We start from the raw sequence: 57671 nt of genomic DNA on the forward strand, positions 1-57671 counted from the left end.
GGAAGAAAAGCGGAAAGTTAATTACTGATCCTTTAGAGATTAAATTTAATTCAATTAAATTAGCTTTTAATAAAAAAAACATTTCAGAATATTCCAATATTTGCTTAATCTATAAATACTTAAACTTGAGTTTTCATCTATGCAGTTCAAAATTATCGCAGCACAAGATCTAGATAAAAATCAACGTCATCAGATTGCTGAGTTATGTTTTTCTGCTTTTGATGAAGATCCATGGAGCCAATATGCTTTCATGCAAAAAGCGATTCATGTCGTTGGTATATTGGACAATCAAATTGTCTCACATGCCTTATGGACGGATAGAGTTTTTACCATAAATGGTAGTTCCGATGTAAAAACAGCTTATGTAGAGTATGTGACCACTGATTACACGATGAGAGGTAAGGGGCTTGCATCACAATTATTAAAACATTTAGTTGAAGCGTTAACTGACTTGGAATATGGACTTGCTGCATTACAACCGGAAGATGAAGCATTTTATAAAAAATTAGGTTGGACTACTTGGCGGGGTGATTTGTACATCAAACAAGATACATCTACTTATCTGACTGATGACTATGAAATTATGCTATATCCTTTGAGTATCCATATGAAAGATCTACTCTCACATAGTTCAGAGGACGATAGTATTTGCGCAGAATGGCGAGAGGGTGAAGTTTGGTAGTTCTAATGATCTAATAAATTCATTTTTTTATTCTGTCTAAAATAGATGTAGCTATCATTTTTTCATATTACTTAACTTTTTCTACTTTCCTGTTTATTAGACAAGCCTATAATGATTCAGAATCATTCCAAATCTAATAAGGATATAACATGTCTACCGATCAGCAATTTCCAACTCCCAACAATTTAGGTATCGCGGTATATTCAAATAATGCCGAAGCCATTGGTAATACACCTTTAGTACGTATTAACCGATTGATTAAAACAGGTGTAAACGTATTAGCAAAAGTGGAAAGCCGTAACCCTGCATTTTCTGTGAAATGCCGCATCGGAGCGGCACTTATTGCAGATGCGGAAAAGCGTGGTGTATTAAAAGAAGGTATGCATATTGTTGAGCCAACTAGTGGTAATACTGGTATTGCATTGGCATTTGTAGCTGCGGCAAAAGGTTATCCAATTACTCTAACTATGCCTGCCAGTATGAGCCTTGAGCGTAGAAAAGTATTAAAAGCTTTAGGTGCTAATTTGGTATTAACTGAACCCGCGAAAGGAATGAAAGGTGCAGTTGATGAGGCTGTACGATTAGCAACTGAACAGCCAGATCTTTATTTCTTGCCACAACAATTTGAAAATCCAGCGAATCCACAAATTCATGTAGACACAACTGGTCCTGAAATTTGGCAAGCTACAGGTGGGCAAGTCGATATTTTAGTTGCGGGCGTCGGTACTGGCGGTACGATTACAGGTATTTCTCATTATTTTGAACAAGTTCAAAATAAGCCATTGTACTCTGTAGCAGTTGAACCTGCTGAATCTCCAATTATTACTCAAACTAAAAATGGTGAGAACATTACACCTGCACCGCATAAAATTCAGGGAATTGGTGCGAACTTTATTCCAAAGAATCTTGATTTGAACCTTGTGGATGAAGTCTTACCAGTGACTAGCGAAGAAGCAATTCAATGGGCGAGAAACTGTGCAACTCAAGAAGGTATTTTAGTGGGTATTTCAAGTGGAGCTGCATTGGCAGCCGCTGCTAAAATTGCAGAGCGTCCTGAAAATGCTGGTAAAACCATTGTTGTTATTCTGCCAGATAGTGGGGAACGTTATCTGTCTTCTGTGTTATTTGAAGGTTTATTTGACGAATAAAATTAACCGCATAAAAAAGCCCATCCATTGATGGGCTTTTGTTTAAGTTTTTTATAGAGCATTTTTTAAATTTTTTTGATGATGCTTAATAGATCGGGCATATTTTTTCGCTTTGTGACGGGTCCAGAAGCTTCGATCATATCCTGTTGGCCCAACATTATAATAAGCCGTGGCTTTGAACCAGCTATCTGCGGTTTGATAGTAATGATTTAAAATATAAGCACCACATTGGATATTTGTAGATTCATCATACAAATTACCAGCACAAGTTTGTTGCCAATAGCTTGGAATAATTTGAGTTAAACCAACAGCCCCAGTTGGAGAACGGGCATTACTATTGTAGTTCGACTCTTGTCTGATAACTGCCGCGAGTAAAAGTGGAGGAACATTATATTTGTCAGCACTTTGAATAATCATAGGAGATAATCGATTGGCTGTACTCGGCGGAACGGAATAAGCTTTTTGTAAGCCAGATGATAGTTTATTTGAACGCCAAGTAAATGAGCCACTATTAGGGCCTAAGCTTGTACATCCTGTCATGATGATCATTAAAAAAGTTATGAGAAATTTCAGACCAAGGATGTGTAATTGTGATGGTTCAAAACGATTTTGGGTTAAAGATGAGGTAAGCAAAATACAAAACCAATAATGAAGTTTCAAATAAAATGATGGTATTTAGCCGTACTTATCGGATCAATATTAGTTATGTTGCTTAGCACATCTAAAAAGTAAGAATTTTGTATAAGTGAAATGAAAAAACCCCGACATCCTGTCGAGGTTCCTTCGTATTCAGCTTTATGTAGCTAACTCCTGTCAACTACCGCTTCCTGCGTTCTTATTCTTCTTCAATGAGACATCCTGTCTCTCTATGATTCATATATTATGAAATAATACTAAAGCTGAATATCCGCAAATCACCGCAATTTTTGTACGTTTTAACTTACAGATCAACTTACTTAAATACAATGTCGACTAGTTTCTGGGCGATAGGAGCACAAATCAATACACTTGGAAAAGCCAGTATCCATGCAATAATCCAATCTGATACCCACAATGAAACGAAGTGATCATTTAGTCCTACTACTTTAAAAGTTGAAACACCTGAAACGATAAAAGACATCATTCCCGATAAAATTAAGAGGAATAAAAGTTTCTGTGCCTTCATGGTTTTATATTCCTTGATAAGCACTTAAGGTCAATGCAAAATTTTCTCCAAATTGTTGAGCAGTTTTAATATCTCCTTCATCAAACCTATTGGCATTACTACCATGTTCAGCGTGAGCCATTAAGCCTGACCATGAACCGAGACGGTTGGCTGCTTGAGTATAAGGAATACCTTGGTGTTGCTCAGGCATAATCGGGTTGCCGATCCATAACATGCCGTGTTGCATACAAAAGGTAAAAATTGAAATTAGTGTCGATTGTTTATCACCAGCGGGAAGAGAGGAAATGGTAAATCCAGCTGCAAGCTTTCCTTTAAAGCTTTGCTTTTTCCATAATGGACCCGTTGCATCCATGAGTTGTTTTAACTTGGAAGACACGCCACCTAAATATGTAGGAGATCCCCAAATTAAACCATCATATTTGATAAGAATTTCTGGAGTGTTGATAAGATCTTCGGCATTTAGTAAATCTACTTCAATATCTTGATGACTCAAAATGCCAGTTTGAATTTGCTGAGCGATAAATTGGGTATGCCCTTGGCGACTATAGTAAATAATGGCAACAGTTTTCATGGATAGTTTCCTTTTTATCTAAATTTGAAATAGTTTTGCAGTGAGATATAAACCACAGCCAAAAACGCTATGGTTCAGTAAACTTTTTAGACAGTTCAGAAAAGGATGCGGGGTTTTTGACGAAGCAAAACCACTACCCATGGCGGGTTGCATAATAAAAAAGGGAATGAGAACAGTGACTACACCAAATAGTAGTGCTGAGTAAAACTGAGGATGAATGAGCCAATCTGAGCCGACAATGAGAAGAAAGCTCACTGCAAAGATCAACCCAACACTATAATGAGCAATCCAGCCCAATAAATATTCACCCTTAATTTGAGGGCTTTGAGCGATAGATTGATGGATGAGTTTTCCTTGAACTATCCAACCTACCCAGCGTCCGAGAAAGGCAAAATTTAAGGTCGGTATCTTAAATATTTTTAGTATTAACAGCCATATATCCATAATGACTGTTGCACCAACACCAAGACATAAAGCTTGGAAGAATAATGTGGAGGTATTCATTTTTACACCTTGCTTTTATACGTATGAAACGTGATAAATTTATTGTGCAAGTTCAAGTTCACTTGAAGTCAAGAGGTGATTATGGATATTGGTGAAGTTGCTAAAAAGGCAAAAGTCACAACCGCTACACTACGTTTTTATGAAGAGAAGGGGCTAATTAAGTCGATTGGGCGGCAAGGTTTACGTCGGCAATATGGTAAGCAGGTGCTTGATCAACTGGCACTCATTGCTTTAGGCCGTGCTGCAGGTTTCTCTTTAAATGAGATCGCTACAATGTTTGGGCAAGATGGTAAGCCTGATCTTGATCGGCAAAAACTAAAAGATAAAGCTGAACAACTAGAGCAAATGGCAAAGCGATTACATTTTATTAGTCAAGGATTACAACATGCTGCTGTATGTCCTGCTGAAAATCATATGGAATGCCCAACTTTTCAGAAATTTTTAAAAGCAGCAATTGCTGGAGAATATCAGCCAACGAAACTTTAATTCTTTTGATGAAGTCATTTAGTTTGTGTTTGTATTGAACAGTTGAGTTTGTCATATTTTCGCCATAAAGATTTCATCTTTTTGAAGCAAAAACTTCATATAAGCTTGATTAAATTTGCTTAATTTTTTACCAAATGTATAAAATCATGAGCAAAAAAACTTTAGTCGCCTTATTATGCTGCGCCAGTTTAGGATTGTCGGCATGTAACGATGACAACGACCAAGAACAAACCTCACCTACAGAAAACGTTACCGAACCAACTTTAATTTCTTTTGCCAAATTGCCTGTAGAAACCTATGCTGCTGGCCCAGACTCTGGTGCATATGTAAAGGGTGCAAATGGAATTTATCCTCCATTTAAAGGCCAGCCTGTACAAGGTTTTTCGGCTGCATTAAAAAATGAAGATGGTAGCTATATGGCAATGGCCGATAATGGCTTTGGTACACAAGATAATTCAGCAGACTTTTTGCTTCGTATTTATAAATTAAAACCTGATTTCAAAACTAAAGCCAAAGGTACAGGGCAAGTTACTTTACAAAGCTTTATTCAATTGCGTGATCCAAACAAGTTAATTCCTTTTTATATCGTAAATGGTAACACGCCTGAGCGTTTATTAACGGGTGCTGATTTTGACCCAGAGTCAATGCAACGTACTAGCGATGGCACTTATTGGATTGGGGATGAGTTTGGACCTTATTTACTTCATTTTTCAGCCGATGGTGTGTTACTAGATGCACCTATCGCTTTACCAAATCCATTAAATCCGACCCAAGAATTACGTTCACCACAAAATCAGTTTAATAAAGCACAAATTAATTTTGTGGAGCCTTTGGTTCAGCAAAGTGGTGGTTTTGAAGGAATGGCAATTTCACCAGATGGGCAGTATCTTTACCCGCTTATAGAAAAGCCAATTAAATCAATTCGGGAAACGGAAAGACAGTTGCTGATTTCTCAATTCGACATTAAGAAAAAAGCGTATACAGGGAAATATTATTGGTTCCAATTAGACAGCAAGGCAACCAATATTGGTGACTTCCAACTCTTTAATGATAAAGAAGGCATTATTATTGAGCGTGATGCGACTCAGAATAATTTAGGCGGATATAAAAAATTAATCCGTATTAAATTGAATGAGTCAGGTCAGCTAGTAAGCCGTGAAGATTTAGTCGATTTAATTAAAATTGCTAACCCGAATATGTTGTATGGCACAGCTAGAGCAGGGGATATTGGTACGGGACAAGTTTTTGCTTTCCCGTTTGAAACCATTGAAGATGTGATTATTGAAAATGGTACAACGCTCACGGTACTAAATGACAATAACTTCCCTGGTTCAACAGGACGCAACGCAAAACTGGCTGATGATAACGAGATTATTCAAATTCGTTTACCAAAAGCTTTGTTCTAATACCTATAAATAAATTATGTTAAGACTACGGCGGATTTTATTCCGTCGTATTTATTCTGAGAATAAAAATATTGGACAAACTTTAATCAAATTAATTTCTATATTATTGTTTTCGTATGTTTTATAAACAAGGAAAATGAATGAAATTCATGTTAAAATGATCGGCTTTCATCTTTAGATGTCTCTCCTTCATCTGCTAGCCGAGATTCGCAAGCCATGTCTACCGCTTATACCATGCAAACTGCGCCAAAAGCGCTGTTTGATTACGACAAATATTGGGCGTCGTGTTTTGAACCAGCGCCATTTTTGCCGATGTCACGAGAAGAAATGGACCAACTCGGCTGGGATGCTTGTGACTTTATTTTAGTCTGTGGTGATGCTTATATTGACCACCCATCATTTGTATCGGGTGTGATTGGGCGTGTACTTGAAGCACAAGGTTTCCGTGTCGGAATTATTGCGCAGCCAGACTGGACCAATGTTGAAAGCTTCCGCGTTTTAGGTAAGCCAACAATTGCTTGGGGTGTAACTGCAGGTAATATGGATTCTATGATTAACCGTTATACGGCAGATCGTAAAATCCGTTCTGATGATGCATATTCTCCAAATAATGAACCAAATAAACGTCCTGATCGTGCTGCGACTGTATATTGCCAACGTTGTCGTGAAGCTTTCCCAGATGTACCAGTGTTATTAGGTGGTATTGAAGGTAGTTTACGCCGTATTGCACACTACGATTATTGGTCAGATAAAGTCCGTCGATCGATTTTAATGGACTCAAAAGCTGATTTACTCATGTATGGTAATGGTGAGCGTGCCATTATTGATGTGATGCATCGTTTGGCGAAAGGTGAAAAAATCCACGAGATTACAGATGTTCGTGGTACGGCATTTATTATTAATAAACATAACAAAGCATCAAAAGCAAAGTTTGTCGAAGTTGCGAGTAATGATGTAGATACGGTGGGGCGTGTTGACCCAATTATTAATCCATATGTCATGACAGAAGATATTGATGGCTGTGAGGTTGAAAAAGAAAAGGGTAACTCTTTAGCTCAGTATCAAAATTTCCAAAAAGAGATTGTTGCAAACCCGATTGTGCGTGAAGGCGACAAACTCGATGACGATACTCAAATCGTTCAATTAAAGCCAGCACCGTCAAAAGCAATTAAACACAAATTACCACCACGAGAGTTGGCAGTAATTCGCTTGCCTTCTTTTGAAGAAGTGGCTAATGATCAAGTGCTTTATGCACATGCAAACCGTATTTTGCACCTTGAAACGAATCCGGGTAATGCTCGTGCGTTGGTTCAACGTCATGGTGAGCGTGATGTGTGGATTAACCCACCTCCAATTCCTCTAACTACTGAGGAAATGGATTATGTGTTTGATTTACCTTATGCACGTTTGCCACATCCTACTTATGGTGATGCGCGTTTCCCTGCATTTGATATGATCAAATTCTCAGTCAACATTATGCGTGGCTGTTTTGGTGGTTGTACATTCTGTTCAATTACAGAACATGAAGGACGTATTATTCAAAACCGTTCGGAAGATTCGATCTTACGTGAGATTGAAAAAATTCGTGATACGGCACCAAATTTCACAGGCATTATTTCTGACTTAGGTGGTCCAACGGCAAACATGTATCGTTTGCATTGTAAGGACCCAGAAATTGAAAAGAACTGTCGTAAACCTTCTTGTGTTTATCCGGGCGTTTGTCAAAACTTACATACCGATCACGCGCCGTTAGTGCAGCTTTACCGTAAAGCACGTGCAATTAAAGGTGTGAAGAAGATTCTGATTGGTTCAGGTTTACGTTATGACCTTGCTGTACTCAACCCTGAATATGTCAAAGAGCTGGTGCAACACCACGTGGGTGGTTATTTAAAAATTGCGCCTGAACATACCGAGCAAGGCCCGTTATCTAAGATGATGAAACCGGGTATTGGTACGTATGATCGTTTCAAACAAATGTTTGATCGTTTCAGTAAAGAAGCAGGAAAAGAGCAGTATCTAATTCCTTACTTTATTGCTGCGCATCCGGGTACTTCAGATTATGACATGATGCACCTTGCTATTTGGTTGAAAAAGAATGGTTTCCGTGCCGATCAGGTACAGACGTTCTATCCATCACCAATGGCAACTGCAACCACCATGTATTATTCAGGCAAAAACCCGCTTGCTAAAGTCGCTCGTTATACTGAAAAAGTTGATATTGTAAAAGGTGAGAAACGCCGTCGTCTGCATAAAGCATTCTTGCGTTACCATGATCCAAACAACTGGCCATTACTTCGTGAAGCCTTAAAAGAAATGGGCCGTGCCGATTTGATTGGTAATTCAAAGCAGCATTTAATTCCGACTTATCAGCCAAAAGGTACTGAAGGGGAATATAAATCTGCCCGTAAGAAAAACTCGTCTACAGCAGGGGATTCGGTTAAACGAAATAACCAGCAAACGAGTAGTCATTCAAATCAGAAGCGTCCACAAAAAGGTCAGGTACTAACGCAACATACAGGTTTGCCTCCTCGTGAAACAGGTGAGAAGAGACCGTTTGGTGGGAAAAGTAAAGCAAAGTCAAAAGCACGTGGATAATGATAAAAAAGGCTCTTAAACAGAGCCTTTTTTGTTTTTCATGAGGTTATTTAAATCGTATAGTGAGATTTTTGCAGATTTAAAGTACAAAAAACGTAACGAATAATGATAAATATCCAAAATCTGACGAGCTGCACTTGATTGTTGTTGACTCTATGATTATAAATAATGTTGAGGGTGGCTAAATTTAAGCCAAGCTTGATAACTACAAGTGAAATTACTAAGTGAACCTTTTAAAAAACGGCTGTGTCGTTATCAATTAAAACAAAGCGTGATCTAGCAAAATCATTATAAAAAACTTAAAGGATTAGACCCATGTACTATTTAATTACGATCTTACTACTCTTTTTGACTGTCATTATGGCGGTGAAAAGCCTCTCAAGAAAACACCAACAAGACAGTGCTTTAAAGCGCCGTGCTGTATTAAGTAGTCATGAGCAAATGACCCTTACTCGTTTACAAACAGTATTTCCCAAATTTACCGTATTAGCTCATGTCTCATTTGATGCTTTATTAACAACTAAATATGCTCACACCCGTCGAAAATATCAAAATATGACGGCTGACTTTGTGGTACTTGATCAAAATTACCAAGTTTTTGTGGTGGTTATGCTTGAAGAAAATGGTTTACGTCGTGCACATCAGCAGTATGAACGCCGTTTATTACAACTTGCTGGTTACCGTGTACTACGCTACAGCAGTGTGCCTGATTATAATGATTTAAAAAGGGATTTATTGACCCCTGAATCAGAGATGGCAACTTTACATGCCACGCCGCAGTTAGAGCGAATCTCAAATGCTTTTGTAAAATCTTAATAAGTAGACATTATAAAATTTTGATTTTAGGGTTTATTAAAGACGATTTGAATAAAATACTGATATTAGAATTTTTTGAACTAAAAAAATGAGCAATATTACTGTAAATATTGCTCATTTTTTTATTGATTAAAACCAATAAGAACTAGGGAAGTACCGCAACGACAGTCATTTCTACTAGTACGTCAGGTGCGTAAAGTTTAGACTCTACACAAGTACGAGCAGGTGGATTTTCTTTGCTAATCCATGCATCCCATACAGCATTCATGGCTACATAGTCTGTTTCAATATCTTTTAGAAAAATCATGACTGAAAGAATATGACTTTTGTCAGTACCAGCTTCAGCAAGTAAGCGATCAATATTGTCTAAAGTTTGTTGAGTCTGTGCCGTAATGTCTACACTGGTGTCATCAGCGAGTTGGCCTGCTAAATGGACTAAATTACCTGAAATCGCAACTTCGCAGTAGCGTGAAGTCACGTGTAAACGTTTTACCGTCATAAAAATGCTCTAAAGTGTATTTATTGAATAGCTTTGATTTTATGAATAGATGCAGGGTTGGTGCAAGCAAGTACAAAGGAATTTAAGTAGATTATTGTGATGAAAAAAATCTAAGCCATGTATCAGAAGAGCCCTGTAATATTCGGATTTGGTCGTCACGCCAATCACAGGACGATATGCCTAAAGTAAAGGTTGCTTTGGCATGTTGCAAATACATGGGTAATGAATATGCGCTAATTAGATTACTGTAATTTTTGATCAAAAGGTAACTGTTTTTGTCTAAAACTTGTTCTTTTGAATAAAAAAACATCAATTATAATAATGAAAGTTGGAAGTCGTCAGCTTTGGTCTGTAACTGATAAACACCAATTCCAATAAGACGAAATTGGAAGTTTTCGGGAATGTGCATTTCATTTAAAAGTAAGAATAAAACTTGAATCAAATCTTGTTGAGAATGGATTGGAGTTTTAAAACTTTTACTGTGTTGTAAAGTCTGAAAATTTTTAAGTTTGAGTTTAATATTTACACCACGCGCATGGAGTTGTTTTTTCTCTAAACTTTGCCAAACTTTTTCAGCTAAGCCATGCCAATAAGGTTGGCACTGAGTTAGGGTTAAATCACTATCAAATGTGGTTTCTTTCGAAATTTGCTGACGAGCACGTTCAGCTTGAACAGGGCGGTTATCAATACCTTGGGCGTATAAATAAAGCTGTTGCCCATATTTCCCAAAGTGATGAACTAAAACCGCTTCTTCAATTTTTTGCAAGTCACCTAGTGTGTGCAATTCAAGCTGTTGGAGTTTTTCTTGGGTAACTTTGCCCACGCCAGGAATCTTTTTTAGTGGAAGGTCTTGAATAAAAGTAGCGACTTGAGATGGTTTTATTACACATAAACCATTCGGTTTATTCCAGTCAGACGCGACTTTTGCCAAAAATTTATTAGGTGCTACACCAGCCGAGGCGGTCAGTCCTGTTAGTCTAAAAATATCTTCCCGAATATGCATAGCCACTTCGGTTGCACTCGCGATTTGCTTTAAATTCTCAGTGACATCTAAATATGCTTCATCAAGCGATAAAGGTTCAATGAGAAGAGTATATTGCTGAAAGATTGAATGGATTTGAGCCGAGACTGTACGATATTTTTCAAAATTAGGTTCGATAATAACAACTTGAGGGCATAGTTTTCTTGCTTGGCTCATAGACATGGCAGAGCGTAAACCGAACTCACGGGCAGGATAAGAAGCTGCCGCAATTACAGCGCGCGGATGATGCGAAGAGATAACGACAGGAAGATGCTTTAGATCAGGACGCTCTCGCAATTCGACCGATGCATAAAAGGCATCCATATCGATATGAATGATTTTGCGCATATTATTGTGCTTTCACGATGCCTTGTTGCTGTAAAAATTGATGCCACTCTTTGACTGAACCCTCATAAACATTTAAGTCTACTGGCTTTGTCATGCCTTCAATTTTACCTTGATTACTATGCTGCCAAAAGAGCCATTTTCTTTTGTCTTTCAGTTCAGGTTTTCCTTCATAATCTCTAACCCAAAGCGGGGTATTAGGGAAATTTCCTATTAACACAATATGGTAAAAAGTTTTGGAGATATAAAAGATTGGCTGTTTGCCATAATGTTGTTTTAAGCGGTCATGCATAATGCCTATTTCTTTAAGTAATTGTTCTTTGGTGTGTGCATTAATACAGTTGCTGTCATATTCGAGATCGATAACAGGTGGAAGCGCATCGATTTTTTTTGGAACAGTTGCAATAAAATTTTCAGCTTGTGTTTTACCATCACGACATAGACGATAAAAATGATAAGCCCCTACATGAAATCCATGTTCGCGTGCTTTTAACCAGTTTTCTTGAAATTTTGGATCTTTATAATCACCGCCTTCAGTCGCTTTTAAATAGACGAACTGGAATTTTTGGGGTGATATTTTTTTCCAGTTAATCTCTTCTTGATGATGAGAAATATCAAAGCCTTGAACTGGATAATCTTGAGCAATTGCTTTTTGTTGATAGAACAGACCGAAGTAAGTGAGAACCCCCATGACACAAGCTAAAACAATACCGATTACGGTGTTGTAGCGTGGTGCAGAAAAGGTTTTTGCCAGCTTGGTCATGCAAAACTCAGTATCAAGATTAAGCTCACATGATAGCGTGATTTACGAGCGAGAAACCATGCTAAAAATGCAACTGCTTACACAGGTGTATTTTTTGGAATTTGCCAAAAGATAAGCGCAGTAATGACGTTAATACAGCCTAAACAGACCAGAGTGACATGAAACGCTGTTGTGACATGGGCTGTACCATAGTAATTGGTAAATACATTAATGAGTGTACCTGCCAATGCAACACCGATACTCATAGACAGCATCATAATCATTGATAGGAAACTATTCCCACTACTCGCATCTTGTTGAGGCAAGTCTTTTAAAGTCAGCGTATTCATTCCAACAAACTGTAATGAGTTTAATGTACCAAACAAGAAAAAGTGTAGGGCCCTAAACCAAGTAGGCGTGTCGACAGTCATAATCGCAAAAGACGCAATACATAGACCCACTAATGTGGTGTTAATTAACAAAAAACGGCGATATCCCATTTTTTGAATAATAGGTCTAACAATTGGCTTAGAAAAAAGTGAACCTAGTACTAATGGAATCATCATTAAACCCGCAATAAATGGTTCAAATCCAAAAGCCACTTGCAACATGAGTGGTATGACGAAAGGTAAAGCGTTACCACCAAAGCGAGCGAAGAAATTACCTAAAATCCCAATTGCGAAAATTTTATTTTTAAATAATCGGCTACGGAATAATGCATTTTGATGAGTATGGGAATGATAGGCATACCAAAGCGTTGCAATTACGCCGACTATTAATAAAGAAATACTGAACCATTTGGAATATTCAGGAGAGGCAAGATGTTCAATACCTAAAGACCAGCCAATCATTGCAATCACCAAGAGTACAAACCCCATAAGATCAAAGGTTTTAACTGTAGGTTCTTTTACATTTGGCATGACCTTTAATGTCATTAATATACCGAGTACACCCATAGGAATATTAATAAGAAAAATCCAGTGCCAAGTTGCCACTTCAACTAACCAGCCCCCTAATGTTGGGCCTGCGAGAGGGCCAAGTAAACCTGCCAGACTCATGAGGCTCATAGCAGCTAGGAATTGAGTTCGGGGAATAATTTTTAAAAGTGATAAACGGCCAACGGGGAGTAATAGTGCTCCTCCCACACCCTGAATGACACGGAAAAATAAAAGTTCATTCAGATTTTGAGACAGCCCACACCCCAAAGAAGCTAAAGTAAAAATAATAATTGCTGATAAAAATGTATTTCTAACGCCAAACCGATCGGCTAACCATCCACTTAAAGGAATGCAGGCAGCAACCGACAAAACATAAGCCACCACGACGCTATGCATACGTAATGGGTCTTCATTTAAATGGTGTGCCATTGCAGGAATAGCAGTATTTACAATTGTGGTATCTAATGCCTGCATAAAAAAGCCAATAGACACCAAAAGTACGAGTAAGCGATATTCAGGTTGCAAGGCTTGGTGAGTCGGCGTGGCATTCATAACATTTGAAAGTTAACGTTTTGGTCTAGTTTAAAACAAATTGAAAGTAAAAAAAGTAAGACAATGTTGAGTACCCCTTTACTAAATCTAATTGCTCTTGCAGGCAACGGTGAAAATAGTAAAAACAAAAAAAGCGGAAGAACCGCTTTTTTATTGAGATAGGAGAGTTTACACAACAAATCTTTTTGGCATTTTTAAGTTTCGGATGACGTTGTAAATTTGATCGATTTCTTCACATACAATTAATTTTGCTCGGTGTTGAAGGGGAAGAAAACCTTCTTGAACCGCATGATCTAGCTGGGCAATTAATGGATTATAAAAACCATTTACGTTATATAAAATCATGGGTTTTTGGTGCTGATTGAGTTGGCCCCAAGTCGCAATTTCCAAAATTTCTTCGAATGTTCCTAAACCACCAGGTAATGCAATAAATGCAGTTGCACGCTCTGCCATCATGGCCTTACGCTCATGCATGGTTTCGACCACATGCAATTCGGTTAGTCCTGCATGTGCGACTTCATAATCAAGCATAAATTCAGGAATGACTCCTACAGCTTCTCCACCATGTGCAAGCACACTTTCTGCAACTTGGCCCATTAAACCAATGCTGGCACCGCCGTAGACTAAACCAAAACCTTGTTCAGCTATTCCGCTGGCTAATTCAATTGCCTTTTCTCGATAAATCGGCTTATTTCCTGCTCGTGAGCCACAATATAATGCAATAAGAGGTTGTGTTGTTTTTACAGATGTTATTGGTGAATCGTTTACTGCCATTGTTAATACGCTATTCATTGCTTTATTTTCACCTTATCACGTTCATATTTCTTGTCTACACTAAGCAAAAAATATGACAACTTTATAAGCAGTTTTATAGGAAAGACCCATGTTTTGTATGGGTTTGGTGAATACATATAATGATCAAATAAAAATGATGAATTTATGTTAAATCTTGCCTATACTGAAAATTCGTTTAACAACATATGAACAAATATGGGTAGTGGTTGTAGTCGCTCCGTTTTAATTTCTTGTCCTAAAAAAACATTATTCCCCCTTTGTCTAGGTACGCTTGTTGCGTTGCCCAATAAAGATAAAATCCACCCAGCACAGGAGCAGGATCAATGATCTTTGAATGGATGTCTGATCCGTCTGCTTGGGTAGGCTTAGCTACATTAATTGTTCTTGAAATCGTACTAGGGATCGATAACCTCGTTTTCATCGCTATTTTGGCCGAAAAACTGCCGCCAGAGCAGCGAGCTAAAGCACGTATAATTGGTTTAATACTCGCCTTAGGAATGCGGCTAATACTTTTAGCTTCGATTGCTTGGGTCGTGACACTCACCCAACCGCTTTTCCATATTTTTGATCATCCATTCTCTGGTCGTGATTTGATTTTATTATTCGGTGGTGTGTTCTTGCTTTTTAAAGGCACCATGGAATTGCATGAGCGAATGGAAGGTAAACAGCTTCATAAAGAAGATAATCCAGTCCATGCCGCGTTCTGGATGGTTATTGTCCAGATTGTTGTGCTTGATGCCGTATTCTCATTAGACAGCGTAATTACTGCGGTGGGTATGGTCAAAGAGCTGTCAGTGATGATGGTTGCTGTTGTGATTGCTGTGGGTATCATGTTGTGGGCTTCGAGACCACTCATGGACTTTGTAAATAAGCACCCAACAGTCGTTATTCTGTGTCTTGGCTTCTTAATGATGATTGGTTTCTCTTTGGTGGTGGAAGGTTTTGGTTTCCATATTCCGAAGGGTTACTTATATGCTGCGATTGGTTTCTCGATTTTAGTCGAAATGATCAACCAAACCATGCGCCGCAATCAAGAAAAGCTAGTCACTACTACAGATTTACGTTATCGCACAGCATCTGCAGTTTTACGCATGTTAGGCAGTAAAAATAGCAGTTCTACTTCCGATGCTCAAACGGCTGATAACGAAGATGTATTAGCTACACAAGCTTTTGCCGATGAAGTTTTTGACGAAGAAAACGGTGTTTACCACAGTGTGCTTGTACAAGGTGTACTTGGGTTATCTGAACGTCCAGTAAAGTCGGTGATGACTCCACGACCTGAACTTGAATGGATTGATTTAGACGATGAACCGGAAGTTTTAAAAGAACGTTTAATGTCGATGACACATTCACGTTTAATTGTTGCTCGTGGTGAACTTGATAATATTGAAGGTATCGCGCTTACGCATAAAGTTTTAAATAACTTTATTGAAACGGGTGTTGTCGATTTCCAAAAGCACTTACGTGAACCAGTTATTGTGCATGAAAATGCTCAAGTGCTTATGGTGATGGAACAGTTACGTCAGGCTCCTTTACAAATGGCCATTGTTCTAAATGAATATGGTTCAATCGAAGGTATTGCGACACCAATTGATATTTTAGAAGCTATTGCAGGTGAGTTCCCTGATGAAGACGAACTAGATGCAGCAGCTGAAAGCTTAGAAGATGGTTCTTTAATACTTGAAGGTTCAACCGACATTCGCCACGTATCACTTTTGCTTGGTCGTGACTTGGTAGATGAAAGTGAACAATATTCTACTTTATCGGGTTATTTGTTATTCCATTTAGGTCGTTTACCTGAAAATGGTGAAACTGTTGAAGCGGATGGTTATCGCTTTGAAGTTGTAACTATGGAAGGCCACAAGATCGAGAAAGTTCATATTGTTTCTATCGAACAAGATGAATCAAAAGATTAATTTTTAATACAATTAAAGAGTTATTTTGCCATACAGCCTCATAAGGTGATTTAGACTCGATTAAGTTTGATTAGGCAAACCTCCTTACTTTTCAAAGATGAAAAGTAACAAAAATCTTTGTTGGTCAGAGGGTACATCCGTGTAACCCCTGACCAACAGGCGACATCCATGTCGCCGTCCATCTAGCCAAAATTTGGTAAATCTTTTTTCTGAGAAACTTAATGACAGAACAAATTTGTCCATGTGGAAAGGGCAGTTATGCAGAATGTTGTGAGCCTTTACATTTAGGTACAGCAAAAGCCCTGACTGCGGGGCAGCTTATGCGTTCCCGTTATAGTGCTTTTGCATTACAACAAATTGATTATATTGTTCAAACCACAGCACTAGGACAGCAATCTGCTCTTGATAAAGAAGCTATTGCAGATTGGAGTAAACAAAATCAATGGTTGAGTTTGGAAGTCATCCAAGCCAAAGAAAAGTTGGATAAGACTCATGCACAGGTGGAGTTCAAAGCTCATTATCATGATGGAAAAAGTGCTCAAATCCACCATGAAGTTTCACATTTTGTGTATCACCAGCAGCAATGGTTTTTCCTTGATCCAACGGCCGATATGCAGGTCACTATGAAACAGCCTTGTATCTGCGGTTCAGGAAAAAAATTTAAACAATGCTGTGCACAATTCCTATAAGTTTATCTTAAAATACGCCCACCGTTTGGCCTGAAGGAAAGGGCAATGTTACTCACCGTTATTTATATTATTGCGATTACTGCCGAAGCCATGACTGGAGCATTGTCTGCTGGGCGTCGGAGTATGGACTGGTTCGGTGTCGTACTGATTGCCTGTGTAACGGCCTTAGGTGGTGGTTCTGTACGTGATGTACTACTTGGGCACTATCCTTTAACGTGGGTGAAGCATCCTGAATATTTAGTTTTAACGTGTTGCGCTGCCTTTGTTACCATCATTATTGCTAAATGGATGCGCCATTTACATAACATTTTCTTGGTACTTGATGCTTTAGGTTTGATTGGCTTTACCATTATTGGTTGTCAGATTGCCTTACAAATGGGGCATGGCTTTGTCGTTTCAGCCGTAGCAGGTGTTTTGACTGGAGTTTCGGGTGGTATTTTACGTGATATTTTATGTAACGATGTGCCATTTGTTTTCCGCCGTGAACTTTACGCGAGTATTTCTTTTGTGGCAGTGATCTGTTATTGGGTCTGTCAGGATATAGGTTTAAGTCTAGAACTTACTGTTATTTCAACCTTGGTATTTGGTTTTACGCTTCGTTTAATTGCTATTTATTTTGGCTTGGAAATGCCTAAATTTATTTATAAAGATGATGACGCAGAGTCGGCTTCTTCTACCGACGAACATTAATCATTCAGAACTTGATGTGGGCATGATATAACAATTCTATATATATGGTCTTGCTCACTTAATCTTTCCAGTAGAGTTAATCCTATGGATCTGGTTTCACGTATACAAAATCTTCCAATTGGCAAATTTCACTACACGCTTTTATGGGTAGTAGGGCTGGGATGGATGTTTGATGCGATGGATACCGGCATTATTGCTTTTATTATGACAACCCTTGTTAAAGACTGGTCATTAACACCAGCTGAAAGCGGTTGGATTGTCAGTATTGGCTTTGTAGGCATGGCTATCGGGGCAGTTTGTTCTGGTGCCTTGGCAGATCGTTTTGGCCGTAAAACGGTATTTGCGATCACGATGGCCATTTATAGTATTGCTACAGCTTTATGTGCTTTTGCCCCCGATCTAAAGTGGCTATTAATTTTTCGGTTTATTGTTGGTCTTGGACTAGGTGGTCAGTTACCTGTAGCAGTCACACTGGTCAGTGAATATGTTCCAGCTCATGTTCGTGGCCGATTTATTGTTCTGCTTGAAAGCTTTTGGGGACTAGGGTGGCTGGTTGCAGCGCTCATTTCTTATTTTATTATTCCTAAATTTGGCTGGCATATTGCCTTTCTTATGGGCGGCCTACCACTTCTTTATATTTTAGTGATTTGGAAAAAAGTCCCTGAGTCGATACCTTACCTGATTAACCGTGGTCGTATTGAAGAGGCGCATGCACTGGTACAAAAACTAGAAGCCGAAGCATGCGTGCAAATTGTTCATCATATTGAAGTCGTGCCTGTGGCGATGCGACAAAAAGTTTCATTTAAACAGCTCTGGAGTGGTCAATTTGCTCGTAGAAGTTTAATGCTCTGGCTCATCTGGTTTGGAATTGTGTATTCCTATTATGGGATCTTTACTTGGTTACCAAGTTTATTGGTAAAACAAGGCTACGATGTTGTTAAGTCATTTGAATATGTATTGCTTATGATTTTGGCGCAACTACCTGGCTACTTAGCGGCTGCTTGGTTTGTTGAACGTTTAGGTCGAAAAATTACGCTCGCGGCATTTATCGGTTTTTGTGCCTTATCTGCATATTTCTTTGGACAAGCCGACAGCGTAAATAGCATTATGTTTTGGGGTTGTCTCATGTCATTCTTTAATTTGGGTGCATGGGGAGTGTTATATACCTATACACCAGAACAATATCCGGCCAATATCCGTGCCTTTGGTTCGGGTTGGGCATCGGCAATGGGGCGTATTGGTGGCATTGTCGCGCCAATCGTCGTGACTCATATGATGGTCGCTACAAACGGGTTTAATCACGTTTTTATGATGTTTACTCTTGTTTTACTTGCTGTAGCCTTGGTTATTTTGATATTAGGTGAAGAGACTCAAGGTAAAAGACTAGAGTCGATCGGGCTATAGTTTTGCCTAACTTTATAGCAAGTAACTAAAAATATAGAGAGATAAGACATAATTTGACGCTCAGGTGACAGAGTCCCTCTTGTGTCTGTAACATAGCCCACTTAGCATAATACACACTTAAAATAACGACTGATTTGGAAGATAAGCTGACTATGACCAGCCTTGCGCATCATGCGACAGAAAACCGCTCTGTAGCCGAATTTACTGAACAGGCTTACTTGAATTATGCCATGTACGTCATTATGGACCGTGCATTGCCGCATATCAGTGATGGCTTAAAGCCTGTACAGCGCCGTATTGTCTATGCGATGAGCGAACTAGGCTTAAAAAATAGTGGTAAGCCTAAAAAATCAGCGCGTACAGTGGGTGATGTACTTGGTAAATACCATCCACATGGTGACTCGGCTTGTTATGAAGCCATGGTATTAATGGCTCAGCCTTTTAGTTATCGTTATCCCTTAATCGAAGGTCAAGGTAACTGGGGAGCACCAGATGATCCTAAGTCATTTGCTGCAATGCGTTATACAGAAGCCAAACTTTCGGCTTACAGTGAGTTGTTATTAAATGAGTTAGGTCAGGGCACAACTGAATGGCAAGATAACTTTGATGGTTCATTAAAAGAACCCATTACGTTGCCAGCGCGTATTCCTAATATTCTACTCAATGGTACAACTGGTATTGCTGTAGGTATGGCAACCGATATTCCACCGCATAATTTACGTGAAGTGATTAAAGGAACGATTGCCTTAATTCGTAACCCACAAACTTCAGATGAAAAATTAGCTGAATATATTCCAGCTCCAGACTTACCAACCAAAGCTGAAATTATTACTCCGCCAGAAGAGTTGCTTAAAATCCAGACAACTGGTCGTGGTAGTTATCGCATGCGTGCGGTTTATACCGTTGAAAAGCATGAAATCGTGATTACCGAGTTACCGTATCAAGTATCTGGCTCTAAAGTGATTACTCAAATTGCCGACCAGATGCAGGCTAAAAAGCTACCATTGGTGGTAGATATACGTGATGAGTCTGATCATGAGAACCCAACACGACTCGTGATTGTGCTGCGTTCTAACCGTATTGATGCGGAAGCAGTGATGAGCCACTTATTTGCGACCACTGATTTAGAGTCAAGCTATCGTGTCAATTTGAACATGATTGGTGAAGATGGTCGTCCTCAAGTTAAATCGATTCGCCGTATCTTGCTTGAATGGATCGAAATTCGTAAGAAAACGGTAACTCGCCGTTTGCAATATCATTTAAATCGTATTGAAAAGCGCCTGCATATTTTGGCAGGTTTATTAATTGCTTATCTTGATATTGATACTGTTATTCGTATTATTCGTGAAGAAGATCAGCCTAAGCCAGTATTGATGGAACATTTCAATATTGATGAAATACAAGCAGAAGCGATTTTAGAGCTGAAATTACGCCATTTGGCAAAGCTTGAAGAGATGGAAATCCGTCACGAACAAGATGAGCTTGCTGAAAAAGCTGCCATTATTCGTGAACAATTGGAAAATCCTGAATCTTTGAAAAATCTGATTATTGGCGAACTAAAAGAAGACGCGAAAAAGTTTGGTGACGAACGCCGTTCTCCAATTGTTGCACGTGCTGAAGCTGTTCAAATTAAAGAACAAGATTTAATGCCAGCTGAAGCGGTAACAGTCGTTTTATCGGAAGCGGGTTGGGTTCGTGCAGCAAAAGGCGCAGATGTTGATGCTGAAAACCTAAACTACCGTGCAGGGGATCAATATTTAAGCCATGCAGTAGGTAAAACCAATCAACGAGTTTACTTCCTTGATGAAACAGGGCGTAGTTATGCCTTACCAATTAGTAGTTTACCTTCAGCCAGAGGCTTAGGTGATCCATTAAGTTCGAAACTATCTCCAGCAAGTGGGGTAGCGTTTATTCAGGCTTATTTAGATGATGATGAATCTGAACTAATTGCTGCAAGTTCAGCGGGTTATGGTTTTAAAACTCAAGTTAAACAGTTAGATACAAATGCCAAAGCTGGCAAGACATTCTTAACAGTGCCTGATAAGGCAAAAGCTTTACCGCTTATCTCTGCACAAAACATGACACATTTGGCTGTGCTCAGCTCAGCAGGGCGTTTGTTAATTTTAGATTTGGCAGAATTACCAAATTTAAATAAAGGTAAAGGTAATAAGTTGATACAACTTGAAGCGAAAGAGCAGATTTTATCCATGACAACCTTGAACCTAGATGAAATAATTCAGGTGGTTGCAGGTCAACAACATCTGAAATTAAAAGGTGATGATCTACAAAAATACATGGGTAAACGTGCTTCGAAAGGTCAGCTCTTACCACGTGGATATCAAAAAGCAAATAAACTGTTGATTCAGAGATAAAGCTAGCGTCTGGCAACATAAATACGCTATATATGGCAACAAGTTCAAGCAATGAACTGAACTTGTTGGTATTGAATAATGATTAAAAGGGCAGCAATTTGGAGTACGTAATTTGTACTCCATGCAAAAAATTTGACAGGGACAAATTGTCAAAACTTCTGTCTCATAATCTTGTTCGAAAGTGTCATGAATGTGCCAATAAGTTTTAAATATGTTCTGGCACCAAGAAGCTAAAGAATAGCTGGGGCATTGAATAACAGTTATTACTAAGGATTACGAATCGGAGATAATGGCATTATGGAAAAGATTTGGTTTGCAGAATACCAAAAGACAGGGATACCAGAAACAGTAGCATTGCCTGCAGAAAATACCTCAATTGTTGATATTTTTGAGCGTAATTTCCAGAAATTTGGTTCTCGTGATGCCTTTATCTTTATGGATAAAGCCATGTCATTTAACGAGTTGGAGCTTGCAAGCCGTAAATTCGCGACCTATTTGCAAAATTTGGGGTTAGCAAAAGGAACTCGCGTGGCAGTAATGATGCCAAACGTATTGCAGTATCCTGTAGTGGCTTTGGCGGTTTTCCGTGCTGGTTTAATTTTAGTGAATGTTAACCCGCTATATACTGCACGTGAACTTGAGCATCAGTTAAATGACTCAGGTGCTGAAGTTCTTGTCATTATTGAGAACTTTGCAAGCGTTTACCAAAGTATTCTAGGTAAAACTCCAGTCAAGCATGTTGTAGTTGCTTCTGTTGGAGACATGTTGGGTACACTTAAGGGTACTTTAGTCAATTTTGTTTTGCGTAAAGTGCGTAAACAAATTCCAGCTTGGAACATTCCGGGCCATGTTAAATTTAATAGCGCATTAAATAAAGAAAATCCAAGCAATTACAAACGTCCGAATTTAACTTTAAGCGATACAGCCGTGCTTCAATATACGGGTGGTACAACGGGCGTTTCAAAGGGTGCTGAGCTGACTCACCGTAATTTGGTTGCTAACCTTTTACAGTGTGATGGTATTTTCCAAAGTAAATTTGGTGCAAATGATGGGGCGAAAGGCGACCGTATTGTTTGTGCATTACCGCTTTATCATATTTTTGCATTCATGGTTTGTGCGATGTACGGTATGTACAAAGGACAGGCAAATATCTTAATTCCAAACCCTCGTGATTTACCTGCCGTAATTAATGAGTTGCGCAAATATCAACCATCATTTTTCCCAGCAGTAAATACATTATTTAATGCTTTAGTCAATAATGAAGAGTTTAAGCAACTCGACCATAGCAACTTAAAAATGGCGATGGGCGGTGGTATGGCAGTTTTACCTTCTACAGCAGAAGCTTGGAAGAAAATTACGGGTACAACCATTATCGAAGGTTATGGTTTATCAGAAACTTCGCCAGTAGCAACTGCGAATCCACCGACATCGACTGAATTTAGCGGTACGATTGGTATTCCATTACCATTAACCGATGTTGCAATTTTGGATGATGATGGAAAAGAAGTACCTTTAGGTGAACAAGGTGAAATCTCAATCCGTGGTCCTCAGGTCATGAAAGGATATTGGAACCGTCCAGATGAGACCGCTAAAGTGATGACAGCCGATGGCTTCTTCCGTACTGGTGATATTGGTATTATGGACAGCCGCGGATATACAAAAATTGTAGACCGTAAAAAAGATATGATTTTGGTTTCTGGCTTTAACGTTTATCCGAGTGAAATTGAAGAAGTTATTGCTAAACATCCAAAAGTATTGGAAGTTGCAGCAATTGGTGTTCCAGATGAAAAATCAGGTGAAGTGCCAAAACTCTTTATTGTGAAAAAAGATCCAAGTTTAACAACTGAAGAAATTTTGAACTTTGCTAAAGAAAACTTAACAGGCTACAAACGCCCTCGTTATGTTGAGTTTATGGATGAATTACCAAAATCAAATGTAGGTAAAATTTTACGTAAAGATCTACGTAAGCCTGCATAATTCTTGAATAATAAAAAAGCGCCATAGGGCGCTTTTTTATTATTAACGGTTTTTCATAAACCAGCGGTCTACATAAGGGCGACCGATTCCAACCATACCTACAAAAACAAGCATAGTGCCTAGTTGTAAACGCAGGTGAGTTAAATCAAGCTGACCATAACTCAGGTAATTATCTGCGAGGCAATATAAGCTAATTACAATCAGCCAATGCCATAAGGTAAGCCTTTTAATACCTACAGCAATAAAGGCAATCGTTAAAATCACAAAGGTACCTAGTGTCGATTGCCAATTTAAATTTGCACAAATTACACTCAGTAAAAAAGCGACGATAGGTAATACAATTTTAAATATGAAGTCTACCTGAAGCTGATTCTTCTTTTGCTTTTCTAAGACATCAAACAATTCTTTTTGATCAGGTTGTTGCATACATAGCCCTATAAATCAGTGATGACATGCGATTGCATAAAATTTCAGGTAAAAACGATCAGTTATGATAGCATGATCAACAGTATTTTCAGTGATGGATGGCACTATGCACGGCATCAGCAGCATTATCTATATTATTTTAGTGGCATGTTTGCTGCCATACGCATTTACCGTAATTGCAAAATTTAAAGGCGGTTTTCAACCCGTCGATAATCAGAACCCAAGAGATTTTCTTGCTAATACAAAGGGTATCGCTGCTCGGGCAAATGCAGTACAACAAAACAGTTTTGAAAGTTTACCTTTATTTTTAACAGCTATTTTGATGGCTGAATATATGGTGGTGCCTGAATACTTTATTTTGAGATTGGGTTGGGCATATATTATTTTACGTATCATTTATGGCATCTGTTATTTATGTAATTGGGCAACTTTACGTTCGATTGTCTGGTTTTTATCATTATTATGTCCAATATTTTTGTTGATCGTGACAATTAAGCTGACTTGAGTGTCATTCTGTCACCATTCATATCAACTTTCACGTGTGCGCATTGTATAATCGGCATCATTTTGATGATATCCACGTTATAATCGAGTGGATTTTACATCTGACTTCATAACGAAAGAGTATTGATATGAGTTACAGCAATATCCCAGCAGGTAAAGATGCCCCAAATGACATCTATGTCATCATTGAAATTCCTGCAAATGCAGCGCCAATTAAATATGAAATTGACAAAGATTCTGATGCATTGTTTGTAGACCGTTTCATGGGTACAGCAATGTTCTATCCAGCAAACTATGGTTATGTACCAAATACTTTGTCTGAAGATGGTGATCCATTAGACGTACTTGTTGTAACTCCACATCCTGTTGCTGCTGGTTCTGTAATTCGTTGCCGTCCAGTGGGTAAATTAAACATGGAAGATGACGGTGGTATCGACGCGAAATTAATCGCAGTTCCACACGAGAAATTATCTCCACTTTACAAAGACGTGAAGGAATATACAGATCTTCCTCCATTGTTAATTAGTCAAGTTGAGCATTTCTTCAGCCACTACAAAGATTTAGAACCTGGCAAATGGGTAAAAATCAGCGGTTGGGAAGGTGCTGACGTTGCTAAAGCTGAAGTATTGAAAGCTATCGAAGCTGCTAAATAAACTCTGATTTTATGAGCCTAGAGTGTCTTAATTGATATTCTAGGCTCAATAAAAAACCTACCTGTAGACAGGTAGGTTTTTTTATGCTTGATAGATCTATGAATTAGAATAATTTCACAGGAATATCAAGGAAGATACGCCATTCGTTTGTATCACCGATGTACGCACCTTGATAAGCATCGCTCGCACGGTAATAAGAGTTACGGACACGAAGACTTGCATCTTTAGCAAAACCACTTTGAACTGTGTATTTTACTTGGTTGAAGAATTCGCGCTCTTGAGCATCGTCAGTTACATTGCGAACTTTGATGTCCCAACCGTATACAAATGCAGTTGTCCAGTTCAAACCAGGTAATACACCTAATTTACCGAAATCAACGTTGTATTGAATTTGTGCAGATTTCTCGTGGTTACCGATGAAATCAGACATATAAGAGTTTGGTAAATAAATACTTTGGAAGCCGTCAGCATTTTGACCATAGTCATAACCAACATTACCAGTGTTTTGTTGGTAAGCAAGCATAACACTGTGTGGACCAGTGTTATAAGTGGTAGAGAATGCCCAAATGTTGTTGGTTTTTTCTTCGCCAGCTACACCAGTGTCACCATAATTAGGTGCTACTGTTCCAGTTGCTGAATAAGTATGTGCATTAGCATCAAACTTAGTGTGGTAGCCACTGAAGTCATAAGTTAATGAGCTGCCATTTGTTAAAGGCTGTTTAAAGTTCACATTAGCATAATGGCGTTCAAGCGCATTTTTGCTGTCTAAACCATAGTAAGAGGCATTTAAGTTATCATTGAACTTATATTTACCACCCCAAACGATTGCACGATCAAGGCCTCTGCCGTTTACATCAGCATCAGTATTGATTTGGTCAGACATTTGGTCTTTAGTGAATTTACCAGCAACTAATTCAAGATTTTTGATTTCATGGCTTGTTAATAAAGTACCTGTAAAATATTCAGGAACCATACGGCCAGTGTTACTTGCTAAAACTGGTAAATCAAGTACTTGAGTACCGTAGCGTACAGTTGTATTTGAGAAACGAGCTTTAACGCTACCGCCACCACGACCCCAATGGTCATAAGCTGAACCATCATTGTTTTTAGGAATCATTTGGTTGCCGGCATTTTTATTTTCACCGATTTTAAATGAACCATCACCAACAACGCCAACACCGAAACCAACGATACCAGGGGTAAAGCCAGATTCAAGATTTACAATTGCCGATTGAGCAACTGAGCTAGTATCTTTCGCGCCTTGTTTCTTGTCGCGAGTTAGATAACCTGTACGGAAGAGAATAGAACCGTTCGCATCTTCAACAAATCCTTTTGCCTCACTTTGCTCGCTTGCCTGAGCTGAGGAAATTATTGCCGCAGAAATGAGAACTGCTAATGTAAGTTTTTGTGCATTTAGCATATTTAAAGAACCTCATAAAAACGATAAATCCTGTGCCTTGTTATAATTCAGGGCCTAGGATTTCCATCAATTGTATAAGTAATCTATAAAAAAGATATATTTTTGTTGATTTTATTTTATATATGCTATGCAGAAATTGATTAATGTGGTACTAGATGTTTAGTAAATTTACTCATAGTGTTTTATACTTAATGTATTGTTTAAAATAAAAAAAGTAATTTATTTTTTAGTTGATTTTTACCATTTATTTTATATTCAAACTTTAAAAAATAGTTGATTCTTGTGTTCGTTTTTTGCTCTTTTTTGCTAGATATGTTTACTTTTTAACCTTGCTTTAAGTTGATTTTTTCGACGATTCATTTTAAACACTATTTGAAGTGTTACAATGTAACGTTATTTTAAAAGTGCAATATATTAAGAATAGGTTGTTATAAAAAGCCAATACAATTTAATTGAGCTGATCAAAATTAGTGCGATATTTTGCGTAAATTCTGTGCAGTACTCTTTTTGTTTATATTATCGCTTAAAAAAGACCCAAAATAGTTCATTGACTTTAACTCACAAATAAATAAAGAAATAAATTAACCAAATATGCTCACTCACAGAACATTACTAGGATCGCCTTCAATAATTTACATACTTTTTATATCTGGTCTTTAAATCTAAATAGAAAATTTACGTGCATAAAATGAATACTTCCAACCTCGGTAATAATTTCCGACAAGGGGTTTTTCTATGTTGAACATTTTTAGTTTTGTAATAATTTTATTTTATTACATTGTTTTTTATAAATATATTTCTATGGGCGTTAGGCGATATTTTCATTTTAAAAAGAATTTGATTTCAAAACTGATGCAGCGCAGCGATATCAAATATGGACTTGGCACAGCAATTGCTAAAGCTTAAGTAACAAAATTTGTTTAATTCAATTAAATCGTGCGTTCATTGTGGGGGAGATCAAAATGATGAAATTTGCACTTAAAGCAGTAGCATTCGGCGTACTCACGGCAGGTTCAACCATGGTTATGGCTGAAAATGCTCCATCATCTTTTTACGGCATCACGACAACTGGAAGTGTAGCAGCGACCACAGACTATCGCTTCCGTGGTGTTACCCAATCTTCAAATAACCCTGCCATTCAAGGCGGTTTCACTTTTTCTCATAAATCAGGGGCTTATTTATCGCTTTGGGGCTCAAGTGTTGATTTTGGCGTAACAGGTAACTCAACTGAAACAGATGTGGCTTTGGGTTATACCAATACTTTAAAGTTATCCGATAAGCTTGCACCTACTTATGATGTTGGTGTAATTCATTATGGTTACATTGGTTCGGGTCATAGTTTTGACCGTAATGGTGTCGGTTATGATGGTAAAAACGGATTAGATTTTAATGAAGTTTACGGTAAATTAACGTTTGCTGATTCTTTACTTAAAGGTGATGCACTCAGTGTAGGCGTCAACTATTCAAATGACTATTGGGCAAACTCTAAACAGTTCTGGTATTTTAACGTTGGTTATTCTGCACCAATTGCAAACACTGGATTTACTGGACTTGCATCAGTTGGCTATAACAAATTTAAAAATAAAGAAGCTTTAGCTGTAGTTGCGGGTGGTCCTGGAACAGATGATAGTTATATCGATTACAAAGTTGGTATCAACCGTAATATTTTAGGTGTTTTGGCTGAGTTAGACGTAGTGGGTACTGATGTCAGTACTTCTGGTATGACTGATGCTCAGAAAAAACTTTACGACGCTGGCTTAGTATTTAGTTTAACTAAAACTTTCTAAGTTTATGCTGTAAAAAAGCGGGTTATGTACCCGCTTTTTTTATTAGTTTTCTATTTCAGAAAGTATTTGTTTTAAATGGTTAAGCTCAGTATTTGTGGCCTTCGATAAAGGTTTACGTGGTGAGCCTGCAGAGACACCTTTTAGTTCTAAGCCTGCTTTAATCGTTTTGGGTAAACCACCATTTACAATAAAACGGAGTAAAGGAAGTTGTTGGTAAAATGACTTTTGTGCCTGACTTAAATCACTATTTTTTACATATTCAATGAGCTGTTGAGGTCGTTGGCCTAATAAGTTCGGTACTGCTGTACACCAACCGCTTGCTCCTGCACATAAAGCTTCTAAAGCTAGAGGGTTACAGCCGTTATAAAATGGAAGTTCACCTTTTGAGAGTTCCTGAATTTTATGCATGCGCTGAATATCACCGCTACTTTCTTTCACCATCGTAATATTTGCAATGTTGTTAAACATGCGCACGATTAATTCTGGAGACATATCAACACCACTCGTTGCAGGGTTGTTATAAATCATAATCGGTAAAGTCGTTGCTTGTGCAATCGCTTGATAATATTCAAAAATCTCTTGGTCTGTTAGCTTCCAGTACGATACAGGAATCACCATAAGTGCATCTGCACCATAGCTTTGCGCGACTTGTGCCTTTTTGATGGCTTGATCGGTGGTGAGTTCTGAAATTCCAATAATGACAGGTAAGCGTTTATTAATACTTTCAATAGAAGTTTTCGCGACTAAACACCACTCATCCCATTCAAGATAAGCGCTTTCACCTGTACTGCCTAGAGGTGCAATCGCATCGCAGCCGTTTTCAATAAGCAAGTCGAGCATTTGTTTTAAAACAGGAATGTTAATGGTGTTGTCATCAGAAAATGGCGTAACAGGGTAGCCAATAATGCCGTTTAGTTTCATGGTCGAAGTCTCTTTTTAAATACAGTCAGAATGTTTTTTCAAAGCTTTACGTGCGTAGTAAGCAAAGTTCACTTTGTTACGTTTATCGGTAGATACCCAGTCATGAGCTTCTGTAGCTAAATCGTGTGGGATCGGCTGAATTTGCCCGGCCGACATGGCTAAAAGTTGCAGTTGAGCTGCGCGTTCAATTAAAAGTGCCAAGTTGCAAGCTTCTTCAATGGTTTTTCCTGTGACCAGTTGACCGTGGTGAGATAACAAAACAGCGCGGTTTTTACCCAAAGCAGAAGAGATCAAAATACCTTCTTCATTGCCCACAGGAACACCCGGCCAGTGGCCTACAAATGAGCAATCTTCGTAAAGTGCACAGACATCCATTTGAGAAATCGTGAGCGGAATTTGAAGCATGGAAAGAGCCGCTACATGCGTAGGATGTGTATGGATAATGCAGTTCACCTCTGGGTGTTCTTTATAAATCCACGTGTGAAAACGGTTAGCTGGGTTTGCCATTCCTTCTTGATGGATGGGTTCTAAATCTTGGTTCACTTCAAGTAAGTTTGAAGCAGTAATTTCATCAAAACCTAAACCGAAACGTTGGGTAATAAAGGTTTCTTTATTTTCACTACGGCAGGTAATTTGACCTGCCAAACCAGCATCATGGCCATGGTCAAATAAAATACGACAAGTGAGTGCAAGCTTTTGGCGGTCAGTTAAATCTGAGTCGCTAATCCACTTTTGCATGTCTTGCTGTGCGTGTTGCATCAGGTCTTGTTTATTTACAGAAGCAGTCTTCATCTCTTCTCCAGTCCAGTTGACCAAATTAAGTAGGTGAAGGCAGAATAGAAAACAACTGGATGAATCAATACATCCAGTTTTAATAAGTTATATGGTCCAGATGGGGCAAATATGCTAAGACCTTGGCAAGTACATTTTCGTATCGATGAAAGAGAAGAAAAGACGGTTTTTCTAAAACTGACCAACTTGATTAGTCAGGAAATTTTAAGTGGCCGTTTAGGGCAGGGGACTATGTTGCCGGGGTCTCGTAGCTTGTCAAAAGAACTAGGAATTAATCGGAAAACGGTACAAGCGGTCTATGAAGAATTAGAAGCACAAGGATGGCTTGTGACTCGCCCCCGAAAAGGCACATTTGTGGCAGATGTTTTGCCAGACAAACAACTCCAAATAGAGTCAGTATCTGAGCGGAAAGTTAATGAGAAGCCAACTATTCAAGAAGTTGCTTTATATCCACATAACGATGGTGTACCAGATCCGAGGCTTATTCCCTACGAACTATTTTCACGAGCCTATCGGCATGCACTGATTAAGATTACCCAAAACCAGTACATGGGATATGGTGACCCACGAGGTATGATTGAGTTAAGACAAGCCTTACAACAAATGCTATCGATGGAACGTTTTATGAATGTTGCTGAAGATGAGATTTGTATTGTACGTGGTAGCCAGATGGGAATTTTTCTTGCCTCTCGGGCATTACCTAATCGGCAGGGTGTTATTGTCGTTGAAGAGCTTTACTACCCATCCGCTGTTAAAGCATTCCAATCAAATGGCTTTCAGTTAGTTTCTGTCAAACTAGATGAACAGGGTATTATTATTGAAGATCTAGAACGAATTTTAAAAGAACACTCGGTTGCTGCCATTTATACAACGCCACATCATCAGTACCCTACAACCGTTACCATGCCAATGAGTCGTCGTCTTCAACTCTTAGAGCTTTCAAAAAAATGGGGCTTTTATATTATTGAAGATGACTATGACCATGAATTTCACTATGACAGTCGACCTATGCCGCCCTTAGCAAGTTTGCCTCATTCTGAATTGATTATTCATGTGGGTTCATTGTCTAAAGTTTTTGCACCGGGTATTCGTTTGGGTTACATCGTGGCATCTTCACCAATCATTCAATCGATTACTGAAGATATTTTATTGATTGATCGGCAAGGCAATAACATTACGGAACTTGCTTTAGCAGATTTAATGCAGCGAGGTGAAATAAAAAGGCACATTCGCAAAATGAAAAAAATATATCAACTACGCCGTGACCATGCCTTAGCTGAGTTTCAGCGAATTTTTGCAGAGCGTGTTCATATACAACGACCCGCGGGTGGAATGGCCTTATGGGCGAAATTCCAGAAACCATTTACTCAAGATCAGCTTATACAGTTAAAAGATCTTAACATTGATACAGAGCATAAGTTTAAACAAAACGAGTCTTCTAATCGTTGTATTCGCTTGGGTTTTGCCGCTTTATCAGAGAAAGAAATTACTTCTCTAATCGAGAAGCTAAATGAGATTCTTAATAAAAGAACAGTGAACTCATAATCTGTTATTTCATTTTAAGAAAGCTCACTCTAATTGGTCTTTATACTTTTGAATCTCTGAGACAAAGCTAAGCAGGAACGGTGTGATTTGTGACTTATATTCTTCAGTATGTAGCATTTCAAAAATTTGTTCGGGAGATTTACTGAGAAGAGAGAAGCGTAAAAATAAATCTTCAAAAAAGTTGCTGCTCACTGTCGAAAGTACTCTTCTTAAAGAAACTAGCATGTCGTCACCGCGACTAGATGCATGAACTAAAATAATCGGCTTGTCTATAATTTCGGTACGGGAAACCATCCAATCAATTGCATTTTTAAGACCGCCCGGAATACAACGAATATATTCAGGACTTGAAATAATAATTCCATCTGCGTCAGAAACAGATTTGATGAAATCTTCCACTACAGTAGGCGTTTTTTCTCCTTCATTATCTGGAGAAAAGATAGGAAGACTATTAATTTGATCGAAAACTGAAAACTCAATACTGGACGGTGCTATATCCTTCATTGCTTTTAATAGCGCTGTATTGGTAGATACTTTTCTTGCACTACCCGAGATAGCCAAAATTTTCATAGCGTCCTCTTTTTTGCCTTTTTATATAGGCTTTAATAAATTCTTTAAGGAACAACTTATATACATATTAAAAAAGCGGATACACGATCCGCTATTTTATCTTAAGAATGATTACCTCGATAAGAGAGTGCTTCTGTAAGATGAGGACTTTGAATCATCTCACTTTGTGCTAAATCAGCAATAGTTCGCGCGACTCGTAAAACACGATGATAAGCACGAGCCGATAAATTTAAACGTTGCTGAGCCATTTCAATCATTCGCTGTGAAGTACTATCAAGGACAGCATATTGCTCAAGTTGTTTTGGTGAAAGCGCCTGATTCAAACAATCTTGTCTTTGCATTTGTTGTTCATAAGCATAAATCACACGTTGTCGCACAGTTGTAGAATCTTCAGCAGGCGTTGGGTCTTGCAGTTCCTGAGCTTTTAAAGGTGGCACATCAATATGTAAATCGATGCGGTCAAGTAACGGGCCTGATATACGGTTCTGATAACGTTTAATACTCTCGGGTGAACACTGACAACGACTGTCTTGATTAAATGCGTAACCACATGGGCAAGGGTTCATCGCTGCAATGAGCTGAAAGTTTGCAGGATAAGTAATTTGCCGGGCTGCACGAGAAATAATAATTTCTTTTGACTCGAGCGGCTGGCGTAAGACTTCTAATACTTTGCGATCAAACTCGGGCAATTCATCTAAGAATAGAACACCTAAATGCGATAAGGTAATTTCACCCGGTTTAGGGTGTGAGCCGCCCCCAACTAGTGCAATTGCGGATGCAGTATGATGGGGTGCACGAAAAGGACGCTGTCCAAAAGTATGGGGCGTATTTGAGATAGAATAAATGCTAGCAACTTCAAGTGTTTCTTGAGTAGATAGTGGCGGTAAAATTGAAGGAAGGCGTGAGGCGAGTAAAGTCTTACCTGTGCCCGGTGGTCCTTTAAAGAGCAGGGAATGCCCTCCCGCAGCAGCAATTTCTAGTGCACGGCGCGGGCGTAGCTGACCTTTTACATCTGCAAGGTCAAATTTATACGGCAAGTTATTTGAACGTGATGATGATTGCACCTGAGATAGCTTGGTATTACCTAAAAAGTGTTCACAAACTTCTTTTAAATGGCTCACTGGATAACACTCAAGATTTGGTAAATGACTAATATCCTGACTATTATCTTGGGGTAAAACAATTTTATGCTGAGCTTGCTGACATGCCATGGCCAAAGTTAAAGCACCTGAAACTGGTCTTACATGACCATCTAGGGCTAACTCTCCAATAAATTCAAAGTCTTCTGTACAGTTCTCTGGAAGCTGACCTGAGGCAATTAATATCCCTAATGCGATCGGTAAATCTAAACGTGAACCATCTTTGGGCAAATCTGCGGGAGCAAGATTAATAGTCAGCCGTTTAGTCGGAAACTGAAATCCACTATTAATAATGGCTGAGCGAACCCTGTCCTTACTCTCCCTAACTGCTGCTTCAGCAAGCCCTACAATCGTTAGAGAAGGTAAGCCTTGACTCACGTGCACCTCTACTTCTATGAGAGGTGCATGCAATCCTAAAAGTCCCCGAGTATAAATTTTAGAAAAAGACATCTTATTGTTCCATTATGGTGCTTCATTTTTAATCGTTGTAAAGTATAAGTGCGCTACGTTGGTGCTTATTTTTTATTCTTTAAAGTTTCTTCTAACAGACTTACTTGTTTTTGTAGCTCTTCTAAACGTTGGTTGGCTAAATGGAGGGCGGTTTTCTGTCTTTCGATTTCTTGTTTCGACACGAGGTCTAATTTCTCGACAGTTTCATTTAATAATGCACGTAAATTTTTTTCTAAATCTTTTTTAGGCTCGTCAATTTGTTCCAAAATGGCCTGTAATAGAGTTTCTAACATGAGATATCCAAACTGTTGTATTCACTTTGCTTGTCAGTTTAACACTGCTTGAAGCTCGGATATAGGCTTCTTGGCTTTCCGATATTGCATAACAATAAATTGAAATAAAAACAGGACTGCAAATTCATTTTATTTTTAGTAGCTCATCTACATCTTGATAACTAAATAGGTTATAAAGAAAGCTCATGCAAAAGATTCATCTCCTCCAACCTTTGAAATATTGGCATGAAAATTGAACATAAAACCTTACTGGTGAAAAGAAGCCGAAGGAAACAAACATGAAGCTTGTAACTGCAATTGTAAAACCGTTTAAATTGGATGATGTGCGAGAAGCACTCTCTGACATTGGTGTACAAGGGATTACCGTAACTGAAGTTAAAGGTTTTGGTCGTCAAAAAGGGCATACAGAACTTTACCGCGGCGCGGAGTATGTGGTTGATTTCTTACCTAAAGTAAAAATCGAAATTGCGATTAGCGATGAAATGGTCGACGCAGTAATTGAGTCAATTACTCGTGTGGCAAGTACTGGGAAAATCGGCGACGGTAAGATTTTTGTGACTAATCTGGAACAAGTCATCCGTATCCGTACGGGTGAAACAGGACCAGATGCTGTCTAAATTGGCACAAAGCTTGCTGAGCAATAAATAGCTCGCAAATGAGGTTGGGGGACACGAATGAAAAAAATGCTTATGGCGCTGAGTCTAACAGGCGCACTTTTGGGTGGTACTGCCGCTTGGGCAGAAGAGACTGTAACAACACCGACATCTGAGGTTACAGCAACATCAACATCTGCAGCTCCTGCAACAACTGCAGCAGCACCAGCCGCCGCAGCAACTCCGGCAGCTCCAGCACCTACACCAAAACTCGATACAGGCGATACATCTTGGATTTTAGTTTCAACAGCTTTGGTTCTGTTGATGACGATTCCTGGCTTGGCATTGTTCTACGGCGGTATGGTCCGTAAGAAAAACGTCTTAAGCACCATGATGTTCAGCCTTTCTGCTGCAATTTTGGTAAGTTTAATTTGGGTGATTGCTGGTTATTCACTCGCGTTCTCTGGCACAGGTGCATACTTTGGTGACTTGTCTAAAGCGATGCTCAACGGCGTAGGCTTTAATGCACTAAGTGGAACAATTCCTGAAAGCTTGTTTGTTATTTTCCAAATGACTTTTGCCATCATTACTGTCGCAATTTTGAGTGGTTCGATTGCTGACCGTATGAAGTATTCAGCTTTTATGGCATTCATTACAATTTGGGTACTCGTAGTTTATGCGCCAATTACTCACTGGGTGTGGGCAACAGATGGTTGGTTATTTAAAGCAGGCGCGTTAGATTTTGCTGGTGGTACAGTTGTACATATCAACTCTGGTGTTGCAGGTTTAGTCGCAGCTTACATGCTTGGTAAACGTATTGGCCTTGGCCGTGAATCTATGGCACCGCATAACCTAACTTTAACTGTAATCGGTGCAAGCTTGCTTTGGGTGGGTTGGTTTGGCTTCAACGGTGGTAGTGCGTTAGGCGCTGGCGCTCGTGCAAGTATGGCAATTTTAGTAACTCAAGTTGCTGCCGCTGCTGCTGCGTTCTCTTGGTTAGTTGTAGAACGTATGATTCGTGGTAAAGCTTCTGTATTAGGTGGTGCATCTGGTGCTGTGGCTGGTTTGGTTGTGATTACACCAGCAGCTGGTTTCGTTGGTGTAGGCGGAGCTCTAGTGATGGGCTTAATCGGTGGTGTTGTTTGCTTCTGGGGTATTACAGCACTTAAACGCTTACTCAAAGCAGATGATGCATTGGATGCCTTTGGTTTACATGCAGTAGGTGGTATTGTCGGCGCGATTTTAACTGGCGTGTTCTACAGTGATGAAATCATCAAAGCAGCTAGTGTAACTTTAGCTCCAACATTTGCTGGTCAATTGTGGGTACAAGTTGAAGGTGTACTTGCAACTATGGTTTATAGCGGTATTGTTACCTTCATTATTCTTAAAGTGATTGACGTGGTGATTGGTCTGCGTGTTAATGCCGATGATGAACGTATGGGTCTGGATTTAAGCCAACATGGCGAACGTATTGAATAATACATAATATATCTGCTGTATTAAAAACAGTCTTGAGCTGTGATCAAAGCGATGCTTTGATCTGGCTCAAGGCTGTTTTTTTGTCTCATAGAATGCTGGTTCAGTAAGCGTAGAAATTTTGCTACACTAGGTCAAAGTAATTGACCATATTAAGTCCGCTATGCATTGTCCATTTTGCAACGCCGCAGATAGTAAAGTCATCGATTCTCGGCTAGCCGCAGAAGGCTGTCAGATTCGTCGACGTCGTGAGTGTGTAGTTTGCGGTGAACGTTTTACCACTTTTGAAAGCTATGAAGTGGTGATGCCCCGTGTGATCAAATCGAATGGAAAAAATGAACCGTTCGATGAAGCGAAGCTACGTCGTTCGCTTATGCATGCTTTACAAAAGCGTCCAGTGACACAAGAGCAGATCGAAACGGTTCTAAGCGATATTCAATTGCAGATTCGCCGTTTAGGTGAGCGTGATGTTAAGTCTAGAACAATTGGTGAAATTGTCATGCAATCTTTATTTGCACTTGACCACGTTGCCTATGTTCGTTTTGCTTCGGTTTATCAGGACTTTCAGGATGTTGAAGCATTTCGTCGTCAAATTGAGCAAATGCAACAACGTGAGCAATAATCATTTGAGATGTATATGTCTGAGTTGAAACAAGATCAGTACTGGATGCAGCAAGCGATTGAACTTGCTAAACGAGGACTTTATTCGACAAAACCTAATCCAAATGTTGGGTGCGTGATTGTCAAAGATAATCAGGTCATTGGTGAAGGCTTTCACCCAAAAGCTGGTCAACCCCATGCTGAAGTTTTTGCATTACGTGAAGCTGGTGAGCAAGCACAAGGTGCAACCGCTTATGTAACACTTGAACCATGTGCTCATTATGGACGAACACCTCCGTGTGCTGAGGCACTCGTGAAGGCGCAGGTTAAAAAAGTGGTTGTGGCATGTCCCGATCCAAACCCACTTGTTGCAGGTAAAGGTGTTCAAATTTTAAAAAATGCTGGTATTGAAGTAGAAATCGGTATTTGTGAAGATTCAGCAGCCAAACTTAATCAAGGCTTTTTAAAAGCGATGTCTACAGGCATGCCATATGTACGTTTAAAAGTTGCCTCTAGCTTGGATGGGCGGACTGCAATGGCATCTGGTGAGTCAAAGTGGATTACGGGTTCTGCTGCTCGTCAAGATGTGCAGCATTGGCGTGCGATTTCAGGTGCCGTGATTACAGGTATTGATACTGTGATTGCTGATGACTGTCAGCTTAATGTACGCTCACTCAATAATATTGATATCGAGACAGTTGCTCAACCAAAACGGGTAATTCTAGATCGGAGAGGGCGCTTACCGCTCACCGCTAAAATTTTAGAAAATCCTGAAACTGTCATGGTGATGGGGCCATATCGTCAGGAATTCGCTGACTTAGGCGTGATACAATTAGAAATTCAGCCTTTAAAAACACTACTACAGACCTTATCTAAGCAATACCAAATTTATGATGTGTTGGTTGAAGCTGGCGCAACTTTATCTACCGTCTTTTTACAAGAAGGTTTGGTAGATGAAATGATTAGTTATGTTGCCCCGACTTTATTGGGGCAAAGTGCCAGAGCCATGTTCAATGCAGAATTTGAATATATGGCGCAGCAACTTCGTTTTAAACTTCTTGATGTAGTACAACTTGATCAAGATATACGCTTAAGGTTAATCCCTACGCAAGAGAAAGTATGAATTCAGAGCCTTCGGTTTACCACAAACGTCGCCATGCAGCCCGCACGACCGACGAATATCTTTTTCATCAGCTTGTACCCTACTTGGGCAACAAGCGCCGATTGCTCCACTTGATTTTAGAAGCCCTAGAAATTACAGGGACGCTGAACAGCAAGAAAAAGAATCCTCCGATTTTTGCCGACTTTTTTGCGGGTAGTGGTGTGGTATCTCGTTTGGCACGTCAAAATGGTTACCGTGTCATTGCCAATGATTGGGAACCTTATAGCCATGCCCTAAATCATGCGATTTTAGCCTGTGTCGATGCGCCTGCTTTTAAAGAGCTTGGCGGATATCAAAAAGCCATCGATTATTTAAATAGATTGCCTGAGGTTAAGGGTTGGGTTACACATAACCTTTGTCCTCGTAACGATGATGTATACGACCCAACCCGTGACCGTTTGTTCTTTAAACGCCGTAATGGTATGCGCATCGATGCGATTCGCCAGCAAATTGCAACATGGCAGGCACAAGGTGCAATTAATGATGTAGAGATGAGTGCTTTACTTGCACCATTGCTCTATTCAGCTAGCTTTGTGAGCAATACAAGTGGCGTATTTAAAAGCTTTCACCAAGGGTGGGGCGGACGCACACAAACGGCTTTAGAGCGTATTGAATCATTACTTTGGTTAACACCGAGCCGTTTCTGTGAGATTGGTGATCGTAAACGTCCAGCCGCTGAAATGTGGTGTGTAGATTCACAACATTTAGCAAATCAGATGAGTGGTTTTGAAGTAGATGTTGCCTATCTTGACCCACCATATAACCAGCATGCTTACAGTAGTAATTATCATGTTTTAAATGCATTAACTTTATGGGATCAGGTTGATTTACCTTCACCAGATACCAAAGGTTATAAGAGTGGTATTGATCGTGCGTGGCGTAAAGAGCGTCCAAGTCCATATAACTCTTCTAAACATGCAAAAGATGCGTATGAAAAATTACTTTCAACTATCAATGCACGTTATATTCTGACCAGCTATTCGACCGATGGTAACATTGAGCCAAAGGATTTACTTATGGCCAATCTGGAGCGCGGAAAAGTCACTTTATTGACTCAAGATGTTCCACGTTATCGCGTAAGTAAACAACGTCAGTCAGAACGTGCACGCGTGCTCGAGTTTATTGTGATTACAGATACACATGCCAAACCCGGACCACCGTTACGCCAATTGTTAGGCCAGCTTTACCACTTTGCCGAGCTAGGTGGTGTAGATACTTCAGGTAATAGTACGCAACTTGCACTTTGGTAATCGCTGCAACTTAAGCAGTGTGAAAGATTTGGAGATTGAGCCATGTTTACAGGCATTATTGAAAGTTTAGGTAAAGTAGAAAGCCTGCAAAGTGTAGGTGGCGATGTGCGTTTACGTATTCAAACCGATTTGGATATGTCGGATGTACATTTGGGTGACTCAATTGCAACCAATGGAATCTGTCTCACCGTTATTGAGTGGGGTGATAACTGGTATGCGGCTGATGTGTCTCGCGAAAGTTTAAACCGTACCACTTTGGGTAACTGGAAAGTTGGTCAACGTGTCAATGTTGAAAAAGCGATGCTACCAACAACTCGTTTTGGTGGTCATATTGTAAGTGGTCACGTTGATGGTGTAGGTGAAATTACCGTAGTGCGTGAAGATGCTCGTTCCGTCTATTATGAAGTGACAGCACCTGTAGAACTTGCTAAATATTTAGCAGAGAAAGGCTCTGTAACTGTAGATGGTATTAGTTTAACCATTAACCATTTGCGCGGTAATATTTTAAGTTTGAATTTGATTCCGCATACCGCAGAACGTACCAATATTGGAACGTGGCAAGTAGGTAGCAAAGTTAACCTTGAGGTAGATGTCTTAGCGCGTTATATCGAGCGTTTATTGCTAGGTGATAAAGCTGCTGAACAGAAGACTGAGTCAAATATTAGTATGGCTTTTTTAGCTGAAAATGGTTTTTTAAAATAAATTTTAAATCGCCAAAATAAAAAAACCGGACATATGTTCCGGTTTTTTTATTTTAAAAAATTAATGCTTGGTGAGAGTAACCGAATGTGTGCCAACCCATGGTTTATTATGCTGGGTGCGTGTAATTGAAAATTGCCCTTTTTCTGACGCTCGTGTCAGCAAAATAGAAAGTGAATTAAAGTCGTTATGACTCATATAAAGTTCTTGTGCTGAAAATGTCCATTGATCACCCTGATTAAGCTGCTCAAGTTGCGTTGAAATCTGATGTGGAATGTCCATTTTTACTCTCTTTAATTTTGATAAATAACCATGCATTATTCTAATAATTATTTGAACTAAAAGAATATTATGCATGACTATTTTGTGACAATTAAATGTCATTTTGATGACAAAGAGCGTTTTTAAAATTTTACTTTTCTATTTTTTCATCAGAAAACTTAGAATTATTTAATATGTATTCAATTTCTTCTTGAGCTGCCGCCTCTAGTTTGGCACGGAAAGCCGTTACAGAATGTTCAATTAAGTTTTCAGCTTCAAGTTCTAAACGAATTCGTAAACTTTCAAGCTCCGATAAGATTTGATCATCGGTAATGCTAAGTTTTACACCAGAAGAATAGTCTACAGCAGGTGTTTCAGGGTTTTTTTGATAACGCGCAGTTTGTTCAGCAACTTCCTGTTCTAAATGAATACAGAAAGCTTGTAGAGCTTGGGTTTGTTCATCAAACTTACGAACTTCATCGGCTTGCAATTCAGCAGCATAGGCTGCTTCAACTGCACGCTTATCTGCAAGAGATTTTTCTAAAGCAAGCTGACGGCGAATGCGTGCTTGTTCGATTAACTCTGCTTTGAGGTCTGCATAAGCTTGTTCAATGTTTTTCTGCGACTCTAGTTGGGCTTTCTCGTCATTGAGTACCCAAAGTTGAATAGGCGTCTGAGGCTCTAATAAATCGCAAATACGTGCCAAATCCTGTTGATAGGCATGACGGACAGCTTCAGGCGCATTTAACCATCTTTTTTTAAAATCTTGCCCGACATTTAATGCCACCACAGTTCTCCTTTACTCAACAGTCTCAACATTTTAGCGCGTTATAATTTAAAGGTTCGAGGTTCTATACCCAAACGACGATACATTTTAAATTTTTCTCGGCCAATTTGCTTGGCTGCTTCATTATTTTCAACAATTTCTATAATGTGGCTAAAATGATTCACTTGTTCAAGTGCATGATTGTTAAAATTAAATGCCAACCAACCCTGTTCAGTAGGTTGTTTAGCCGAAATACATACTGCTGCGTCTGCCTGATCAATACCATGAGCAATGAAGCTGGTCGGATCAAAGCTCCAAAGTTTTTCATCAAGTGTTTGTTGTAACTGCACATCTGTGCAGTACCACCAGATCTGTGAGTGCTTCAGTAGAATCTTTCGGCACAAACGGCAAGCACTATCGACTTGCCGTTCTTCACTCGTTTCAAACAAATAAAAGCTAACTTTAGCCATTCGTATTTACACGGTTGGCTAAGAATTGCATAAGTAACGGTACTGGACGACCAGTTGCACCTTTTGCTGCACCTGATAACCAAGCTGTACCGGCTACATCTAAGTGAGCCCAGCGATAATCACGTGTGAAACGTTCAAGGAAGCAGGCTGCTGTAATCGCACCGCCATGTGGACCACCAATGTTGGCGATATCTGCAAAAGGTGAGTCTAGTAGTTCTTGATAGTCATCAATCACTGGCATACGCCATACACGGTCAAATGATTGCTCACCCGCTTGTTGAAGTTCAGTTGCTAAAGCATCGTCAGGAGAGAATAAGCCGCTTAACACTTTACCTAGTGCTACTACACAAGCACCAGTTAAAGTTGCGATATCAATGACTACTGCCGGATTGAAGCGTTTGATATACGTTAACGTATCGCAAAGAACCAAACGGCCTTCTGCATCGGTGTTTAAAATTTCAACAGTTTGACCACTCATGGTCGTTACGATATCGCCCGGACGAGTTGCTTTACCTGAAGGCATATTTTCTGCTGCAGCAATCGCGCCCACCACATGAATTGGAAGGCGTGCTTCACATAATGCGCGGATTGTACCAAGCACAGAAGCTGCACCACACATATCGAATTTCATTTCATCCATGCCAAGGCCTGGTTTTAAAGAAATACCACCTGTATCAAAAGTAACGCCTTTACCTACAAGTACAACAGGGGCTTGTTCAAGGTTTGCTTGGTATTCAAGAGTAACAATACGACCCGGACGCTCAGATCCTTTACTTACAGCGAGGAATGCATACATGCCTAAATCAGCCATTTGCTGCTCATTTAAGACAGTCACTTTAAGTAAGTCTGGGAATTCTGCAGCTAAAGCTAATGCTTGTTCAGCTAAATATTCAGGGAAACAGATATTACCTGGACGGTTTCCTAAGTCACGAGCATAAGACTGACCAGATTGTACGGCATGTACCAAAGCAAGTTGGTTTTCATCAAGATTGGTTTGTGAACTAATTAAATCAACTTGTTGTAACACAAATTCATTTTTTTTCGATTTAAACTCATCATAACCATAAGCTGCTTGAGTTAAGCTTAATGCAAATAAATAATGGTATTCGACAGGTAACGCAGCAATATCAATTGCGATATGCTTAAATTTATTTTGTGTCGATTTGATAATGGTTTGTGCCAATTTTGCTAACTTAACTGCTTGAAGTTCAGCTGCTTTTCCTAAACCAAGTAATTGGGTATGAGCTTGATGAGTAAGCTGACCAAACAAGGGCAAAGTTTCGTTGAAGTTGGCTTTAAATTGAGTCGCTGTAAGAATGTTTTCTATGTTATTGATTTGATATGTGTTGAGGTTGGTTTGTAGCTGTTCTGAATCAACTAAAACCCACAAAGATTCATTAGATGTTTGTTCAGAGAAAGTTGTATAAGTTGTAAATTTCATGGCTGCCGTGATTGCCTATAGAAAGTTATGTTGGATTAAAACATTGAAACACTTTCAAGCATAGCGTTGCAATGTGCGGTTTTATATTTTTAACATTCGGGTAAACTAGCGTTCGTCCCGTTTAGCCTTTTGGAAGTATTAATTTGATTATTCGGCGTTATCTCGTCAAGCAAGTTGTCTCTACCTCATTGGTGGTCATTGCATTATTGACCTTAATCATGATGGGGGGTCGTCTGATCAAATACTTTGGTGTGGCGGCGCAGGGGCGTTTAGATGCTAGTATTTTATTTAGCATCGTAGGATATCGTTTACCCGAATTCCTTACCCTTATTTTACCACTAGGTTTTTTTATTGGCTTAATGTTGGTGTTTGGTCGCTTATATGTTGACCATGAAATGGCCGTACTCAATGGTAGTGGAGTAAGTCGTCATCAATTAGCACGCTTACTCATTCCAATGACACTGGTTTACATGGTTTGTCAGTCTGTGCTCATGTTGTGGATGACGCCGTGGGGACTGCGTGAATTTGAAAAACTAACGACAACTCAAGCTGTACGGACTGGTTTTGATTTGGTTCGGCCAAGAGAGTTTATTTCTTCAGGGCCTTATACGATTTATGCAGGCTCACTGTCGGAAGACCGTAAAAACCTCAAGGATATTTTCTTTTATCAACGCGCTACTAAAGAAGATAAGCCAGATGTCATGATTTTGGCAAAAGAGGCAACACGTGTTGAGATGGCTAATGATACAGCCAATGTTGTCGATCTGGTTCAAGGTCGCCGTTATGAAATATATCCGGGACAACCGAAATATACGCAAGCAGAGTTCCAGTCTTATCGTCTGCGCTTAGAAAATGATAAGGATGTTAAGTTTGAAAGTAGTGATGTAGGAGCACTTCCAACTTCTAAACTATTGGATAAAAGTAATGATCCTGTCATTAGAAGTGAGTTGGGTTGGCGTTTATTTGGTCCGTTTACCATCATTGTTGCTCTCATGATGTCAGTTGTATTGTCTGAGGTAAATCCACGACAGGGCCGTTATTATCGTCTTATTCCATCTATTTTTATTTTCGCGAGTCTGATTGTACTTATGATTGCAATTAAGACTCGTATCAGTAGAGGAGAGCTGGACATTTGGGCTTATCCAGCAGCTTTATTGGTTTATGCAATTGCAGCTGCCTTATTTTCACGTAAACAGAAATTAGGGCCGAAAATCAAGAAACAGATCAAGCGGGTGAAATTATAATGTTAGCACGTCGAATAGTCGCCAAATATGTGACGAAAACCACTGCGCTTGCAATGTTTGGTACCACCATTGTTTTATCTGTTTTGCAGGTCTTGTTTACTTATTTGGGTGAATTGGGTGAGTTAAAGCCTGACTATAATGCATGGCAAGCTTTCATCTATGTGTTATGGGGTGCCCCTCGCTATCTATATGAGATTTTACCTATTTCGGCCTTAATTGGGGCTGTGATTGGATTAGGAGCTTTAGCATCCAACAGCGAGCTGATTGTGATGCGCTCAGTTGGTATTAGCTTGTGGCGTATTGTAGGTTGGGTGATGCGCTCAGCTTTGCTGCTTATTATTTTATCTTTTGCACTCAGTGAGTGGGTTGTTCCCTATACAAATGAGCAAGCACAAAGTGTCAAAAGTCACCGTTCAGCAGCAGCTTTAGGTGAGGTGAAAGGTTATTGGTCACGAGAAGGGCAGCGTTTTATCTATATTGACTATGCAAACTCGCAAGGAAATTTAAGAGACATTCAAGTTGTAGACTTTGACAAAGATTACCGTTTGCAATCTCTAATTAATGCAGAACAAGGTAAGTTTATCAAAGATGGTCAATGGTCTTTACAGAAAGCTAGCCAGACCGACATTCTTACAGATGGTAATTCAATACAAAATAATCATGAACAGCAGTCTTTAGGATTGGCTTTACAACCTAAATACGTACACATGGTGACTTTAGATCCTGAAGACTTATCTCCAAGTCAGTTGGTTAGCTTCATGCGTTATATGGATGAATATAGCCAAGTCCCTAAAACTTACCAATTAGCTTTTTGGCAAAAAGTTGCCTCTCCATTTTCTCTCATTACCTTGGTGTTAGTCGCTTGTTCTTTTATTTTTGGGCCACTACGTCAACAGTCAATGGGTTTCAGATTGGTGATCGCACTCTTTATTGGTTTGGGTTTCTATTACTTACAAGATTTCTTGGGTTACGCAAGTTTGGTATACGCACCTTCACCTGCTTGGTTTGTGCTTATACCTATTGCTTTGCTATTCGGTGCAGGTAGTTATTTACTTTACCGCGCCCGTTAATTCAAAAGAATATGAATGGCTTTCTCAATGATAGGCATTGGTGAAAGCTATAGGAAAAATTAGAGTCTTCACCGAAAATTCGGTAAGATATTGCGATGAAATTGTAGACAAAAGAGAAATTGATTATGACGGATGCAACTGCTGGCAAGATCCCTCACGTTCTGGTCATTATGGATGGTGTTGGACACCGTGAAGCGATTGAAGATAATGCTTTTCTTGCAGCAAAAACCCCGAATTTAACTGCAATGAAAGCAAAGCATCCAAATAGTCTCATTTCTGGTTCTGGTGAAGATGTAGGTTTGCCTGATGGACAAATGGGTAACTCTGAAGTTGGCCATATGAACCTTGGTGCTGGCCGTGTGTTGTATCAAGATTTTACCCGTATTACTAAAGACATTCGTACTGGTGATTTTTTTAAACATGAAGTGCTAATTGACGCTGTTGAAAAAGCTAAAGCTGCTGGTGGCGCAGTTCATATTATGGGTTTGCTCTCAGAAGGTGGTGTTCATTCACACGAAGATCATATTGTGGCGATGTGTGAGCTTGCATTAAAACGTGGTGCAAAAGTTTATCTTCATGCATTCCTTGATGGTCGTGATACTCCTCCACGTAGTGCTCAACCTTCATTAGAAAAATTAGATGCTTTGTTTGCTCAATATCCAGATCAAGGTCGTATAGCAACTATGATTGGTCGCTATTTTGCAATGGACCGTGACAACCGTTGGGACCGTGTAGAACAGGCTTACCGTTTATTGACTGAAGGTGAAGCACTTCGTACTGCACAAACGGCAGTAGAAGGTTTAGAGCTTGCTTATGCTGCAAATGAAAATGACGAGTTTGTAAAAGCAACTCGTATTGGTGATGTGGCTAAAGTTCAAGATGGCGATAGCGTTGTTTTCATGAACTTCCGTGCTGACCGTGCTCGTGAAATTACTCGTGCGTTTGTTGAAAAAGACTTCGCTGGTTTTGAGCGTAAAGTTGTGCCGAACCTTTCTAAATTTGTCATGTTGACGCGTTATCAGGCCAGCATTGATGCGCCTGTGGCATATATGCCTGAAGAGTTGAAAAACTCACTTGGTGAATATTTATCTTCTCTTGGCAAAACGCAATTACGTATTGCTGAAACTGAAAAATATGCTCATGTAACGTTCTTCTTTAGTGGTGGACGTGAAGATGAATATCCAGGTGAGAAGCGTATTCTCATTCCATCACCAAATGTTGCAACATATGACCTAAAGCCGGAAATGAGTGCTTATGAAGTAACTGATGAGCTCGTTAAGGCAATTAACTCAGGTGAGTATGATTTATTGGTTGTGAACTTTGCCAATGGTGATATGGTAGGTCATACAGGCGTATTTGATGCTGCGGTTAAAGCTGTTGAAGCAGTTGATACATGTTTAGGTCGTGTATACGAAGCTGTGATGGCGAAAAAAGGCCACATGCTGATTACTGCTGACCATGGTAATGTCGAGCAAATGCAGGACTATGAAAGTGGTCAGGTTCATACTCAACATACAACAGAGCTTGTACCATTTATTTATGTTGGTCCAACTCAAGCGACAATTGCAGAAGGTGGTGTACTTGCAGATGTTGCACCGACCATCCTTAATCTAATGCAGATTCCAGTTCCTGCTGAAATGCAAGGTCGTAATCTGATTACATTATCTGCATAAGCGATAGGTGACTAAATGCTGCAACACAAAATATATAAAGCTTTTTTGGGTAGTGTATTGATGTGTTGCAGCTACCTTGCTATTGCTGCTCCTGTTGTAAAAGAAAAACTATCGCCGCAGCATGCTGATCCGGCAGAATCAGAAGAAAGTTATGCAGAAGTTCCTATTGAGTCGATTCAGCAGTTTGTACAAATTTATGGAATTGTTCGGGATAACTATGTCGATGAAAAGTCGGACGATGCTTTATTTTTACAAGCAATTAAAGGATTAGTCAGCGGTTTAGATCGTTATTCACGCTATTTGTCTCCTGAAGAATACCGTCAACTCATTCAATATACCGAAGGTGATCTAGCCTCGGTTGATTTTGCATTAAGTCCAGAAGCACATATTCATAAATGGATGATTCGCGACCTTAAGACAGGTTCAGATTCATATAAACTTGGCTTAAGAAATGGCCAGACAATTCTAAAAATTGATAATCAAGAACTTAAGAATCTGACGCAAGATCAAATATCTGGTTTGCTGTATGGTTCAATAGGATCAACACTTCAAGTACAGACCGAGGAGTCAAATACTCCAATCAGTTTAGTTCGTAATAAAAAGATTGAAACTGACATCGAACCTGTCATGTTACACAATCAGGTATTGGTACTAAAAATTAGAGTGTTCCAGCAAGATACTGCTAATGAAATTAAGCGTTTGATTGAAGAAAATAGTTCTTCGCGTTTAAAAGCAGTATTAATTGATTTACGAAATAACCCAGGCGGGTTGCTATCTGCTGCTGTTGAGTCAGCCGATTTATTTTTAAATCATGGCATTATTGTTTCTACAAAAAGTCGTTCAGAAGGTAATCAGCAATTTCAGGCTTTACCGGGCAATGATTTTCAAAATATAAAGGTCGGTATTTTAATTAATCATCGATCCGCATCAGCAGCAGAAGTTTTTACTGCGGCAATGAAAGAGCATCAGCGGGCTTGGGTCATTGGCGAAAAAAGTTATGGAAAAGGCGTTGTACAAAAGCTTTTCCCTCTGCCTAGTGGGGCAGCCTTGCAAATGACGGTCTCACATTACTACACACCAAATGGTAATATGATTGAAGGGCAAGGTATTCAACCTAATCAGACTTATCCCTTACCGCCAGAAATGAAAGAAGATGTTTATTTGGAGCGTGTTGCCGATTTACTTCTAAAAAGGAAGTAAGCTTTATACTTCCTGTTCAGTCTCGGTGTCTAAGCCAAATTTTTTCAAACGATAACGTAAAGAACGAAACGTCATTCCTAGTTTTTTTGCTGCTAAAGTTCTGTTCCAATGGGTCATATTGAGTGCATTGAGCAGAATATCTTTTTCAATGTTCTCTAAATAACGCTCCAATCCTTCAGTTGGCAATTTTTTTACAACTTGAGGCGTTGTCACGTTATTTTGTATAGTCTGAGACACCAATGGTACTGAGCTAGAGATATTTGCTCTTAATGGTGCTGGATGTAAGTGTGGTACATCAATTTGAGCATCGTCACTTAGGGTGATTGCTCGCTCAATCATGTTTCTTAATTCACGAACATTGCCAGGAAAGTGTTGCTGTAAGAGATAAGTCTCGGCTGCATCGCTTAATTGTTTGGGTGGTGTTTCCCACTCCATACAAATTTTCTGAATAAAGTGATTTGCAAGTAAAAGGACATCTTCGCCACGTTCTCGTAGCGGTGGTAACATCAAATCCATAACATGGATACGGAAAAACAAATCCTGACGGAATTTGCCTTGTCTAACCAATAAATCCAAGTCTTGATGACTCGCACTAATGACACGGAAATCAACATCAATTTCCTGATCGGAACCGAGAGGACGGATCTTTTTTTCCTGTACCGCACGCAGTAGTTTGACTTGCATACTGAGTGGTAATTCGGCAATTTCATCTAAAAATAAACTACCGCCGTGAGCCGATAAAATCAGACCCTGTTTATCTTGAGTTGCCCCAGTAAAACTGCCTTTTTTATGTCCAAACAGCTCACTTTCCATGAGTTCAGTTGGAATGGCACCGCAGTTAATTGCAATAAAAGGACCTTCACTACGGTTACTTAACCGATGAACTAGGTTGGCAACTACTTCTTTACCTGTTCCTGACTCACCCGTAACAAATACAGGTGCTTGAGAGCGAGCAATTTTTTTAATTGCAATGCGTAATTGTTGAATGGGTAGAGAACGGCCGATTAATAATTTATTTTCTAGCGCTGTTTCTGCAAAGTCTTGATCTGTTTGTTGCCGATTGAGCGCCTTTTGCAATAACTGATCTAAATGGACTTGGTTAATAGGTTTATTCACAAAATCAAAAGCACCTGCTTTTAATGCAGCAATTGCAATATCCATATTGCCGTATGCAGTTAAAACTGCAATTGGGGTATTGGGGTAGTTTTGAGAGACATGTTTGACTAAGTCTAACCCGCTACCATCAGGTAGATTTAAATCGGTTAAGCATGCGTCGTAATGAAACTGAGTGAAGAGTTGTTTGGCCTGTTCAACCCGATAAGCAAGATGTGTTTTAATCCCCATTCGTGCAAGTGTCATTTGCATTAAAAGGCACAAATCTTCTTCATCGTCTACAAGCAAAACCAGTGGTTGCTGTTCTGCCATTTCCCCAAAAACCTAATAAAAAAATCAATATATTATTGGGCACTCTATTCTGAAGCATGCCCCTTGTTTTTGCTCTACATAAGTGAGCTTTGCATGGTTTGCCTCACAGAAACTATGAGACAAGTATAATCCTAAACCAGTTCCATTAATTTCGGTACTAAAAAATGGTTTAAATAGTTGAGATATATCACGTTTTGAGACACCTTCGCCGTAATCGATCACATCAATATAAATTTTATTTGTTTGTGAATGAATATTGATCGTGACATCAGGTGAATCAGGTGCATTATGCCGTAAAGCATTTCGCACCAAATTAATCATAACTTGTCGCAATTGTTTTTCGTCAAATAAAAATTTTAGATAATTATCAGATATTTCGAGTCGGATAGAGTGCTTAACGTCTGATAAATCTTCTTCGAATAAACTTGTTATAAAATGATTTAAGTCAATCTGAATAGGATGAGTTCTTTCACTACGTGCAAGCCCCAAAGTATCTTGAACAATACTGTCAATACGTTTGGCTTGTTTACCAATCATATGTCGCAAAGTATTTTGTTGTTCTGGGTCGCTATCTTTAAGTAGCTCATTTGCTTGTACAATTGCAGCCAAAGGGTTGCGGATTTCATGTGCAATACTTGCTGAAAGTTGTCCTAAAGCAGCAAGTTTGAGCTGTTGTGCTTGCTGATTAATTTGCTGGGCATCTTGTAAAATGAGCAGTGTCAGTGCTTGTTGTGGGACCAAAAGGTGCTGCACTTTAATATTAATGGAATAAGTCGATAGGCGAGACTCAAAAATAAGTCGGTCACCTTCTTGTAAGTCACCAAACTTAAGAATCTCATATAAGTCGGTATGCCACTTGGCTAAAGGATATTTTTCGTTGGCAAATTGGGGTGGAATACCGAGTAGTGAGCAAGCAGCTGGATTGCTGAGCACAATGTTGTAGTCTTCATCTAAGACTAAATAGCCTTCTTCAATTTGTTCTAAAATATAACGGTTAATATTTTGAAGTTGATAAAGTTCAACTGACTGGTGAAAGGTCAAAGCTTCAAGTAATTTAAAGCGCTGAACCGCAATTTGACCAATCCCATGAACGACAAAAAATAAGAAAGCGAGTAAGGCACTATTCCCGATCGTGTTTAGATTGTTGTAGTCGAACAAACTACCCACGAAGCGTTGGTAAATAACTGCAATGATCGCAAGCAAGGTAATGATTAAAGACATTCTTGCGCTGAGCAAAATTGCCGAGGTAAAGATTGCAATTACATAAAGTAGACTAAGTTGTAAATTTGGTTCACCAACAGAAAAAGTCAGTAGACTCAAACAAATAACATCGACAATAAAAAATAAAGCAAGCTGGCGTGTTGCCTGAGCTGCGATAAATTTAAAGCCTAACAATTGAACAAGGCTGACAATTGAGTAGCCTAGTAGGGTGTAAAAATATAAAGATGGTTGCTGCAAACTATTGTCAGTTTGAGCATTGGTTGAAACCAAAATAATAGTCAGGCTAACCGCAATAATAAGACGGTATAAACCATACCAAGTGCCCAAACGAAAAATCGTATGGGACAGGGATGAATTTAAAGGAGAGTGCATGTAAGTCTGATTATGGTTTAATCAGACCGTAGCGAATCGCAAGATGTGTAAGTTTTACATCGCTATCAATTGCTAACTTTTCAAAAATACGATAACGGTAAGTATTTACAGTTTTCACGCTCACAAAAAGTTTATCGGCAATTTCTTGTGCGCTAATACAGTTGACAACCATCATGGCAACTTGCATTTCACGTTCTGATAACGAATCAAAAGGGGATTGTTGGGTGTCGGATAAATATGAGCTTGCTAGTTGTTCGGCAATATCAGCACTAAAATATTTACCACCTTGCATCACTTTATTAATTGCACGAACCATCTCGGCAATTGGTGCACCCTTAGTGATATAACCTTTTGCACCGGCTTTTAGCAATAAAGACGGGTAGGGTTCTTCGGCAAGGCCGCTCACAGCAATGACTTTAGTCTCTGGAGCTGTTTGTAATAAACGACGCGTTGTTTCTACGCCACCGATGCCCGGCATGTTGACATCAAGTAGTACGACTTGCGGATGTTGTTGGCGAACGATAGCAATTGCTTCTTCCCCAGATTCGGCTTGTCCAATTACCTCAACATCTGCATGATCTTCTAACATACGGCAAATACCCGTACGTACCAGTTCATGGTCATCGACAACTAAAACTGTAATCAAGAAGACCTCCTTTCTTTCAAAAAACAAGTTTTTTGTTACATAAAGCAAAATAAGCTTGCAATGGAATGACAAAATTAGCAATCCTATTCTTCTATAGTGAGCGAATAGTTGTGCACAATTGTGTCGGTAAACCTTTATACCTTATATCTCAAATGTAAGGCATAATGATAGTAAGCGCAAATGTGTGTCACCCTGAGTCGAGTATTGTGCCGTGAAAAATTCTAAAAAGTCTTTAATGCATGTGCTAAGCATGTCTATTTTGCTTAGTTTGAGTTCAACAAGCTTTGCAGAACTCGTCAATAACCCGTCCTCAGGGAGTACTGGTACTGCAAGTTTAAATTGGTCGGCAGCGGATGCCAGTCAACTTTTAAATGATGAAGATGATGAACCAACTCCGCAAGGTTCAACATCTGTAACTACAACTTTGCGTGGCAGTAATGCACCGAAAGTTATTAGCTCTACACCTAGAGTTGCTCCAATTCGCGATACTGGGGGTTTTAATGCCCAGCCGAGTGTAAGTGCACGTGCTGCACTTGTCATGGATGCGCAAACAGGTGAGGTTCTTTATAGTAAAAATACCAATGCATCGGTACCGATTGCGTCTATTACCAAATTAATGACAGCAGTTGTAACGGCAGATGCGCGTTTAAACATGTCAGAAGAAATTACACTTGAGCAAATTGATTTTGCTGGTGCAAATGGTAAAAACTCAAGCTCAACCTTACGTGTTGGCGACAAGATGAACCGTGCAGAAGTTCTTCTGTTTGCTCTAATGAAATCTGAAAACCCAGCGGCAGCAGCTTTAGCGCGTACTTATCCGGGTGGTCGTCCTGCATTCGTAGCAGCGATGAATGCTAAAGCACGTTCTTTGGGTATGAGTGCAACTCATTATTATGAATCAACTGGTTTAGACCCACGCAATGTTTCTTCTGCACGTGATTTAGGAATTTTGGCGAGTACAGCATCTCAGTATGGTTTAATCCGTCAATTCTCAACTACACCGACTTATGATTTTAACTTGGGTTATCGCGTGTTGAAATCTAACAATACTAATGCGCTAGTGCGTAATGGTGGCTGGAATATCAACTTGTCTAAAACTGGTTATATCAATGAAGCCGGTCGCTGTGTCGTGATGCATACCACTGTAAACTCACGTCCGGCAGTAATTGTATTGCTTGGTGAGCCAAGTACACAGGCACGTAATAACGATGCAACTAACTTATTGGGTTGGTTGAGTAATTTGCCAAAACGTATTTAATTTAAATATTTAAAAAACGCTTCTTTTAAGAAGCGTTTTTTTATGGCTTTTAAAAAAGCATAAAAAAACGGCTGTATTAAACAGCCGTTTCTTATAAAAACTCAGATCTTACATATTAGATAAAATCGAATCTTTTACTTGGTCCATCGTTGCATCAATTGACAACATCACTGCATCAGCACATTGTTTAATTGCAGTATCAGGATCTTTCAAGCCATTACCAGTTACTGTGCATACGATGACAGAACCTTCAGCAATTTTACCTGCTTTAATGTCACGGATTGCGCCGCCGATAGAAGCAGCAGACGCTGGCTCAACAAATACACCTTCATACATAGAAAGTAAGCGTTGAGCTTCTAAAATCTCGCTGTCTTGAAGTTCATCAAACCAGCCTTTAGAGTCACGTACTACAGCTTTTGCATGGTTCCAGCTTTGCGGGTTACCAATACGAATTGCAGTTGCAACAGTTTCAGGGCTTTCAACAGGAGCACCACGTAAGAATGGAGCTGCGCCAGAAGCTTGGTAACCTACCATTGTTGGTAAGCCTTCTGGTTTAGGGCCAGTGAATTGATCAGTCGCAGCATCGTAAACAACTTGTTCGAACTGATCAGCAGGTTGGTTTGCTACAGCTTCTGTATAACCCATCCAGTGAGCTGTGATGTTACCTGCGTTACCTACTGGCAAGCAGTGATAGTCAGGAGCGCGACCTAAAGCTTCAACGATTTCATAAGCAATGGTTTTTTGACCTTGCAAACGGTAAGGGTTGATTGAGTTTACAATCGTTACAGGTGCTTGATCAGCCACTTCTTTTACAAGACGCATACCATCATCGAAGTTACCACGAATTTGCATAGTGATCGCACCATACATCATCGCTTGCGCCATTTTACCCATCGCAATTTTGCCTTCCGGAATCAAAACAAATGCTTTGATACCAGCGCGAGCAGCGTATGCAGCAGCAGCAGCAGAAGTGTTACCAGTAGATGCACAGATAATCGCTTTAGAGCCTTCTTCAACCGCTTTGGTTACAGCCATGGTCATACCACGGTCTTTAAATGAACCAGTCGGGTTTAAACCCTCATATTTCACATAAATTTCAACATCTTTGCCAATAATACGTGGAATATTCTCAAGTTTAATGAGTGGGGTGTTGCCCTCACCCAAAGAGATAGCACGAGTAGTTGCCGAAACTGGCAAACGGTCACGATAACGATCTACAAGACCAGTATAACGATTGGCATTAGACATGATGGTGTTCCAATTAGAGGTGAAGCGGGAGAGGGAATCTTTCCCTCAACCTGATTAACTATCGAGCGATTCTAAACGAATTCTTACGATTTCGCCACGAATAGCAGGTAATGCTTGAATTTGCGCAAGAGCGTCATCCATTTTTGATTCAACGATTGGATCGGTCAAAATCACGATTGGAATAAGGTCTTTTAAGCGGGATTGTTGCATGATGGCATCAATGCTGATTCCAGCACGGCTTAAGATGGTCGTTACATCTGCAAGTACACCAGTCTGATCTTCAGCATTTAAGCGGATGTAATAACCTGTAGTCATTTCTTCGCGGCTTAAAATTGGCACATTTGTTAATGCTTCAAAAGCCAGCTGAGGAATTGTTCCTGCACCGTCTTCGGTATAAGAGATGTCACGCACAATATCAATTACGTCGGCAACAACCGCAGAAGCCGTTGGGCCAGCACCAGCACCAGCGCCGTAATAAAGCGTTGGACCTACTGCATTTGCTTGAACTAATACAGCATTTTTAACACCGTTTACATTCGCAATAAGCTGCTCATCTGGAATAAGTGTTGGGTGAACACGTAGCTCAATCCCTTTTTCAGCACGGCGTGCAATACCTAAATGCTTGATGCGGAAACCAAGTTCTTCGGCATATTTCACATCTTGCGCAGTGATTTTGCTGATACCTTCGGTATAGACTTTATCGAACTGAAGAGGAATACCAAACGCACAAGACGCTAAAATTGTAAGCTTGTGCGCAGCATCAATACCTTCAACGTCAAAAGTTGGGTCTGCTTCTGCATAACCGAGTTCTTGAGCTTCTTTTAATACATCATCAAATGCACGACCTTTCTCGCGCATTTCAGTCAGAATAAAGTTACCTGTACCATTAATAATGCCTGCTAGCCATTCAATATGGTTTGCAGCAAGGCCTTCACGAATCACTTTAATAATTGGAATACCGCCAGCTACTGCTGCTTCATAAGCAATTTGCACGGCATTGTCTTCAGCTGCTTTAAATAGTTCATTGCCATGTTCAGCAAGTAAGGCTTTATTTGCAGTCACGACTTGTTTGCCGTGTTTGATCGCTTCCATAATGACTTCGTAAGCAGGGTGGATCCCACCCATCACTTCTACAACCACATCAACGTCTGGTTGACGAACGATGTCAAGTAAGTCCGCGCTTTGTTTAATCCCTTCCAATTCAAGATCTGGACGAGGGCGGCGTGTTCCAACGTGGGTAATTTGAATTTCTCGACCGGTGCGACGTTTAATTTCAGCGGCATTTTCTTGTAGTAGTTTAAGGGCTCCTCCACCTACGGTTCCTAAACCGAGTATTGCCAGGCGAACTGGTTTCACGTCACACTCCATATCATCATTTAATCATTTAGTTGAAGCTAGATCATAGCTAAAAAAAACGCCAGACTCTAGCGCTTTTCATGCTTGTTCAATCAATTAGAGTGCGATGTTCGGAAAAGCTGATTAGATCAGTCTTTAAACATTGGTGGAAAAAGTATTAATTATTGAAAAAACAAAGCGCTGCAATATGAGCAGCGCTTTGTTGAAGAGATAGCTGATTAATCATTCATCAGCTTGGTGAATATTATTTATTCAATTTTTTAACCAATTCATCTGGTGTTAAGTAGCCACCCAAGTACTCGCCATCAACATTGTAGATTGCAGGAGTACCATTCACGCCCATGTTTAAACCAAGTTGATATTGTTCGCGGACAGGGTTTTTACATTGTGCAGGTGGAATACTAACGCCTTGTACAGCTTGGTTAAATGCAGCTTTACGGTCTGCACTACACCAAACGGCTTCCATAGTTGGCATAAATTGTTCACCACGTGGCCAAGCAATGTAACGAACCTCAATGCCTTTTTCATTAATCTCGGCTAAATGCTCATGTAATTTGTGGCAATAAGGACAGCTTGCATCGGTAAACACATAAATCACATGTTTAGCCTTACCACCTTTCGCTGGGTAAACAATCAAATCTTCATTTTTTAAAGCAGCAAGATGCTTTTTATTTTCTGAAGCTTGCAGGTTATCACCAATATTATGCAGCTCTTTGCCACCTAAACGAATGACATCACCCTGAATCAGGTATTTGCCATCACTGGTTGTATAAATTGATGTCATGCCTTCGAGATTTACCCAATATAAATTAGGAACTTCTGTCGGCTTGATATCTAAAATTTTGGCGTTGATATTTGCGTTCTTAAATTGTTTTTGCAAAGTTTCAATTAAACGCTGTTTAGCATTGCGTTCAATGATGGTTGACGCTTCCCCAGTAGCAGGTGCGGTCGCTGTGAGCGCATCTTCTTTTTGTGGTTTGTTTTCTTTAGAACAAGCACTGAACAGCAAGCTAGAAGCCAAAGCACAGGCAAGAAAAAGTTGAGATCGGGTAAAAGACATAGATAACCCTTATTTCATCAGTATTTATAGTCAGAAGCTGCTAAGCATAACAAAAAATCTAGTGTGTATTGTTAAAACTTTCTTAACCTTTGTGAACGAAATCAAACGATTGTTTGATGAATTTCAAATCATTCGCTTAAAAAATTTTAACCTCTAGGATGATGTTTTTCATGTAATTGTTGCATTCTCACTTGTGCCACATGGGTATAGATTTGGGTGGTAGATAAGTCGCTATGACCCAATAACATTTGTACTACGCGTAAGTCAGCACCGTGATTAAGTAGGTGTGTTGCAAAGGCGTGGCGTAAGGTATGAGGCGATAGTTCAGCTTGAATATTGGCTTGCAAAGCGTAACGTTTAATCGCATACCAAAAATTCTGACGGCTCATGATTCCGCCATGTTGAGTTAAAAATAAATAGTCAGTCGAGCTTTTGTAAAGTTGAGGGCGTGCATCGCTTAAGTAGCGCTCTACCCAATCACAAGCATATTGGCCTAAAGGTACCAAACGTTCTTTATTGCCTTTACCCGTAATACGTAAATAGCCTTGTTTTAAATTGATTAGCTCCAAGCGTAGGTTGATTAGCTCAGAAACGCGTAAACCACATGCATAAAGTACTTCAAACATCGCTCGGTCACGTAACCCCAAAGCTGTTGTAATGTCAGGCGCTTGAATAAGTGCCTCTACATCTTCTTCTGATAAATCTTTGGGTAAAGCTCGGCCAATTTTGGGTGAGTGATGTGTCGCTACCGGGTTATCGCTTCGTAATTTTTGTTCACGTAAAAATTTGTAAAACTGGCGTAGGGCAGATAAGCAGCGTGCGATTGAGCGTGGGCTTTTTCCTATTTTGGTAAGTTCAATTAAGACATCAGAAATGTCATCACTCGACCATTTCGGCAAGCTATTTTTTTTATGAAGTTCAGCACATTGAATCAGGTCAGATAAATAAGCATTACGAGTATGTGGACTCACTGTTTGTGCAACCAAATAGTCACGAAAACCTTGTAAAAAGCTCAAATGTTCAGGAATTTGAACAGGGCTTGGAATACGCGGTTTTTTACTTATCATAAACAATATCCTCTAAACCACTGTACTTTAAAAGAAACTTTAAGATTTGTCGATTAAAGTGGGTGAGAATTGAAATTTAACCTTATTTGGTAATTATTCTCATTTATATGTATACTAGAAAAAAAGGTTTTAGGATCGGATGCGGTGCGTTTATCAGCGTTGAAAGTGAAGCAAGCGGCTACCATCACCAAAGTAGATCGGATGACACAAACGTCCGAGCAAGAAGATTTGGTCGCAATTCGTTTGGAAAGTCTGGGCTTTGTGCCAGGTACTCGAATAGAAGTGATTACCAAGGGTATT

Annotated in this window: 55 protein-coding genes and 1 pseudogene (1 of these 56 running past the window's edge); 29 read left to right on the top strand and 27 right to left on the bottom strand. The window is 39.5% G+C overall.

Going from position 1 to position 57671, the window contains the following annotated elements; translation table 11 throughout:
- The first annotated feature begins 139 nt into the window (after positions 1 to 139).
- Both AC056_RS16835 and cysK read left to right on the top strand, forming a co-directional pair.
- Positions 140 to 682, top strand: a complete 543-nt coding sequence (locus AC056_RS16835; protein WP_077164284.1) for a GNAT family N-acetyltransferase — start codon at positions 140 to 142, stop codon at positions 680 to 682.
- A 149-nt stretch (positions 683 to 831) separates the two neighbouring features.
- Positions 832 to 1830 (top strand): cysteine synthase A, encoded by a 999-nt coding sequence (gene cysK / locus AC056_RS16840; protein WP_077164285.1) that lies wholly within the window; start codon positions 832 to 834, stop codon positions 1828 to 1830.
- Positions 1831 to 1881: 51 nt separating this feature from the next.
- Here the strand turns inward: cysK and AC056_RS16845 are convergent, their stop codons facing one another.
- The 4 genes from AC056_RS16845 to AC056_RS16860 form a co-directional block, all read right to left on the bottom strand.
- A complete protein-coding gene (locus AC056_RS16845) occupies positions 1882 to 2490 on the bottom strand; it encodes a lytic transglycosylase domain-containing protein (protein ID WP_077164286.1) in 609 nt (202 codons plus the stop codon).
- Between the two features lie 292 nt (positions 2491 to 2782).
- On the bottom strand, positions 2783 to 2995 hold the full coding sequence (locus AC056_RS16850) for a DUF2798 domain-containing protein (RefSeq protein ID WP_077164287.1): 213 nt from the start codon (positions 2993 to 2995) through the stop codon (positions 2783 to 2785).
- 4 nt (positions 2996 to 2999) lie between these two features.
- Positions 3000 to 3566 (bottom strand): flavodoxin family protein, encoded by a 567-nt coding sequence (locus tag AC056_RS16855; protein WP_077164288.1) that lies wholly within the window; start codon positions 3564 to 3566, stop codon positions 3000 to 3002.
- 18 nt (positions 3567 to 3584) lie between these two features.
- On the bottom strand, positions 3585 to 4070 hold the full coding sequence (locus tag AC056_RS16860; protein ID WP_077164289.1) for a DUF2938 domain-containing protein: 486 nt from the start codon (positions 4068 to 4070) through the stop codon (positions 3585 to 3587).
- An 81-nt stretch (positions 4071 to 4151) separates the two neighbouring features.
- On the opposite strand from AC056_RS16860, the gene AC056_RS16865 reads away from it, so the two are divergent.
- From AC056_RS16865 to AC056_RS16880, 4 genes are all read left to right on the top strand, one after another.
- Positions 4152 to 4556: a helix-turn-helix domain-containing protein gene (locus tag AC056_RS16865; RefSeq protein WP_077164290.1), complete on the top strand. Its 405-nt coding sequence runs from the start codon at positions 4152 to 4154 to the stop codon at positions 4554 to 4556.
- A 146-nt stretch (positions 4557 to 4702) separates the two neighbouring features.
- The gene (locus AC056_RS16870; protein ID WP_077164291.1) at positions 4703 to 5962 is read left to right on the top strand and encodes an esterase-like activity of phytase family protein; all 1260 of its coding nucleotides are present in this window, start codon (positions 4703 to 4705) and stop codon (positions 5960 to 5962) included.
- A 216-nt stretch (positions 5963 to 6178) separates the two neighbouring features.
- Complete coding sequence (locus AC056_RS16875; protein ID WP_077164292.1) at positions 6179 to 8557, top strand: YgiQ family radical SAM protein; 2379 nt, start codon at positions 6179 to 6181, stop codon at positions 8555 to 8557.
- A 315-nt stretch (positions 8558 to 8872) separates the two neighbouring features.
- Positions 8873 to 9373, top strand: coding sequence for a DUF2726 domain-containing protein (locus AC056_RS16880; RefSeq protein ID WP_077164293.1), 501 nt, complete (start codon positions 8873 to 8875; stop codon positions 9371 to 9373).
- 145 nt (positions 9374 to 9518) lie between these two features.
- Here AC056_RS16880 and AC056_RS16885 read toward each other — a convergent pair whose 3' ends face one another.
- Positions 9519 to 9872 carry a RidA family protein gene (locus tag AC056_RS16885; RefSeq protein ID WP_077164294.1) on the bottom strand — a complete coding sequence of 118 codons (354 nt, stop codon included), beginning with the start codon at positions 9870 to 9872 and terminating at the stop codon, positions 9519 to 9521.
- Positions 9873 to 10064: 192 nt separating this feature from the next.
- Between AC056_RS16885 and AC056_RS19970 the strand changes: the two are divergent.
- Positions 10065 to 10127: pseudogene (locus tag AC056_RS19970) on the top strand (hypothetical protein); the annotation flags it as partial.
- 58 nt (positions 10128 to 10185) lie between these two features.
- Here AC056_RS19970 and dinB read toward each other — a convergent pair.
- The 4 genes from dinB to AC056_RS16905 all read right to left on the bottom strand — a co-directional run bounded on the left by dinB (position 10186) and on the right by AC056_RS16905 (position 14262).
- Positions 10186 to 11241, bottom strand: a complete 1056-nt coding sequence (gene dinB / locus AC056_RS16890) for a DNA polymerase IV (RefSeq protein WP_019456983.1) — start codon at positions 11239 to 11241, stop codon at positions 10186 to 10188.
- Between the two features lies 1 nt (position 11242).
- Positions 11243 to 12001 (bottom strand): GH25 family lysozyme, encoded by a 759-nt coding sequence (locus tag AC056_RS16895; RefSeq protein WP_077164295.1) that lies wholly within the window; start codon positions 11999 to 12001, stop codon positions 11243 to 11245.
- Between the two features lie 77 nt (positions 12002 to 12078).
- Positions 12079 to 13470: a multidrug transporter subunit MdtD gene (mdtD, locus tag AC056_RS16900; protein WP_077164296.1), complete on the bottom strand. Its 1392-nt coding sequence runs from the start codon at positions 13468 to 13470 to the stop codon at positions 12079 to 12081.
- A 168-nt stretch (positions 13471 to 13638) separates the two neighbouring features.
- Positions 13639 to 14262, bottom strand: coding sequence for a TIGR00730 family Rossman fold protein (locus AC056_RS16905; protein WP_213033509.1), 624 nt, complete (start codon positions 14260 to 14262; stop codon positions 13639 to 13641).
- Positions 14263 to 14588: 326 nt separating this feature from the next.
- Between AC056_RS16905 and AC056_RS16910 the strand changes: the two genes are divergently transcribed.
- The 6 genes from AC056_RS16910 to AC056_RS16935 all read left to right on the top strand — a co-directional run bounded on the left by AC056_RS16910 (position 14589) and on the right by AC056_RS16935 (position 23313).
- The gene (locus tag AC056_RS16910) at positions 14589 to 16181 is read left to right on the top strand and encodes a TerC family protein (protein WP_077164297.1); all 1593 of its coding nucleotides are present in this window, start codon (positions 14589 to 14591) and stop codon (positions 16179 to 16181) included.
- Positions 16182 to 16402: 221 nt separating this feature from the next.
- Complete coding sequence (locus tag AC056_RS16915) at positions 16403 to 16870, top strand: YchJ family protein (protein WP_077164298.1); 468 nt, start codon at positions 16403 to 16405, stop codon at positions 16868 to 16870.
- Between the two features lie 45 nt (positions 16871 to 16915).
- Complete coding sequence (locus tag AC056_RS16920) at positions 16916 to 17560, top strand: trimeric intracellular cation channel family protein (RefSeq protein ID WP_077164299.1); 645 nt, start codon at positions 16916 to 16918, stop codon at positions 17558 to 17560.
- A gap of 84 nt (positions 17561 to 17644) precedes the next feature.
- A complete protein-coding gene (locus tag AC056_RS16925; protein WP_077164300.1) occupies positions 17645 to 18964 on the top strand; it encodes an MFS transporter in 1320 nt (439 codons plus the stop codon).
- 152 nt (positions 18965 to 19116) lie between these two features.
- Positions 19117 to 21336 carry a DNA topoisomerase IV subunit A gene (gene parC / locus AC056_RS16930; protein ID WP_049066816.1) on the top strand — a complete coding sequence of 740 codons (2220 nt, stop codon included), beginning with the start codon at positions 19117 to 19119 and terminating at the stop codon, positions 21334 to 21336.
- A 297-nt stretch (positions 21337 to 21633) separates the two neighbouring features.
- Positions 21634 to 23313, top strand: a complete 1680-nt coding sequence (locus AC056_RS16935) for a long-chain-fatty-acid--CoA ligase (protein WP_004699291.1) — start codon at positions 21634 to 21636, stop codon at positions 23311 to 23313.
- A gap of 42 nt (positions 23314 to 23355) precedes the next feature.
- On the opposite strand, the gene AC056_RS16940 is transcribed toward AC056_RS16935, so the two are convergent.
- A complete protein-coding gene (locus AC056_RS16940; protein ID WP_039254269.1) occupies positions 23356 to 23739 on the bottom strand; it encodes a hypothetical protein in 384 nt (127 codons plus the stop codon).
- 106 nt (positions 23740 to 23845) lie between these two features.
- Between AC056_RS16940 and AC056_RS16945 the strand changes: the two genes are divergently transcribed.
- On the top strand, positions 23846 to 24244 hold the full coding sequence (locus AC056_RS16945; protein ID WP_039254267.1) for an MAPEG family protein: 399 nt from the start codon (positions 23846 to 23848) through the stop codon (positions 24242 to 24244).
- A 127-nt stretch (positions 24245 to 24371) separates the two neighbouring features.
- On the top strand, positions 24372 to 24896 hold the full coding sequence (ppa, locus tag AC056_RS16950) for an inorganic diphosphatase (protein WP_002121243.1): 525 nt from the start codon (positions 24372 to 24374) through the stop codon (positions 24894 to 24896).
- 103 nt (positions 24897 to 24999) lie between these two features.
- Here ppa and AC056_RS16955 read toward each other — a convergent pair whose 3' ends face one another.
- Entirely contained in the window at positions 25000 to 26316 is a 1317-nt protein-coding gene (locus AC056_RS16955; RefSeq protein ID WP_039254264.1) for an OprD family outer membrane porin, read from the bottom strand.
- A gap of 962 nt (positions 26317 to 27278) precedes the next feature.
- Here AC056_RS16955 and AC056_RS16965 point away from each other — a divergent pair.
- Positions 27279 to 28103: a TorF family putative porin gene (locus tag AC056_RS16965; RefSeq protein WP_004699283.1), complete on the top strand. Its 825-nt coding sequence runs from the start codon at positions 27279 to 27281 to the stop codon at positions 28101 to 28103.
- 42 nt (positions 28104 to 28145) lie between these two features.
- Here the strand turns inward: AC056_RS16965 and AC056_RS16970 are convergent, their stop codons facing one another.
- Together AC056_RS16970 and AC056_RS16975 are read right to left on the bottom strand one after the other, a co-directional pair.
- Positions 28146 to 29024: a dihydrodipicolinate synthase family protein gene (locus AC056_RS16970; protein ID WP_077164304.1), complete on the bottom strand. Its 879-nt coding sequence runs from the start codon at positions 29022 to 29024 to the stop codon at positions 28146 to 28148.
- A 15-nt stretch (positions 29025 to 29039) separates the two neighbouring features.
- Positions 29040 to 29816, bottom strand: a complete 777-nt coding sequence (locus AC056_RS16975) for an aldolase (protein WP_077164305.1) — start codon at positions 29814 to 29816, stop codon at positions 29040 to 29042.
- Between the two features lie 111 nt (positions 29817 to 29927).
- Here AC056_RS16975 and AC056_RS16980 point away from each other — a divergent pair, with 111 nt between their 5' ends.
- Positions 29928 to 31361, top strand: a complete 1434-nt coding sequence (locus AC056_RS16980; RefSeq protein ID WP_077164306.1) for a PLP-dependent aminotransferase family protein — start codon at positions 29928 to 29930, stop codon at positions 31359 to 31361.
- Between the two features lie 24 nt (positions 31362 to 31385).
- On the opposite strand, the gene AC056_RS16985 is transcribed toward AC056_RS16980, so the two are convergent.
- From AC056_RS16985 to AC056_RS16995, 3 genes are all read right to left on the bottom strand, one after another.
- A complete protein-coding gene (locus AC056_RS16985) occupies positions 31386 to 31931 on the bottom strand; it encodes an NADPH-dependent FMN reductase (RefSeq protein WP_049066808.1) in 546 nt (181 codons plus the stop codon).
- A gap of 101 nt (positions 31932 to 32032) precedes the next feature.
- Positions 32033 to 33520, bottom strand: coding sequence for a YifB family Mg chelatase-like AAA ATPase (locus tag AC056_RS16990; protein WP_077164307.1), 1488 nt, complete (start codon positions 33518 to 33520; stop codon positions 32033 to 32035).
- A 65-nt stretch (positions 33521 to 33585) separates the two neighbouring features.
- The gene (locus tag AC056_RS16995) at positions 33586 to 33813 is read right to left on the bottom strand and encodes an accessory factor UbiK family protein (RefSeq protein WP_002048939.1); all 228 of its coding nucleotides are present in this window, start codon (positions 33811 to 33813) and stop codon (positions 33586 to 33588) included.
- A 278-nt stretch (positions 33814 to 34091) separates the two neighbouring features.
- Between AC056_RS16995 and glnK the strand changes: the two genes are divergently transcribed.
- From glnK to AC056_RS17025, 6 genes are all read left to right on the top strand, one after another.
- Positions 34092 to 34430 carry a P-II family nitrogen regulator gene (gene glnK, locus AC056_RS17000; RefSeq protein WP_000780326.1) on the top strand — a complete coding sequence of 113 codons (339 nt, stop codon included), beginning with the start codon at positions 34092 to 34094 and terminating at the stop codon, positions 34428 to 34430.
- A gap of 57 nt (positions 34431 to 34487) precedes the next feature.
- The gene (locus AC056_RS17005; RefSeq protein ID WP_019456996.1) at positions 34488 to 35885 is read left to right on the top strand and encodes an ammonium transporter; all 1398 of its coding nucleotides are present in this window, start codon (positions 34488 to 34490) and stop codon (positions 35883 to 35885) included.
- A gap of 160 nt (positions 35886 to 36045) precedes the next feature.
- On the top strand, positions 36046 to 36504 hold the full coding sequence (gene nrdR / locus AC056_RS17010) for a transcriptional regulator NrdR (protein ID WP_004699275.1): 459 nt from the start codon (positions 36046 to 36048) through the stop codon (positions 36502 to 36504).
- A 15-nt stretch (positions 36505 to 36519) separates the two neighbouring features.
- Positions 36520 to 37605, top strand: a complete 1086-nt coding sequence (ribD, locus tag AC056_RS17015) for a bifunctional diaminohydroxyphosphoribosylaminopyrimidine deaminase/5-amino-6-(5-phosphoribosylamino)uracil reductase RibD (protein WP_077164308.1) — start codon at positions 36520 to 36522, stop codon at positions 37603 to 37605.
- Positions 37602 to 38894: a DNA adenine methylase gene (locus AC056_RS17020; RefSeq protein ID WP_004699273.1), complete on the top strand. Its 1293-nt coding sequence runs from the start codon at positions 37602 to 37604 to the stop codon at positions 38892 to 38894. Before ribD ends, AC056_RS17020 begins: the two co-directional genes overlap by 4 nt.
- Before the next feature lie 42 nt (positions 38895 to 38936).
- The gene (locus tag AC056_RS17025) at positions 38937 to 39596 is read left to right on the top strand and encodes a riboflavin synthase (protein ID WP_004699272.1); all 660 of its coding nucleotides are present in this window, start codon (positions 38937 to 38939) and stop codon (positions 39594 to 39596) included.
- A 60-nt stretch (positions 39597 to 39656) separates the two neighbouring features.
- Here the strand turns inward: AC056_RS17025 and AC056_RS17030 are convergent, their stop codons facing one another.
- The 4 genes from AC056_RS17030 to AC056_RS17045 form a co-directional block, all read right to left on the bottom strand.
- The gene (locus AC056_RS17030) at positions 39657 to 39875 is read right to left on the bottom strand and encodes a hypothetical protein (protein ID WP_077164309.1); all 219 of its coding nucleotides are present in this window, start codon (positions 39873 to 39875) and stop codon (positions 39657 to 39659) included.
- A gap of 130 nt (positions 39876 to 40005) precedes the next feature.
- Positions 40006 to 40644 carry a hypothetical protein gene (locus tag AC056_RS17035; protein ID WP_077164310.1) on the bottom strand — a complete coding sequence of 213 codons (639 nt, stop codon included), beginning with the start codon at positions 40642 to 40644 and terminating at the stop codon, positions 40006 to 40008.
- 38 nt (positions 40645 to 40682) lie between these two features.
- Positions 40683 to 41090 carry a DNA polymerase III subunit chi gene (locus tag AC056_RS17040; RefSeq protein WP_004699269.1) on the bottom strand — a complete coding sequence of 136 codons (408 nt, stop codon included), beginning with the start codon at positions 41088 to 41090 and terminating at the stop codon, positions 40683 to 40685.
- Positions 41083 to 42531, bottom strand: a complete 1449-nt coding sequence (locus AC056_RS17045; RefSeq protein ID WP_077164311.1) for a leucyl aminopeptidase — start codon at positions 42529 to 42531, stop codon at positions 41083 to 41085. Before AC056_RS17045 ends, AC056_RS17040 begins: the two co-directional genes overlap by 8 nt.
- 143 nt (positions 42532 to 42674) lie before the next feature.
- Between AC056_RS17045 and lptF the strand changes: the two genes are divergently transcribed.
- From lptF to AC056_RS17065, 4 genes are all read left to right on the top strand, one after another.
- A complete protein-coding gene (lptF, locus tag AC056_RS17050) occupies positions 42675 to 43775 on the top strand; it encodes an LPS export ABC transporter permease LptF (protein WP_077164312.1) in 1101 nt (366 codons plus the stop codon).
- Positions 43775 to 44845, top strand: coding sequence for an LPS export ABC transporter permease LptG (lptG, locus tag AC056_RS17055; RefSeq protein ID WP_019457001.1), 1071 nt, complete (start codon positions 43775 to 43777; stop codon positions 44843 to 44845). The genes lptF and lptG overlap by 1 nt, the downstream gene beginning before the upstream one ends.
- Positions 44846 to 44970: 125 nt before the next feature.
- The gene (gene gpmI / locus AC056_RS17060; RefSeq protein ID WP_077164313.1) at positions 44971 to 46518 is read left to right on the top strand and encodes a 2,3-bisphosphoglycerate-independent phosphoglycerate mutase; all 1548 of its coding nucleotides are present in this window, start codon (positions 44971 to 44973) and stop codon (positions 46516 to 46518) included.
- A gap of 15 nt (positions 46519 to 46533) precedes the next feature.
- On the top strand, positions 46534 to 47718 hold the full coding sequence (locus AC056_RS17065) for a S41 family peptidase (protein WP_039254236.1): 1185 nt from the start codon (positions 46534 to 46536) through the stop codon (positions 47716 to 47718).
- A 3-nt stretch (positions 47719 to 47721) separates the two neighbouring features.
- Here AC056_RS17065 and AC056_RS17070 read toward each other — a convergent pair whose 3' ends face one another.
- Genes AC056_RS17070 through AC056_RS17080 form a run of 3 tightly spaced genes read right to left on the bottom strand, consistent with a single transcriptional unit; the run spans position 47722 to position 51382 of the window.
- The gene (locus AC056_RS17070; RefSeq protein WP_004699259.1) at positions 47722 to 49143 is read right to left on the bottom strand and encodes a sigma-54-dependent transcriptional regulator; all 1422 of its coding nucleotides are present in this window, start codon (positions 49141 to 49143) and stop codon (positions 47722 to 47724) included.
- Between the two features lie 24 nt (positions 49144 to 49167).
- Positions 49168 to 50736: a sensor histidine kinase gene (locus AC056_RS17075; RefSeq protein ID WP_213033510.1), complete on the bottom strand. Its 1569-nt coding sequence runs from the start codon at positions 50734 to 50736 to the stop codon at positions 49168 to 49170.
- 10 nt (positions 50737 to 50746) lie between these two features.
- Positions 50747 to 51382, bottom strand: a complete 636-nt coding sequence (locus AC056_RS17080) for a response regulator (protein ID WP_019457005.1) — start codon at positions 51380 to 51382, stop codon at positions 50747 to 50749.
- A gap of 211 nt (positions 51383 to 51593) precedes the next feature.
- On the opposite strand from AC056_RS17080, the gene pbpG reads away from it, so the two are divergent.
- A complete protein-coding gene (gene pbpG, locus AC056_RS17085; RefSeq protein WP_134263468.1) occupies positions 51594 to 52640 on the top strand; it encodes a D-alanyl-D-alanine endopeptidase PBP7/8 in 1047 nt (348 codons plus the stop codon).
- A gap of 108 nt (positions 52641 to 52748) precedes the next feature.
- Here the strand turns inward: pbpG and thrC are convergent, their stop codons facing one another.
- The 4 genes from thrC to xerD all read right to left on the bottom strand — a co-directional run bounded on the left by thrC (position 52749) and on the right by xerD (position 57371).
- Complete coding sequence (thrC, locus tag AC056_RS17090; RefSeq protein ID WP_019457006.1) at positions 52749 to 53888, bottom strand: threonine synthase; 1140 nt, start codon at positions 53886 to 53888, stop codon at positions 52749 to 52751.
- A gap of 54 nt (positions 53889 to 53942) precedes the next feature.
- The gene (locus AC056_RS17095; protein WP_025465069.1) at positions 53943 to 55244 is read right to left on the bottom strand and encodes a homoserine dehydrogenase; all 1302 of its coding nucleotides are present in this window, start codon (positions 55242 to 55244) and stop codon (positions 53943 to 53945) included.
- 244 nt (positions 55245 to 55488) lie between these two features.
- Positions 55489 to 56304, bottom strand: a complete 816-nt coding sequence (locus tag AC056_RS17100; protein WP_077164314.1) for a DsbC family protein — start codon at positions 56302 to 56304, stop codon at positions 55489 to 55491.
- A gap of 146 nt (positions 56305 to 56450) precedes the next feature.
- A complete protein-coding gene (xerD, locus tag AC056_RS17105; RefSeq protein WP_039254226.1) occupies positions 56451 to 57371 on the bottom strand; it encodes a site-specific tyrosine recombinase XerD in 921 nt (306 codons plus the stop codon).
- A gap of 144 nt (positions 57372 to 57515) precedes the next feature.
- Between xerD and AC056_RS17110 the strand changes: the two genes are divergently transcribed.
- Positions 57516 to 57671 carry the 5' portion of a FeoA family protein gene (locus tag AC056_RS17110; protein ID WP_039254224.1) on the top strand. Its footprint extends 105 nt past the window's final position, so only the first 156 of its 261 coding nucleotides appear in the window; it begins with the start codon at positions 57516 to 57518; the stop codon falls past the right edge of the window.

Source organism: Acinetobacter genomosp. 33YU, from assembly GCF_001990725.1.
Classification (GTDB): Bacteria; Pseudomonadota; Gammaproteobacteria; order Pseudomonadales; family Moraxellaceae; genus Acinetobacter; species Acinetobacter seifertii.

Bases quoted from the DNA above. Each gene is read 5' to 3' on its own strand.
- AC056_RS16835 (WP_077164284.1), top strand. From the start codon at position 140: ATGCAGTTCAAAATTATCGCAGCACAAGATCTAGATAAAAATCAACGT.
- cysK (WP_077164285.1), top strand. From the start codon at position 832: ATGTCTACCGATCAGCAATTTCCAACTCCCAACAATTTAGGTATCGCG.
- AC056_RS16850 (WP_077164287.1), bottom strand. From the start codon at position 2,995: ATGAAGGCACAGAAACTTTTATTCCTCTTAATTTTATCGGGAATGATG.
- AC056_RS16855 (WP_077164288.1), bottom strand. From the start codon at position 3,566: ATGAAAACTGTTGCCATTATTTACTATAGTCGCCAAGGGCATACCCAA.
- AC056_RS16860 (WP_077164289.1), bottom strand. From the start codon at position 4,070: ATGAATACCTCCACATTATTCTTCCAAGCTTTATGTCTTGGTGTTGGT.
- AC056_RS16865 (WP_077164290.1), top strand. From the start codon at position 4,152: ATGGATATTGGTGAAGTTGCTAAAAAGGCAAAAGTCACAACCGCTACA.
- AC056_RS16870 (WP_077164291.1), top strand. From the start codon at position 4,703: ATGAGCAAAAAAACTTTAGTCGCCTTATTATGCTGCGCCAGTTTAGGA.
- AC056_RS16875 (WP_077164292.1), top strand. From the start codon at position 6,179: ATGTCTACCGCTTATACCATGCAAACTGCGCCAAAAGCGCTGTTTGAT.
- AC056_RS16880 (WP_077164293.1), top strand. From the start codon at position 8,873: ATGTACTATTTAATTACGATCTTACTACTCTTTTTGACTGTCATTATG.
- AC056_RS16885 (WP_077164294.1), bottom strand. From the start codon at position 9,872: ATGACGGTAAAACGTTTACACGTGACTTCACGCTACTGCGAAGTTGCG.
- dinB (WP_019456983.1), bottom strand. From the start codon at position 11,241: ATGCGCAAAATCATTCATATCGATATGGATGCCTTTTATGCATCGGTC.
- AC056_RS16895 (WP_077164295.1), bottom strand. From the start codon at position 12,001: ATGACCAAGCTGGCAAAAACCTTTTCTGCACCACGCTACAACACCGTA.
- mdtD (WP_077164296.1), bottom strand. From the start codon at position 13,470: ATGAATGCCACGCCGACTCACCAAGCCTTGCAACCTGAATATCGCTTA.
- AC056_RS16905 (WP_213033509.1), bottom strand. From the start codon at position 14,262: ATGAATAGCGTATTAACAATGGCAGTAAACGATTCACCAATAACATCT.
- AC056_RS16910 (WP_077164297.1), top strand. From the start codon at position 14,589: ATGATCTTTGAATGGATGTCTGATCCGTCTGCTTGGGTAGGCTTAGCT.
- AC056_RS16915 (WP_077164298.1), top strand. From the start codon at position 16,403: ATGACAGAACAAATTTGTCCATGTGGAAAGGGCAGTTATGCAGAATGT.
- AC056_RS16920 (WP_077164299.1), top strand. From the start codon at position 16,916: ATGTTACTCACCGTTATTTATATTATTGCGATTACTGCCGAAGCCATG.
- AC056_RS16925 (WP_077164300.1), top strand. From the start codon at position 17,645: ATGGATCTGGTTTCACGTATACAAAATCTTCCAATTGGCAAATTTCAC.
- parC (WP_049066816.1), top strand. From the start codon at position 19,117: ATGACCAGCCTTGCGCATCATGCGACAGAAAACCGCTCTGTAGCCGAA.
- AC056_RS16935 (WP_004699291.1), top strand. From the start codon at position 21,634: ATGGAAAAGATTTGGTTTGCAGAATACCAAAAGACAGGGATACCAGAA.
- AC056_RS16940 (WP_039254269.1), bottom strand. From the start codon at position 23,739: ATGCAACAACCTGATCAAAAAGAATTGTTTGATGTCTTAGAAAAGCAA.
- AC056_RS16945 (WP_039254267.1), top strand. From the start codon at position 23,846: ATGCACGGCATCAGCAGCATTATCTATATTATTTTAGTGGCATGTTTG.
- ppa (WP_002121243.1), top strand. From the start codon at position 24,372: ATGAGTTACAGCAATATCCCAGCAGGTAAAGATGCCCCAAATGACATC.
- AC056_RS16955 (WP_039254264.1), bottom strand. From the start codon at position 26,316: ATGCTAAATGCACAAAAACTTACATTAGCAGTTCTCATTTCTGCGGCA.
- AC056_RS16965 (WP_004699283.1), top strand. From the start codon at position 27,279: ATGATGAAATTTGCACTTAAAGCAGTAGCATTCGGCGTACTCACGGCA.
- AC056_RS16970 (WP_077164304.1), bottom strand. From the start codon at position 29,024: ATGAAACTAAACGGCATTATTGGCTACCCTGTTACGCCATTTTCTGAT.
- AC056_RS16975 (WP_077164305.1), bottom strand. From the start codon at position 29,816: ATGAAGACTGCTTCTGTAAATAAACAAGACCTGATGCAACACGCACAG.
- AC056_RS16980 (WP_077164306.1), top strand. From the start codon at position 29,928: ATGCTAAGACCTTGGCAAGTACATTTTCGTATCGATGAAAGAGAAGAA.
- AC056_RS16985 (WP_049066808.1), bottom strand. From the start codon at position 31,931: ATGAAAATTTTGGCTATCTCGGGTAGTGCAAGAAAAGTATCTACCAAT.
- AC056_RS16990 (WP_077164307.1), bottom strand. From the start codon at position 33,520: ATGTCTTTTTCTAAAATTTATACTCGGGGACTTTTAGGATTGCATGCA.
- AC056_RS16995 (WP_002048939.1), bottom strand. From the start codon at position 33,813: ATGTTAGAAACTCTATTACAGGCCATTTTGGAACAAATTGACGAGCCT.
- glnK (WP_000780326.1), top strand. From the start codon at position 34,092: ATGAAGCTTGTAACTGCAATTGTAAAACCGTTTAAATTGGATGATGTG.
- AC056_RS17005 (WP_019456996.1), top strand. From the start codon at position 34,488: ATGAAAAAAATGCTTATGGCGCTGAGTCTAACAGGCGCACTTTTGGGT.
- nrdR (WP_004699275.1), top strand. From the start codon at position 36,046: ATGCATTGTCCATTTTGCAACGCCGCAGATAGTAAAGTCATCGATTCT.
- ribD (WP_077164308.1), top strand. From the start codon at position 36,520: ATGTCTGAGTTGAAACAAGATCAGTACTGGATGCAGCAAGCGATTGAA.
- AC056_RS17020 (WP_004699273.1), top strand. From the start codon at position 37,602: ATGAATTCAGAGCCTTCGGTTTACCACAAACGTCGCCATGCAGCCCGC.
- AC056_RS17025 (WP_004699272.1), top strand. From the start codon at position 38,937: ATGTTTACAGGCATTATTGAAAGTTTAGGTAAAGTAGAAAGCCTGCAA.
- AC056_RS17030 (WP_077164309.1), bottom strand. From the start codon at position 39,875: ATGGACATTCCACATCAGATTTCAACGCAACTTGAGCAGCTTAATCAG.
- AC056_RS17040 (WP_004699269.1), bottom strand. From the start codon at position 41,090: ATGGCTAAAGTTAGCTTTTATTTGTTTGAAACGAGTGAAGAACGGCAA.
- AC056_RS17045 (WP_077164311.1), bottom strand. From the start codon at position 42,531: ATGAAATTTACAACTTATACAACTTTCTCTGAACAAACATCTAATGAA.
- lptG (WP_019457001.1), top strand. From the start codon at position 43,775: ATGTTAGCACGTCGAATAGTCGCCAAATATGTGACGAAAACCACTGCG.
- gpmI (WP_077164313.1), top strand. From the start codon at position 44,971: ATGACGGATGCAACTGCTGGCAAGATCCCTCACGTTCTGGTCATTATG.
- AC056_RS17065 (WP_039254236.1), top strand. From the start codon at position 46,534: ATGCTGCAACACAAAATATATAAAGCTTTTTTGGGTAGTGTATTGATG.
- AC056_RS17070 (WP_004699259.1), bottom strand. From the start codon at position 49,143: ATGGCAGAACAGCAACCACTGGTTTTGCTTGTAGACGATGAAGAAGAT.
- AC056_RS17075 (WP_213033510.1), bottom strand. From the start codon at position 50,736: ATGCACTCTCCTTTAAATTCATCCCTGTCCCATACGATTTTTCGTTTG.
- thrC (WP_019457006.1), bottom strand. From the start codon at position 53,888: ATGTCTAATGCCAATCGTTATACTGGTCTTGTAGATCGTTATCGTGAC.
- AC056_RS17100 (WP_077164314.1), bottom strand. From the start codon at position 56,304: ATGTCTTTTACCCGATCTCAACTTTTTCTTGCCTGTGCTTTGGCTTCT.
- xerD (WP_039254226.1), bottom strand. From the start codon at position 57,371: ATGATAAGTAAAAAACCGCGTATTCCAAGCCCTGTTCAAATTCCTGAA.